Below are 56897 nucleotides of genomic sequence, written 5' to 3'. Positions count from 1 at the left end.
GGCGGCGGCGGTTGGAACACCTTCAAGTTCAACGCCTTTAGCGATTCAACCCGTGCCAATGCCGACTTGTTGTTGGACTTCAACACGGGGCAGGACAAGATCGACCTGTCGCAAATGGTGCTCGACGGCAAGGTAGCGTTGAACTTCGTCGAGAACTATACGGGGGCGGCAGGCGACACCATCATCAAGTTTAATCCGCAAACGGGACGTTACTTGCTGGCGGTCGACCTGGATGGCGATGGCAAGACCGACTTCCTGATCAAAAGCACCCGAATGATCAGTCCAGAAGATGTCATCGGGCTCAACATCAAAGAGGGCAGTTATCTCTAATGCCTTGATCGCGCGCCTTTGACGGGCGCCACTGCTGGAAGCAAGGCGGGGGCGGGACTTACTCACGTGTTGATTAAGTCCCGCCCTTTTGTGCGTTTTGAAGTGGCGCACGGGCTCGTCAGGACGCTTGGACGGTGGCCAACGCGGCTTTACGTGCAACGCTCATGAAACGCAACAACGCAACCAGCGCAAATGCACTGCCCACCAGCATGACGGCCAACCAGCCGCCATGTTCATACACGCTGCTGGCAATCGCTGAACCGAACGCACCGCCGATAAAAATGCTGGTCATGTACAGCGCGTTCAGGCGGCTGCGGCTGTTGGCATCGAGGGCGTAGATGGCGCGCTGGCCGAGGACCATATTCATCTGCACGCAGAAGTCCAGAACCACACCGGTGACTGCCAGGCCGATCACGCTGTAAAGCGGGTGTACCAACGCCGGCAGGAAACTCAGCGCGCCAAACAGCATCGCCAGCAACGAGGCGCGGTGGGTATGGCCGGCGTCGGCCAGGCGACCGGCCATGGGCGCGGCGATGGCGCCAAGTGCACCGACCAGGGCAAACAGTGCGATCTCGCTTTGGCTCAGGCCGTGGTTACGCGCCAGTTCCAGTGGTACGGCAGTCCAGAACAGGCTGAAGGCGGCGAACATGCAACCCTGGTAGAACGCCCGCTGGCGCAACAGCGGTTGTTCACGCAACAGGGTGCCCAGGGAGCGCAGCAACTGGCCGTAGCTGGCACTGTGATCGGGCTGGCGCTTGGGGATTGTCAGCATCAGCACCACGCTGATGAACGCCATCAGTGCGGCGGCCGCCATGAACATCGCACGCCAGCCGAAGTGGTCGGCCACCACGCTCGACACCGGCCGTGCCAGCAGGATGCCCAGCAGCAGGCCGCCCATGATGCTGCCGACCACCCGCCCACGGGACTCGGCCGGCGCCAGGTGTGCGGCCAGCGGAATCAGGATCTGCACCGAGACGGAACTGAAACCGATCAGCAGCGACACCAGCAGGAACAGGTTCGGCTGTTCGATAAACGCCGCACCCAGCAGGCTGGCGATCGCCACGACGGTGGTGGCGATCATCAGCTTGCGGTTTTCCAGCAGGTCGCCCAGAGGCACCAGGAAAAACAGGCCCAGGGCATAGCCGATTTGCGTGAGGGACACGATCAGGCTGGCCATTGCCGGCGTCAGGCCAATGTCCGGGGCAATCAGCTCGATGATCGGTTGCGCGTAGTAGATGTTGGCGACAATGGCGCCGCAGCAAAACGCGAACAGCATGACCATGCCCCGGGTCATGGTGCCTGCAGCGTGAGAGGTTGCGTTCATGGTGTACTCATAAAGGCGAAGGACGATGGCGTGAGAGAGTAAAGACAAGGCTCGCAAGTGAGTAGGCTGCTTGTGGTGATATCACTTATGCGGGCTGATGATACATTCAGACACATCTGCCCTACGCAAAAAAGTGGGAGCTGGCTTGCCTGCGATGGCGGTGCACCAGTCACCAGAAATATGACTGATAGATCGCTTTCGCAGGCAAGCCAGCTCCCACAGGTTTGACCGAGTTGATTCAGTCAGATGGATTATTGGCCAGAGTAGATCTGGTCAAACACCCCGCCATCATTGAAATGGGTCTTTTGCACTGTGCGCCAGTCGCCGAAGGTCTTCTCCACCGACAGGAAGTCCACCTTGGGGAACCGGTCGGTGTACTTGGCCAGCACCTTAGGGTCCCGTGGGCGCAGGTAATTGTTGGCCGCAATTTCCTGGCCTTCGGGCGACCACAGATACTTGAGGTAGTCCTCAGCCACCGCACGAGTGCCTTTTTTCTCGACCACTTTATCCACCACCGACACCGGCGGTTCGGCTTCGGCGGAGACGCTTGGGTAGACCACTTCGAACTGATCACGGCCAAACTCACGGGCGATCATTTCCGCTTCGTTTTCAAAGGTCACCAGCACGTCGCCAATCTGGTTGGTCATGAAGGTGGTGGTGGCGGCGCGGCCACCGGTGTCCAGCACGGGCGCTTGCTTGAACAACTTTCCAACGAAGGTCTTGGCCTTGTCTTCATCGCCGCCGTTCTTCAACACGTAGCCCCAGGCCGACAGGTAGGTGTAGCGGCCGTTGCCCGAGGTCTTCGGGTTGGGCACGATCACTTGCACGCCATCCTTGAGCAGGTCGGGCCAGTCTTTCAACGCCTTGGGGTTGCCTTTGCGCACGATAAAGACTGTGGCTGAGGTGAATGGCGCACTGTTATTCGGCAGGCGTGTCACCCAGTTGTCCGGCACCAGCTTGCCGTTGTCGACCAGGGCATTGATATCGGTAGCCATGTTCATGGTGATCACGTCGGCGGGCAGGCCGTCGATCACTGAGCGCGCCTGTTTGCTGGAGCCGCCGAAGGACATCTGCAACGTCAGCTTGTCGTCCGGGTGCTCGGCTGCCCAATGCTTCTGGAAGGCGGCGTTGTAGTCCTTGTAGAAATCGCGCATCACGTCGTAGGAGACGTTGAGCAGGGTGGTCGCTGCCTGGGCGGAGCCCGCCAGGGCCAGGCCGGCGGCCAGTAGGGAGGCGCTGAGGATTTTTTTCACTGCTCATTCCTTGTTGTTCGAGAAGAGGGAGGCAATTTGCCAGCGACTATAGCCGGGCCTTCATAGAGCTTTAAAGATTAAAAAGAACTTTGCTTATTCCAGTTTGCGAAACAGATTGCTGCCACAGCGCGCACAAAACGCGGCGTTGGGTTCATGGCTGTCCTTCTTGCACACTGGGCAGTCGGTATGCAGCTGTTCGCCGCGCATGGCACTGGCCAGTTCAGCGGTAAAAATACCCGTCGGCACGGCGATGATCGAGTAACCGGTGATCATCACCAGCGATGAAATAACCTGGCCCAGGGGCGTCTTGGGCACGATATCGCCGAAGCCCACGGTGGTCAGGGTGACGATCGCCCAGTAGATGCCCTTGGGGATACTGGTAAAGCCATGTTCCGGGCCTTCGATCACGTACATCAACGTGCCGAACACCGTCACCAGGGTGCACACGCTGACCAGGAACACCACGATCTTCTGCTTGCTGCCGCGCAGCGCCGCCATCAGGTAGTTGGCCTGCTTGAGATACGGGCTGAGCTTGAGCACGCGGAAGATGCGCAGCATGCGGATGATGCGGATGATCAGCAGATACTGGGCGTCGCTGTAGTACAGCGCGAGGATGCCGGGGACGATGGCGAGCAGGTCCACCAAGCCATAAAAGCTGAAGGCATAGCGCAGCGGCTTGGGCGAGCAATACAGGCGCAGGCCGTACTCGATGGCGAAGATCAGCGTGAAACCCCACTCGATATAGGCCAGCACGTCGGCGTAGTTCTGGTGAATTGTGTCGATGCTGTCGAGCATCACGATCACCAGGCTGGCGAGGATGATCAGCAGCAGGATGCCGTCAAAGCGCCGCCCGGCGACGGTGTCGCTTTGGAACACCATGATGTAGAGGCGCTGGCGCCAGTCGTTGTTGCTGTCCATAAACCCTGCCTGAAACGAATATCGAGCAAGCCTAGGGCGATTCGTACGGGCTGTCCATGTGAGGCTTGTGCAGCATTCGCTGACCGGCGCGCACCAGCCAGCACGCGAGGATAAACGGCGCGGTCAGCGCGGGCAGGTGCAGGGCGCCAAAGCCTGGGGTGAGCAGGATGGCCAGGCCGATACCCAGCAGTGGCAACCAAGGCTGGCGACGCGACGAGCACAGGGCCAGGGCGGCCAGCGCGGGGTTATAGCTGTGCAGGCCGAGCAGAGCGCCAGTGGCGTCGTTCAACCACAGGCCGGCCAGCATGCCGAGAGTGGCGCCGCCCAAGGCCCACGCGACGGCGCGACGGTCGGCCAGCAGCAAGCCCAAGGCGATCAGCACACCCGCCAGGGGCTGGTCCAGCAGCATGATTTGCCCAAGGCCGGTGAAGGGCGCGGCCAGTATAGCGACAGTGTCGGGCTCGCTCAGCGCAAGGGTGTTCTGCGGGACCTGGCCGAGCAGCAACCAGCCCAGCCCAACAAAGGGCGCGGTGTACGCTGGCAAATCCAGGGGTTGGGTCGCGTATTTCAACCAGTGCCGGGTGAGGATGGCACTCAAGCCGCCGCACGCCAGGATCAGCGGCGGCACCAGCGCCGACCAGGCAAAGTGCTGGCTGATCAACAGGCCCAGCAATACGCCGTTGTAGCTATACAGCCCGGCCTGGCGCTCGGCCTTGGGATACCCCCGGCGCTGGGCCGTGAGCAACCCCGCGACACCTCCCAGCAAGGCACCGCCGAGCAACGCCGGGGCGCCGATCAGGATCGCCAGCAGGCACAGCAGGCCGCACAGCGGGTGGCGCTGCAGGAAGATTTGGCTGAAGCCGTTGAGCAGGGCTTCGGCCCAGTCGGGGCAGGTTGGGTTGTGCATTTGGGTTGAGTCAATAAGACCGAGTTGCCCTCCTCGCAGGCAAGCCAGCTCCCACATTTGATTGATGTTCGACATGCAAACTCGATCAAATGTGGGAGCCGGGCTTGCCCGCGATGAGGCCCTGACAGGCGCTAAATCAGCGTCTCTATACGCAGCGAATTGGTGGACCCCGGCTGCCCGAACGGCACCCCTGCGGTAATCACCAAGGTATCGCCACGCTGCGCCATGCCCTGGGCCTGGGCAATTTCCAGCGCGGTGGAACACACCTCATCCACCTGGCGCAGCCGATCATTGACTACCGAGTGCACGCCCCACGCCACGCTCAGGCGTCGCGCCGTGGACAGGTTGGGCGTGAGGTTGAGAATCGGCGCCACGGGCCGTTCCCGCGCCGCACGCAAGCTGGAACTGCCGGACTCGCTGTAGTTCACCAGCACCGCTACCGGCAGGATGCTGCTGATGCGGCGGATCGCGCAGCTGATGGCGTCCGACACCGTGGCATCTGCCTTGGGCCGGCTGACATCCAACTGTGCCTGGTAGTCTGGGCCGTTTTCCACCTGGCGGATGATCTTGCTCATCATCTGCACCGCTTCCAGCGGGTACTCGCCCGAGGCGGTTTCCGCCGACAGCATCACCGCGTCCGCACCTTCAGCCACCGCATTGGCGACATCGGTGACTTCGGCGCGGGTGGGTGCTGGCGAGAAGCGCATGGATTCGAGCATCTGCGTGGCCACCACCACCGGCTTACCCAGTTGGCGGCAGGTGCTGATGATGTCTTTCTGGATCTGCGGCACGCTCTCGGCCGGCACTTCCACGCCCAAATCACCCCGGGCCACCATGATCGCGTCGCTCAGTTCGGCGATTTCGCGCAGCCGTTGCACCGCTGACGGCTTTTCGATCTTGGCCATCAAAAACGCCTTATCACCAATCAGCTCGCGGGCTTCGCGGATGTCTTCCGGGCGCTGCACAAACGACAGCGCCACCCAGTCCACACCCAGCTCCAGGCCGAAGCTCAGGTCGCGGCGGTCCTTGGCGGTGAGTGGGCTCAGTTCCAACAGCGCTTGTGGGACGTTCACACCTTTACGGTCAGACAGTTCGCCGCCATTGAGCACGGTGGTGTCGATGGCGTCGGCATGCTTGGTGATCACGCGCAGGCGCAGCTTGCCGTCGTCGAGCAGCAGGTCCATGCCCGGCTCCAGGGCCGCGATGATTTCCGGGTGGGGCAGGTTGACCCGGCGTTGGTCCCCCAAAGTTTCATCCAGGTCCAGGCGCAGGGCCTGGCCGCGTACGAGCTGCACCTTGCCTTCGGCAAAGCGTCCCACCCGCAGCTTCGGCCCTTGCAGGTCCATGAGGATACCGAGCGGGTAGTTGAGCTGGCGCTCGACCTGGCGAATCCACTGGTAGCGCTGGGCATGGTCGGCGTGGTCACCGTGGCTGAAGTTGAGGCGGAAGATATTTACCCCGGCCTCCACCAGCTCGCGGATGTCATCGATACCGTCGGTGGCCGGGCCCAGAGTGGCGAGGATTTTGACCTTCTTGTCAGGCGTCATGGTTGGCAGTCTCAAGGATCAGGATGGCGCGCAAGTCGTTGACGTTGGTGCGCGTCGGCTCGGTGACGATCAAGTCGCCCAGGGCGGCGAAATAGCCGTAGCCGTTGTTGTTGTCCAGCTCATCACTGGCCGACAGGCCCAGGGCTTCGGCACGGCGGTAGCTGCAGGGGGTCATGATCGCGCCGGCGTTGTCTTCTGAACCGTCGATGCCATCGGTATCGCCGGCCAGGGCGTACACGCCGGGCAGGCCCTTGAGGCTGTCGGTGAGGCTCAAGAGGAATTCCGCGTTGCGTCCGCCACGGCCGTCGCCGCGTACGGTGACGGTGGTTTCGCCCCCCGAAAGGATCACGCACGGCGCCGCCAGTGGCTGGCCGTGCTGCACGATCTGGCGGGCGATGCCGGCGTGTACCTTGGCCACATCGCGGGCTTCGCCTTCCAGATCACCGAGGATCAGCGGGCTGAAACCGGCCTGGCGCACTTTTACTGCTACCGCTTCCAGGGATTGCTGCGGGCGGGCGATCAATTGGAAGTGGCTGCGGGCAAGCACCGGGTCGCCGGGCTTGACGGTTTCCGAGGCCGGGTTCTGCAACCAACTGCGCACCGAAGCGGGGGCGTCGATGTGGTAACGCTTGAGGATCGCCAGGGCCTGTTGTGAGGTGCTCGGGTCACCGACGGTCGGGCCCGAGGCAATCACCGTGGCCTGGTCGCCCGGTACATCGGAGATCGCGTAGGTGTACACCGTGGCCGGCCACGCAGCCTTGGCCAACCGACCGCCCTTGATCGCCGAGAGGTGCTTGCGCACGCAATTCATCTCGCCAATGGTGGCGCCGGATTTAAGCAGGGCTTTGTTGATGGCTTGCTTGTCCGCCAGGGTGATGCCCTCGGCGGGCAGGGCGAGTAGAGCCGAGCCACCGCCGGAGAGCAGGAAGATCACGCGGTCGTCTTCACCCAGATGGCTGATCAGTTCCAGCACGCGCTGGGCCACGGCCAGGCCGGCCGCATCCGGCACCGGATGGGCGGCTTCGACCACTTCGATTTTTTTGCATGGCGCGCCATGGCCGTAGCGGGTGACCACCAGGCCCGAGACCTCGCCCTGCCAACAGTCTTCGACGACCAGTGCCATGGCGGCCGCGGCTTTGCCGGCTCCGATCACGATCACACGGCCACTGCGGTCGGCAGGCAGGTAGGGTTCAAGGACTTGCCGGGGGTGGGCGGCGTCGATGGCTGTGGCAAACAGCTCGCGAAGCAGGTGTTGCGGATCGACCGACATAAGCGGGCTCCCGGGGGATTCTTGTTATTAGAGGTGCAGCACATTCAAAGGTGGGAGCTGGCTTGCCTGCGATAGCGGTGGGGCAGGCACCTGATCTGTCACTCAGAGACCGCTATCGCAGGCAAGCCAGCTCCCACACTGGAGTGCATTTCAAGCTGGGTTATTTTTCGCGAATCGAGAAGTTCGCCATATGCTCCAGGCCCTTGATCAGCGCCGAGTGGTCCCAGTTGCCGCCGCCAATTGCCGTGCAGGTGCTGAACACTTGCTGGGTGCCGGCGGTGTTCGGCAGGTTGATCCCCAGTTCCTTGGCACCAGCCAGCGCCAGGTTCAGGTCCTTCTGGTGCAGGTTGATGCGGAAACCCGGATCGAAGGTGCCCTTGATCATGCGCTCGCCGTGCACTTCCAGGATCTTCGACGATGCAAAGCCACCCATCAGCGCTTCACGCACTTTGGCCGGGTCGGCGCCGTTTTTGGAGGCGAACAACAACGCTTCGGCCACCGCCTGGATGTTCAGCGCGACGATGATCTGGTTGGCCACCTTGGCGGTCTGGCCATCGCCATTGCCGCCTACCAGGGTGATGTTTTTGCCCATGCTCTGGAACAGCGGCAACGCGCGTTCGAACGTCTGCGGTTCGCCGCCGACCATGATGCTCAAGGTGCCGGCCTTGGCACCGACTTCACCACCGGACACCGGTGCGTCCAGGTACTGCGCGCCGGCCTGGTTGACCTTGGCGGCGAATGCTTTGGTCGCAGTAGGGGAGATCGAGCTCATGTCGATCACCACCTTGTTCGGTGACAGGCCCGCAGCCACGCCGTCGGCGCGAAACAGCACGTCATCGACTTGAGGGGTGTCGGGCACCATGACGATGATGAACTCGGCTTCCTGGGCCACTTGTTGCGGGTTGGCCAGCGCCACGGCGCCGGCGCTGATCAGTTCAGCCGGAGCCTTGCCGTGATGTTCGGAGAGAAACAGTTGATGGCCTGCTTTCTGCAGGTTGGCGGCCATGGGTTGGCCCATGATGCCGGTGCCGATGAATCCGATTTTAGCCATGATCAAAATCCTCGTTTAATGTGGGAGCTGGCTTGCCTGCGATGGCATCACCTGGGTATGCCTGATACAGCGAGGTGTCCGCATCGCTGGCAAGCCAGCTCCCACAGTGTTTTGTGTTGTGTCAGTTGTCAGATGGCGTTATGGGTTTTGAGCCAGCCCAAACCCGCCTCGGTAGTGGTCAACGGCTTGTACTCACAGCCGACCCAACCCGCGTAACCAATGCGGTCCAGATGCTCGAACAGGAAGCGGTAGTTGATCTCACCGGTACCTGGCTCGTTGCGCCCTGGGTTGTCCGCCAGTTGAATGTGGTTGATCTCGCCCAGGTGCGCCGCCATGGTCCGCGCCAGGTCGCCTTCCATGATTTGCATGTGGTAGATGTCGTATTGCAGGAACAGGTTGGCGCTGCCCACTTGCTCGCGAATCGACAGGGCCTGCGCCGTGTTGTTGAGGTAGAAGCCCGGAATGTCGCGGGTGTTGATCATCTCCATCACCAGCTTGATACCCGCCGCCTGCAGCTTCTCGGCGGCGTACTTGAGGTTGGCGACGAAGGTCTTTTCTACGGTCTCGTCATCAACGCCTTGTGGCCGGATACCCGCCAGGCAGTTGACCTGGGTGTTGCCCAAGACCTGGGCATAGGCGATTGCCAGTTTGACCCCGGCACGGAACTCCTCGACCCGGTCCGGGTGGCAAGCCAGGCCGCGCTCGCCCTTGGCCCAGTCACCGGCTGGCAGGTTGAACAGCACCTGGGTCAGGCCGTTGGCGTCCAGCTGCGCCTTGATATCGGCAGAGCTGAATTCATACGGGAACAGGTACTCCACGCCCTGGAAACCGGCATCGGCAGCCGCTTTGAAGCGGGCAAGGAAATCCTGTTCGGTAAACAACATGGACAGGTTGGCAGCAAAGCGCGGCATAGGGTTCTCCTTAATCGAGCAGGGAAATGGCAGTCGGCGCATCGTTGCCGACCAGGGCCAGGTCTTCGAATTCATTGACAGCGTTGATCTCGGTGCCCATGGAAATATTGGTCACCCGTTCCAGAATAATCTCAACGATCACGGGCACCTTGAATTCTTCGATCATCTCTTGGGCCCGGCGCAAGGCCGGTTGGATCTGGCCTGGCTCGAACACACGCAGAGCCTTGCAGCCCAAGCCCTCTGCAACCGCCACATGGTCGACGCCATAGCCGTTGAGTTCGGGGGCGTTGAGGTTGTCGAAGGACAGCTGCACGCAGTAGTCCATCTCGAACCCACGCTGGGCCTGACGGATCAGGCCCAGGTAAGAGTTGTTCACTACCACATGGATGTACGGCAGCTTGAACTGCGCGCCCACCGCCAGTTCTTCGATCATGAACTGGAAGTCATAGTCGCCCGACAAGGCCACCACTTTGCGGCTCGGGTCGGCCTTGACCACGCCCAGCGCTGCGGGAATGGTCCAGCCCAATGGGCCGGCCTGCCCGCAGTTGATCCAGTGGCGTGGCTTGTACACATGCAAGAATTGCGCGCCGGCAATCTGCGACAGGCCGATGGTGCTGACGTAGCAGGTGTCTTTTCCGAACACCTGGTTCATCTCTTCGTACACGCGTTGCGGCTTGACCGGCACATTGTCGAAGTGAGTCTTGCGGTGCAGGGTGGCCTTGCGCTGTTGGCAGTCATGCAACCAGGCACTGCGGTCCTTGAGCTTGCCGGCGGCTTTCCACTCGCGGGCCACTTCAATGAACATCGTCAGCGCGGAGCCGGCGTCAGAAACGATGCCCAGGTCCGGCGTGAACACGCGGCCAATCTGGGTCGGTTCGATGTCGACGTGAATGAATTTACGGCCCTCGGTGTACACCTCGACCGAACCGGTGTGACGGTTGGCCCAGCGGTTGCCGATGCCCAGCACCACGTCCGACTTGAGCATCGTCGCGTTGCCGTAGCGGTGCGAGGTTTGCAGGCCGACCATGCCCACCATCAGCGGATGGTCGTCCGGGATAGTGCCCCAGCCCATCAGGGTCGGGATCACCGGGATGCCGGTCAGCTCAGCGAACTCCACCAGCAACTCGCTGGCGTCGGCGTTGATCACGCCGCCACCGCTCACCAGCAATGGGCGTTCGGCTGCGTCGAGCAGAGCCAGGGCTTTTTCCACTTGCACACGGGTCGCCAGCGGCTTGGCTAGAGGCAGCGGCTGGTAGGCGTCGATGTCGAATTCGATCTCGGCCATCTGTACGTCGAACGGCAGGTCGATCAACACCGGGCCAGGGCGGCCGGAGCGCATTTCATAGAAGGCTTTCTGGAACGCGTAAGGCACTTGGCCGGGTTCCAGCACCGTGGTTGCCCACTTGGTCACTGGCTTGACGATGCTGGTGATGTCCACGGCCTGGAAGTCTTCCTTGTGCATCCGGGCGCGGGGGGCTTGGCCGGTAATGCACAGGATCGGGATCGAGTCGGCCGAGGCGCTATACAGGCCGGTGACCATGTCGGTACCCGCCGGGCCCGATGTGCCGATGCACACGCCGATATTGCCGGCCTTGGTGCGGGTGTAGCCCTCGGCCATGTGCGAGGCGCCTTCAACGTGGCGAGCAAGGACGTGATCGATGCCACCCACCTTCTGCAAGGCCGAATACAGCGGGTTGATCGCGGCGCCTGGGATACCGAAGGCGGTATCCACACCTTCACGGCGCATCACCAGGACGGCGGCTTCGATTGCTCTCATTTTGCTCATGGTTTTGGTGCCTCTTGCGTTTTGTAATTGTATACAAGTGGTGTCTGTCCAAAGTGTATTCACGGCGAGCGGCGTTGGTCAATGCCTTTCGTAAACTGACCTTTGCGTTCGTCGGAAGCGCTTTTTTCGACGTATGGAGCCTTTGTTGGAAAATATTGTATACAAAAACAAATATCATTGTGTTCTATTTGTGTCATCGAGCATCTGATCAAACAGACCTCACCGCGTTACCCATAACAAGATAAGGACGGCACCTATGAGCGCTTTAACCTTGAAACTCGCCACCCAACTGGCCACCCAGGCCCTTACTGCAGGCCGCACCATTTCGGCTGCGCCACTGACCATCGCCGTGCTCGACAGCGGCGGCCATCTGGTCACCCTGCAACGCGAAGACGGCGCCAGCCTGCTACGCCCGCAAATAGCCATCGGCAAAGCCTGGGGCGCCATTGCCCTGGGCAAGGGTTCACGTTTGCTGGCACTGGACGCCCAACAGCGCCCGGCGTTTATCGCGGCGTTGAACAGTCTGGGTCACGGCAGCGTCGTGCCGGCACCGGGTGGGGTGTTGATTCGGGATCAGAGCGGCATGGTGCTCGGCGCAATTGGGATCAGCGGGGACACGTCCGATATTGACGAGCAGTGTGCGATCACGGCGATAGAGGGGGTGGGGTTGATGGCGGATGCGGGGGTGTCGGCTTGAATCGTTCTGACTGTGAGTAAGCTATCGCAGGCAAGCCAGCTCCCACATTGGCGGTGTTCACAAATCCAACTGTGTGAATCCAATCAGTGTGGGAGCTGGCTTGCCTGCGATGCAGTCGACTCGGTCTACAGTCAAACCCAAATAGCATCCCACAGCGGATAGTCGCCAAACTTCTTTACCAGCCCAGCCCTGAGTGGATTAGCTACGATGTAGCGTGCAATCCCCTCAAGGCTTTCCTCTCGACGCACGGCATGATCATGAAAGCCCGGCTGCCAGAGGCGACCTTGGCGGCCAGCCACCGCATTCACAATTCGGGTGCTCTTGGACTTCACTTGTCGCATCAAGTCGGCAAGCGAACCTTTCTCCAGAGCAACAAGCCAATGGAAATGATCAGGCATTACTACCCAGGCCAATGAGGTTGCGAGCCCTTTATATTGAACGATTCTGAATTGGTGTACGACCAGACGGCCAAGTCTGAAGTCGCTGAAGATGGGCTCACGTTCAAGGGTGTTGGTGGTGAGCAGGTAAATGCGGTTGGATTCGTTATAGCGGCCGATGCGCAGGCGTTTTGAAGCAGGTAGATCAGGCATTCCTTGGCCTCTCTTCAGATGGTGTTCTGAGAGGCTAGACTGAGGGGCGAAGGCTGATCGGCAGGCTTTTAGCAGGATGTGTCTGGATGGGCGCTATCGCGGGCAAGCCCGCTCCCACAGGGGATTATGACCAATTTACATTTTGTGTCCCGCGCAAATCCGTGTGGGAGCTGGCTTGCCTGCGATAGCCTCTGCGCGGTCTATCAATCCGGCTCACACCCCTTGAGCACCAACCGAATGATCGTCTGCGCCGCCGCCTCATAATCGGCCTCATCCAGCTTGGCCTTGCCGGTTACCGCCGAGATCTGCCAGTCGAAATCGGCATAGGTCTGGGTGGCTGCCCAGATGCTGAACATCAAGTGGTTGGGGTCAATTGCTGCGATCAGGCCACGGTCAACCCAGCTCTGGATGCAGTCGATATTGTGCTTGGCCTGGGCATTGAGCTGTTCAACCTGGTCGGTGCTCAGGTGTGGGGCGCCGTGCATGATTTCGCTGGCGAACACCTTGGAGGCAAACGGCAGGTCGCGGGAGATGCGGATTTTGGAGCGGATGTAGTTGCTCAATACTTCCTTGGGCTCGCCTTCGGGGTTGAACGGCGTGGAGGCGGCCAGGATCGGCTCGATAATGCTTTCGAGCACCTCGCGGTAAAGGTTGTCCTTGGATTTGAAGTAGTAATAGACGTTGGGCTTGGGCAGCCCGGCCTTGGCGGCGATGTCGCTGGTTTTGGTCGCGGCGAAGCCCTTGTCGGCAAACTCCTCGCTCGCCGCCCGCAGGATTTTTTCTTTGTTGCGCTCGCGAATGCTGCTCATAAACCAGACGTTTCCTTGCCATGACAGGCGGTTGCGCATGGTAGCACCGGCCATCCGCAAGCCTCAACAATCTGCCCGCAACGCCTTGCGCCGCGCTATGCTCGCGCCATCTCTCTCTAACGGAAGTTCGGTTCATGGCAGGAAGCAGCTTGTTGGTGTTGATCGACGATATCGCGGCGGTACTCGATGACGTCGCGCTGATGACAAAAATGGCCGCCAAGAAGACATCGGGCGTGCTGGGCGATGACCTTGCACTGAACGCCCAGCAGGTCTCCGGCGTGCGGGCCGAGCGGGAAATTCCCGTGGTGTGGGCGGTGGCCAAGGGTTCGTTCATCAACAAGTTGATCCTGGTGCCGACGGCCCTGTTGATCAGCGCCTTTGCTCCGTGGGCGGTGATACCACTGTTGATGCTTGGCGGTGCCTATCTGTGTTTCGAGGGCTTCGAAAAACTCGCGCACAAATTCCTGCACAGCAAGGCTGAAGATCAAGCCGAACACGCACAGTTGGCTGAAGCGGTGGCCGATCCGGCAACCGATCTGGTGGCGTTCGAGAAAGACAAGATCAAGGGTGCCATCCGCACCGACTTCATTCTGTCCGCCGAAATCATTGCCATTACCCTCGGCATTGTCGCCGACGCGCAGCTCACACAGCAGGTGATTGTGCTGTCGGGTATCGCCATTGTCATGACCATCGGCGTATATGGATTGGTGGCTGGTATTGTCAAGCTCGACGACCTGGGGCTGTGGCTGACGCAGAAGCCGGGCCAGGTGGCACGCAGTATTGGCGGCGCGATTCTGAGTGCGGCGCCGTACATGATGAAGAGCTTGTCGGTGATCGGCACGGCGGCGATGTTTATGGTCGGTGGTGGCATTCTCACCCATGGCGTGCCCGTGGTGCACCACTGGATCGAGACGGTGAGCCAAAGCACAGGGGCGCTGGCGTGGCTGATGCCGACGTTGCTGAATGCGGTGGCGGGGATTATTGCCGGTGGGGTGGTTCTGGTATTGCTCACCTTAGTGACCAAGCTCTGGGTTGTTTTAAAATCCAAACCATAACGTGCCCATGCTTTCTCAAAACAAGCAGTGCCAGGCGGCGCTGCTTGTTTTTCAGCTAACAGCGCTTCACTTAATGAAAGACATCGTAACCGTGATCGGCAAAGTTCAGTAGAAGCCTTGCCTCGGAACCCTCGGTCGTCAGATGCTCAGTGGTCAGCCTGTTATAGTACAAGCGAGGCAAGGCGCTGCTCATCCCGTTAATCATTTGGTCGCCCACTGTCGAATTGTTTCCTCCTAGGCTATCGATATATTCAAGCACTCGCTCCGCATTCGCGGCGATATCAGCGCGCTCACTGTCGCTGAGGCTGGGATCGTTCCAATTGCCTCCAACCTTATCGTAGAAATCGTCGATCCTGTGTTCTTCAAGCCGCGCTGCATAGGGATTCGTGAATGGATCCAGGTGAGCGGACGTCGGCATTTTATCGGCGGGCAATGGTGTAAGCAGATTGTCGAACAAGGGGTTTTTGGTGATTTCGTCTACGGTCCGATAATCGCCAGCTGCCCGGCCGGTGTTTTCGGTTGGGGCTTGCAGCTTCGGCATACCAAACTGTTGTGCAATGGCGTCTATCGAGCCAGCCGCCAAATTCAAGGTGTTCGGAATGAACATGATGTGTCCTTTTGAAGAAGTTTAATCAGGAATACCTCGGCGGCCTTGGGTGAGCCGCCGGGTCAGTACCTGTGTGTAAACTTTCATTCAAGAGGTTCCACTGTTTTCGCCGTCTGGCGGTGATCAGTGGCTCAAAGTGTGACGATAGATGGCGTTTACAGGATTGAGGCCAAGGCCATTGCGATGACCTTGGCTTTGGTCAATGACGTTTACTCGGCAATCTGCAATTTGCGCGATTCCGTATAGATATACCGCACCTTCTCATACTCGAACGGCGAGTTCATCTGGCCGTAGCGGAAGCTGGTCTGGTAGCGCTTGTCCACGGCGCGCAGGGCCCAGACTTCCGGATGGTTGGAGCTGACTTCGGATACGTTGAGGAAGTTGATCTGCGATTCGGCGCTGTAGTCCACCAGCAAGCCGGTGGTGTCACGCAGGTTCGACGGGCCAAAGATCGGCAACACCACATAGGCGCCGCCCGGTACGCCGTAGAAGCCCAGAGTCTGGCCGAAGTCTTCGCTCTGGCGCGGCAGGCCCATGGCGGTAGCCGGGTCCCACAGGCCGGCGATGCCAATGGTGGTATTGACCAGCAGGCGCCCGGTGGTTTCCAGCGAGCGGTGGCCCTTGAGCTGCAACAAGCTGTTCATCAAGTTGGGCACATCGCCCAGATTGTTGAAGAAGTTGCTCACGCCGGTGCGCAGGAAGCTCGGCGTGACGTAGCGGTAACCGTTTACTACCGGCAGGAATACCCACTGGTCGAAGCGATAGTTGAAGTGGTACACGCGGCGGTTCCACGACTCCAGTGGGTCGTAGACGTTAAGCGCGGTGAGCGTGGAGCGTTCGAACTCACGCTGGTCCAAGCCTGGGTTGAACTTGAGCTTGGTCAGCGGCTCCTTGAAGCCGTCGGCATCGACCTTGACGGGTTCTTGGGCCTTGCTGTTGTCGGCATTGGCCACGCCTGCGCACATCAGTGCGGCGAGCAGCAGAAGATATTTAGCCACGGAAGAACTCCAGCATGGCGTCGGCGTTGACGCGGTAATTGAGGTTGCCGCAATGGCCGCCCAGCGGGTAGACGGTCAAGCGATCGCCGAAGGTTTTACGCAGGAAGCCCAGGTCGCCAGGGCCGAGGATTACATCGTCGGCGTTATGCATCACGGCAATTTTCGGGCTGTCGCGCAGGTAGTCCTTGAGGGCGTACAGGCTGACCTGATCGATCAGTTGCAGCAGGCTGCCGCCATCGGAACGCGCGCGCCACATCGGGATCACTTGTTCGGTGAGGTAGCAGTCGAAGTCACACTGCAGGGCACGCTTGAGGAACGGCGTGAGGCTGGTGCCTTCGGTGATCGGGTATTTGGGTGGAATGATCAGGCCGCGGCGGTTGATCAAGTCCGAAGTGAACGCAATGTCAGCGGCCGAGAAGCGGAACGAGGTGCCGATCAGCATGGCCATCTGTTCATTGCTCAGGTGCTGCTTGGACTGCTGGAAGTCATAGAGCAAGGCATCGTTGAGGTCGATGTAGCCTTTCTGCTGGAAGTAACGCGTCAGTTTGCTCAGCACCAACTCATAGAAGGTGGTGCTGTTGTTGATGCCCTTGACCTCGGTCTGTACCAGCTTGTCGAGGTTGGTGATCGAGGTGTAGAGGTTGACCGGCGGGTTGAGCAGCAGCACTTTCTTGAAGTTGAAGCTACGGCGGGTCTCATCCAGCTTGCTGACAAACGCCGCATCCAGGGCGCCCAGGCTGTAACCGGTGAGGTAGAAATCAGTCACTGGCAACGAGGCGTTCTGCGCGCGTACGGCTTGCATCACGCGGTACATGTCTTCGGCGTCTTCCTGGGTGATGCCCGGGGTGGCGAAGCGCGAAGCGGCGCTGATGAAATCGAAGCTGGTTGGCGAGGAGAGCTGCACCACATGGTAGCCGGCCTGGTAATACAGCTTTTTCAGGTATTCATTGATGCTGCTATCAAAGCGTGCACCGGTGCCGGCGATCAGGAAGATCAAAGGCGCAGCACGGTCCTGCTTGGCAATGCGGTAAGTGAGTTTCTTCACCGCCCAGAAATTGTCCGGCAGGCTGAACTCGCGCTCGGGGCGCATCGTCAGGGTGTAGTCGGACTGGTTGATCTCGTCATCTGTCGGCAGGGTTGGCCGCAGATCGGGAGGCGTGGTGGCGATGGTTGCTTCGAACGGGTTGGTCAAAGGGTAGCCATAGCTGGCTTGGTCGATATCGACGGCCAGTGCTGACGCACTCAAAAATAGGCTGCCCAGCAAGGCAGCACAGCGCAAGGAACGGAGCATGACTTAATCCCTAAGAGGAACGGGCTGAATGAAGTTCGCAGGCTATGACCACCGCCTTGTCACCGAAGTGCCAGCACTCGGCACGAAAAGTCGGAAAAAACGTCGGAATCGGGGTAATAGTAGCGAGACGATACACTTTGCCATGCTTTGTTGAACAGATATCTGTGCGAACACCTTGCTAACGGCCGCCGTGGGATTAAGCTGGGCGCCGTTTTTGCCTATCGGAGTGCCCCATGTCCCGTCGTTTGCCGTTGATTCTGCTGCTTATTGCCTTGCCGTTATGGCTGGCCGCCAGTTATGCCGCACGCTACGGCTTCATGGAGGATGGGCAGTGGGTTGGCATCTGTGCTGATGAGGCCAGTCGCTGGGAATGCCAGGTGCGTTCGAACCTGGGTTTGATGATCCATTTCAAGCTGCTGGGGTGGGCGGCGTTGATCACCTCGGTGCTGGGCTTTTTTGTACCGGGGCGTGCGGGATGGGCGTTGGCGGTGGTGGGCTTGGTGTTCGGGTTGCCGGCGCTGGCGTTGTACAACACGACGTTTGCGGTGTTTGCGGTGGTGATTGCGGGGTTGCGGTTGGTCAGGAAGCCGCGCGGCGCCTGATGTGGCCTCAGCGCAGGCAAGCCAGCTCCCACATTTGACCGTGCTCACAGATAGAAATGTGTGAACCCAATCAACTGTAGGAGCTGGCTTGCCTGCGATAGCGGTGTTACGCCTTGCGCACTCGCAAGCAACGCCACAAAGCCGCAACCATCAGCACGCTGACCACTGCCCAACCCCAGGCCTGCTGGTTCAACAGCCCTTCACGGTACAACTGCGGCGCAACGCCGGCACCGATGATAAAGGCCAGCAACGCAATCTCCCGACGTGGTCCGGTCACCGGGCGTACCAGGTACACCAGGGCCGGCAACACCAGCGCCGCGCTTGGGAAGCTGCGATAGCGCGGGTCAAACACCAGCGCTAGCATCATCACCGCACCGGCAAACCCGGCGATTGCCATCAGCCAGCCCGCGCGTTGCTCCAGCCAGCTGAACCCGCGCTCACGCCAGCCTTCCCGTGCGCTGAGGGCGAGTGCGGCGTGGGCCAGCACCAGCAAGTTCAACATCACCAGCAAGCCTGCCCATACCCATTCATCGCTGAAGCGCGCGGTAACGCGGGTCAGTTCGGCCCAACTGCCGATGGAGCACGCTGCGACGGCCCCTAGCAACGGCAGTATTAATGCAGAGCGAGTGCTGCGAACGCGGCCGCCGAGCACCAGGGCGCCAAGCAGGATGAGCCCGCCGACGCCCAGCCACAGCCGCCAGTAGGGCACATTGGTCACCGGGCCGGCGAGGATACCTTTGTCCTGACGGTCTGCATCGAACAGCCCCCAGTAACCACCCACAGCCCCTTCACTCGCACGTTTCCATGGCTGGTCAAAGGCTTCGATCAGGTTGTAGCGCCAGCCATTGGCTTCGGCCATGGCCACGAAGCCGCGCATGAACCTGGCCTCATTGACCCGGCTGGGCACGGCGGTTTCGCGCTGTCGGCCTTCGCTGGGCCAGCCGGTTTCGCCGATCACGATGTCCTTGGGCGCGAATTTATGGCCGAAGGTCTGGCGCACATCGCCCACGTGCTTGAGCGCCTGGTCGATGCCGGACGGCTCATCTTCCCAATACGGCAACAGGTGAATGGTCAGGAAGTCCACCGCCGGCTCGATTTCCGGGTGTTGCAACCAGAACTCCCAGACATCGGCATAGGTGACGGGCTGCTTGATCTGGCTTTTAACCTGATGGATCAGCGCCACCAGTTGCTTGGCAGTAACTTCCTTGCGCAGCAGGGCTTCGTTGCCGACGATCACCGAGGTCACTACATCCGGGCTAGCGTTGGCCGCCGCGATCAACTCGTTGATCTCTTTTTCGGTCGCCACAGGGTCGCTGCTGACCCAGGCCCCGGCCATCACTTTCAACCCATGCTTGCGCGCCATGTCCGGCAGGGCCTCCAGGCCGGTCATGGAATAGGTGCGAATGCATTCAAAGCGCGTAGCCAGTAGCGCCAGGTCGGCGTCCATGCGCTCGGGGCGCAGCGTGAACGGTTGGTCGAATGGGGACTGGTCTTTGTCGAACGGTGTGTAGGACGCACATTGCAGCTTATGGCTGGCGCTGGCGACGTCTGGCAACACCACGGGCCGGCCGAGGCCGTACCAGTAGCCGACAAGGGCAAGCACGCCGAGGATCAAGGCGAAGAAATAGGACAGGGCAGGGAAGCGGGCAGTCGCGGGCATGGTCGGCTTATCTGGGGGAGCAAAGGCGCGCATCTTACCCGGATTTGCCGCAGCCCAGTGCGGCTGCATAATTTTGACATGCAAACTTCGGGCGGGATTCTGGCGATAACGCCTACAAAGCGTCCTGCTGGCGATGTGATGTCGTTTCCTGCTCAACCAAGGTCGCTGACAGAGCAGGGCAAATGCCTACGCAGGTTGAAGATAAAACTGTCAGTACTCCACTGATGCCTCAGCAACCGGATCGATGCGCGTGAAGGGGGCGCGGTGCACCCTATAACAACAGTTTGACGTCGCTCGGCATCCGTCGGGCGCAGCACTTTCGGGGAAGTACTATGAAGATGCGACGACTCTTGGGCGCAGCTGCCACTCTGGTAGTTGCGATGGGCTCCACACTGGCCAGTGCCGACAGCAAGACCCTGAGCATCGGCTACGTGGACGGCTGGTCCGACAGCGTGGCCACCACTCATGTGGCGGCAGAGGTGATCACGCAAAAACTCGGCTACGACGTAAAACTGCAAGCGGTTGCCACCGGGATCATGTGGCAGGGCGTTGCCACTGGCAAACTCGATGCCATGCTCTCCGCCTGGCTGCCGGTGACCCACGGGGAATACTGGACCAAGAACAAGGACAAGGTGGTCGACTACGGCCCCAACTTCAAGGACGCCAAGATCGGCCTGATCGTGCCGGAGTACGTCAAGGCCAAGTCCATCGAAGACCTCAAGACCGACACCACCTTCAAGAACAAGATCGTCGGCATCGACGCCGGTTCAGGCGTAATGCTCAAGACCGACGAAGCCATCAAGCAATATGGCTTGGACTACAAACTGCAAGCCAGCTCGGGTGCGGCGATGATTGCCGAACTGACCCGCGCCGAAGACAAGCAGGAGTCGATTGCGGTCACCGGTTGGGTACCGCACTGGATGTTCGCCAAGTGGAAACTGCGTTTCCTGGACGACCCAAAAGGGATTTATGGTGCTGCTGAAACCGTCAACAGCATCGGCAGCAAGGGCCTGGAGAAGAAAGCGCCGGAAGTCGCAGCCTTCCTGAAGAAATTCCAGTGGGCCTCCAAGGATGAAATCGGTGAAGTCATGCTGGCGATTCAAGAAGGCGCCAAGCCGGACGCCGCGGCCAAGGACTGGGTAGCCAAGCACCCCGAGCGCGTTGCCGAATGGACCGCTAAATAAAAGCCACCGATGCAACCCTGTGGGAGGGGGCTTGCTCCCGAAAGCGGTGTGCCAGTCACAGATTTTTGACTGGCACACCGCTTTCGGGAGCAAGCCCCCTCCCACATTCGTTTTGCACTGACTCAAATCTTCCTGCGCCCCAGCAATCCCTCGCTACACTCGATCTACTACTAAGGTCGTCTGGAACCCATTGCGCAGCCGCATACAGTGGATACGTTCCAAAATAATAAAAAGCTGTGCTGCGAGGATAAAAACAATGAACGACAGCATTTACCTCTCGATTCAAAACAGCCCGCGTTTCAAGGAGCTGGTCAGGAAAAGGGAAAGGTTCGCCTGGATTCTTTCGGCGATCATGCTAGGGCTTTACTCCGCTTTCATCCTGTTGATCGCCTACGGGCCACAAGTGCTGGGGGCCAAGATCAGCCCCGGTTCCTCGATTACCTGGGGCATCCCCCTGGGCGTCGGGCTGATTGTGTCGGCCTTCATTCTCACCGGCATCTACGTGCGTCGGGCCAACGGCGAATTTGACGACCTGAACAATGCGATTCTCAAGGAGGCTGCGCAATGATCCGGCGTCTATTGGCTCTATTCGGTGCTTCGCTCTTGGCTCCGGCCGTTTGGGCGGCGGACGCATTGACCGGTGAAGTGCACAAGCAACCGCTGAACATCTCGGCCATTGTGATGTTCGTCGCGTTTGTCGGCGCCACCCTGTGCATCACTTATTGGGCGTCCAAGCGCAACAAGTCGGCGGCGGACTACTATGCGGCGGGCGGCAAGATCACCGGTTTCCAGAACGGTCTGGCGATTGCCGGTGACTACATGTCGGCGGCGTCCTTCCTGGGGATTTCCGCGCTGGTGTTCACCTCCGGCTATGACGGCTTGATCTACTCGATCGGCTTCCTTGTGGGCTGGCCGATCATTCTGTTCCTGATCGCCGAGCGCTTGCGTAACCTGGGCAAATACACCTTTGCCGACGTGGCGTCCTATCGCCTGGGGCAAACCCAGATCCGCAGCCTGTCGGCGTGTGGCTCGCTGGTGGTGGTGGCGTTCTACCTGATCGCGCAGATGGTTGGCGCGGGCAAGCTGATCCAGCTGCTGTTTGGCCTTGATTACCATGTGGCGGTGATCCTGGTGGGTATCCTGATGTGCCTGTACGTGCTGTTCGGCGGCATGTTGGCGACCACCTGGGTGCAGATCATCAAGGCGGTGCTGTTGCTGTCCGGTGCCTCGTTCATGGCGCTGATGGTGATGAAGCACGTCAACTTCGATTTCAACATGCTGTTCTCCGAGGCGATCAAGGTTCACCCCAAAGGTGAGGCGATCATGAGCCCCGGCGGCCTGGTGAAAGACCCGATCTCGGCATTCTCCCTGGGCCTGGCACTGATGTTCGGTACCGCTGGCCTGCCGCACATCCTGATGCGCTTTTTCACGGTAAGCGACGCCAAGGAAGCGCGTAAGAGCGTGCTGTACGCAACCGGCTTCATCGGCTACTTCTATATCCTGACCTTTATCATCGGCTTCGGCGCGATCCTTTTGGTCAGCACCAACCCGGCGTTCAAGGATGCAGCGGGCGCCTTGCTCGGCGGTAACAACATGGCGGCGGTGCACCTGGCCAACGCGGTGGGTGGCAGTATCTTCCTGGGCTTCATCTCGGCCGTGGCGTTTGCCACCATCCTGGCGGTGGTTGCCGGCTTGACCCTGGCGGGTGCTTCGGCGGTGTCCCATGACCTGTATGCCAGCGTGATCAAGAAGGGCAAGGCCAACGAGAAAGATGAGATTCGCGTGTCGAAGATCACTACCGTAGCCTTGGGTGTATTGGCCATCGGCCTGGGTATCCTGTTCGAAAGCCAGAACATCGCGTTCATGGTCGGCCTGGCGTTCTCCATCGCCGCCAGCTGTAACTTCCCGGTGCTGCTGCTTTCCATGTACTGGAAAAACCTCACCACCCGTGGTGCCATGATTGGCGGCTGGCTGGGCTTGATCAGCGCCGTGGGCCTGATGATCCTCGGTCCGACCATCTGGGTGTCGATCCTGCACCATGAAAAGGCGATCTTCCCGTACGAGTACCCGGCGCTGTTCTCGATGATCATTGCGTTCGTCGGCATCTGGTTCTTCTCCATCACCGACAAGTCGGCGGCGGCAGAGAAAGAGCGTGCGCTGTACTTCCCGCAGTTCGTGCGTTCGCAGACTGGCCTTGGGGCGAGTGGGGCGGTTAATCACTAAGTCGTCAGTTGCATAAGAGATACCCCGGTCGCAAGGCCGGGGTATTTTTTTGCCTGGGCTGGCCTCATCGCGGGCAAGCCCGGCTCCCACTGGGTCGTGTCCTTTTGTTGGAATGCGGTCCAATGTGGGAGCTGGCTTGCCTGCGATGACGGTAGATCAGGCCACACCAACAAAAACGGCCTCCACTAAGGGAGGCCGTTCTCAATGCAGCTAAGCAGTTGAATGCTTACTTGCGGTCTTCCAGCTTGGTGATGTCACGCGACTCGTAGCCGGTGTACAGCTGGCGCGGGCGGCCAATCTTGTACGGGCTGGAGAGCATTTCTTTCCAGTGGGAGATCCAGCCCACGGTCCGCGCCAGGGCGAAGATCACGGTGAACATGCTGGTTGGAATGCCGATCGCCTTGAGGATGATCCCAGAGTAGAAGTCGACGTTCGGGTACAGAGAACGTTCGATGAAGTACGGGTCGGTCAGGGCGATCTCTTCCAGGCGCATGGCCAGTTCGAGTTGCGGATCGTTCTTGATGCCCAGTTCCTTCAACACTTCGTCGCAGGTCTGCTTCATGACAGTAGCGCGCGGGTCGCGGTTCTTGTAGACCCGGTGACCGAAGCCCATCAACTTGAACGGATCGTTCTTGTCCTTGGCCTTGGCGATGAAGGTGTCGATGTTGGACACATCGCCGATTTCATCGAGCATGGTCAATACGGCTTCGTTCGCACCGCCGTGGGCAGGGCCCCACAGTGCGGCGATGCCGGCGGCAATACAGGCGAACGGGTTGGCACCCGAAGAGCCCGCCAGGCGCACGGTAGAGGTGGAAGCGTTCTGCTCGTGGTCGGCGTGGAGGATGAAGATCCGGTCCATGGCCTTGGCGAGCACCGGGCTGATCGGTTTGATCTCGCACGGGGTGTTGAACATCATGTGCAGGAAGTTTTCCGCGTACGTCAGGTCGTTGCGCGGGTACATCATGGGTTGGCCCATGGAGTACTTGTAAACCATTGCGGCCAGGGTAGGCATCTTGGCAACCAGGCGGATCGCGGAAATTTCGCGATGCTGCGGGTTATTGATGTCCAGGGAGTCGTGATAGAAGGCCGACAGGGCGCCTACTACACCGCACATGACGGCCATCGGGTGGGCGTCGCGACGGAAGCCGTTGAAGAAGGTCTTCAACTGCTCGTGAACCATGGTGTGGTTCTTCACGGTGCTGACGAACTGGGCTTTCTGCTCGGCTGTTGGCAATTCGCCATTTAGCAGCAGGTAGCAGGTTTCCAGGTAGTCCGACTTTTCAGCCAGTTGCTCGATCGGGTAGCCGCGATGAAGCAGAATGCCATTATCACCATCGATATAGGTGATCTTCGACTCGCAGGACGCGGTCGACATGAAGCCTGGGTCGAAAGTAAAACGGCCCGTGGCCGTCAGGCCCCGTACGTCGATAACATCGGGACCAACGGTGCCGGTTAAAATGGGCAGCTCGACGGGGGCTGCGCCCTCGATGATCAACTGCGCTTTTTTGTCAGCCATGTGGCCTCCTATTTATGCTTCAAATCATCAGACAGACCCCCCACGCAGGGCCCGCACCACTATATTGATATAAATCCAGATGTCAATTTGCCTAAAGTCTTGCGCCAGAAGGCTTTAACCGTACTTTTTCGTCGAAATTGACTGCCATTTACGCCTTTTATCCCGCCAGCGCAATCAGCTATTAGGGTGAGGTGTGCGCGTTGTCATTAGTAACCTAACTGTCTATACTCGGCCACCGACCGCCAAGGGCTTTTGGGCTTGCTTTCATTGGGGGTCGCACTCCCTGGGTGGTGCTTACCTGACCAGTCGCACTCCCCAACAACTTTGCCCTGATTGTTAGGGGCTCTTCAGTGTGAAAAAAAGCCGTGAATAGCCAACGACCTGTAAACCTAGACCTAAGGACCATCAAACTCCCCATCACCGGCGTTACGTCGTTCCTGCACCGTGTTTCCGGCATCATCCTGTTCCTGGGCTTGGGCATCATGCTTTATGCATTGAGCAAATCCCTGGGTTCCGAGGAAGGATACGCCGAGGTGAAGGCATGCTTGACCAGCCCGCTGGCCAAGTTCGTAGCATGGGGCCTCCTGTCCTCTCTTCTGTATCACCTGGTAGCCGGTGTGCGCCACTTGATCATGGACATGGGCATCGGTGAGACGCTGGAAGGCGGCCGCCTGGGCTCGAAAATCATCGTCGCCATTTCCGTGGTGCTGATCGTTCTGGCAGGAGTTTGGATATGGTAACCAGCGTAACGAATCTGTCGCGTTCGGGCCTCTATGACTGGATGGCACAGCGTGTGTCTGCGGTCGTTCTCGCGGCTTATTTCATTTTCCTGATCGGATACCTCGTCGCAAATCCGGGCATCGGCTATGAGCAATGGCACGGCCTGTTTTCCCACAATGCGATGCGAATCTTCAGTCTGCTGGCCCTTGTAGCCCTGGGCGCTCACGCCTGGGTTGGCATGTGGACCATCGCGACTGACTACCTGACGCCGATGGCGCTGGGCAAGTCCGCGACTGCAGTACGTTTCCTCTTCCAGGCAGTATGCGGCGTCGCGATGTTCGCTTACTTCGTCTGGGGTGTGCAGATTCTTTGGGGTATCTGATTCATGGCTAACATTCCAACTATTTCATTCGACGCCATCATTATTGGTGGCGGCGGTGCTGGCATGCGCGCTGCGCTGCAGCTGGCCCAGGGCGGCCACAAGACGGCCGTGATCACCAAGGTGTTCCCGACGCGTTCCCACACCGTATCGGCCCAGGGTGGCATCACCTGCGCCATCGCCTCCGCCGACCCTAACGATGACTGGCGCTGGCACATGTACGATACCGTCAAGGGTTCCGACTATATCGGTGACCAGGACGCTATCGAATACATGTGTCAGGAAGGCCCGGCCGCGGTGTTCGAGCTGGACCACATGGGTCTGCCGTTCTCCCGTACCGAGCAAGGCCGTATCTACCAGCGTCCATTCGGTGGCCAGTCCAAGGATTACGGTAAAGGCGGCCAGGCTGCCCGTACCTGCGCTGCGTCCGACCGTACTGGTCACGCGCTGCTGCATACCCTTTACCAAGGCAACCTGAAAGCCGGTACCACGTTCCTGAACGAGTACTACGCGGTTGATCTGGTGAAGAACGGCAAGGGCGAGTTCGTCGGTGTGATCGCCATCTGCATCGAAACCGGTGAAACCACCTACATCCGCGCCAAGGCGACTGTGTTGGCGACCGGTGGTGCAGGTCGTATCTACGCTTCTACCACCAATGCCCTGATCAACACCGGTGACGGCGTCGGCATGGCCCTGCGTGCTGGCGTACCGGTACAAGACATCGAAATGTGGCAGTTCCACCCGACCGGCATCGCCGGCGCCGGTGTACTGGTGACCGAAGGTTGCCGTGGTGAAGGTGGTTACCTGATCAACAAGCACGGCGAGCGTTTCATGGAGCGTTATGCTCCGAACGCCAAAGACTTGGCTGGCCGTGACGTTGTGGCACGTTCGATGGTTAAAGAGATCATCGCCGGTAACGGCTGTGGCCCGAATGGCGACCACGTACTGCTCAAGCTCGATCACCTGGGTGAAGAAGTGCTGCACAGCCGCCTGCCTGGTATCTGCGAGCTGTCCAAGACCTTCGCCCACGTTGACCCGGTAGTTGCTCCGGTTCCGGTGGTTCCAACTTGCCACTATATGATGGGCGGCGTGCCGACCAACATTCACGGCCAGGCAATCACCCAGAACGCCGACGGCCAGGACGAGATCATCCATGGTCTGTTCGCAGTAGGTGAAGTGGCTTGCGTATCGGTTCACGGTGCCAACCGCCTGGGCGGCAACTCGCTGCTCGACCTGGTGGTATTCGGCCGTGCGGCCGGCCTGCATCTTGAGAAGGCGCTGACTGACGGCATCGAATACGATGACGCCACCGACGCCAACATCGAAGCGGCCCTGGCGCGTCTGAACGCTCTGAACGAGCGCACGGATGGCGAAGACGTAGCAACCCTGCGTCGCGAGCTGCAAAGCTGCATGCAGAACTACTTCGGTGTGTTCCGTACCGGCGAATACATGCAGAAGGGCATCGCCCAGTTGGCTGACCTGCGCAAGCGCATCGCCAACGTCAAGATCAACGATAAGAGCCAGGCGTTCAACACTGCTCGTATCGAAGCCCTTGAGCTGCAAAACCTGCTGGAAGTGGCTGAAGCGACGGCGATCGCCGCCGAGGTTCGTAAAGAATCCCGTGGTGCTCACGCTCGTGAAGACTTTGAAGATCGCGACGACGAAAACTGGTTGTGCCACACCCTGTACTTCCCGGGTGACAAGCGCGTAACCAAGCGTGCCGTGAACTTCTCGCCGAAGACGGTGCCGACGTTTGAACCGAAGATTCGGACTTACTAAGGGTGGCTGCCATGTTGAAAGTCAGTGTTTATCGCTACAACCCTGATCAGGACGCCGCGCCGTTCATGCAGGAGTTCCAGGTCGATACCGGTGGTAAAGACCTGATGGTGCTGGATGTACTGGCACTGATCAAAGAGCAGGACGAGGGTTTCTCCTATCGTCGCTCTTGCCGTGAAGGTGTATGCGGTTCCGACGGCATGAACATCAACGGCAAAAACGGCCTGGCGTGCATCACGCCGCTGTCCGCCGTGGTCAAAGGCAACAAGCTGATCGTTCGTCCACTGCCAGGTTTGCCGGTTATCCGTGACCTGGTCGTCGATATGAGCATCTTCTACAAGCAATACGAGAAAGTTAAGCCGTTCCTGCAGAACGACACGCCGGCTCCGGCCATCGAGCGTCTGCAGTCCCCGGAAGAACGTGAAAAGCTCGATGGCCTGTACGAGTGCATCCTGTGCGCTTGCTGCTCGACATCCTGCCCGTCCTTCTGGTGGAACCCGGACAAGTTCCTGGGTCCAGCTGCGCTGCTGCAAGCCTACCGCTTCCTGGCAGACAGCCGTGATACCAAGACGTCCGAGCGTCTGGCTTCGCTGGATGACCCGTTCAGCGTATTCCGCTGCCGCGGGATCATGAACTGCGTCAACGTATGTCCTAAAGGCCTGAACCCGACTAAGGCCATTGGTCACATCCGTAACATGCTGCTGCAGAGCGGCGTGTAACTGACGTTGTAGTAAAAGCAGGACCGTTGTGCCCGTAAATGCTGCGGCGCAGGCTTCAACCGGCGCCGTAGTTTTAACTTGAGCAGCGACTTACAAAGCCGCGGCTCTTATTTTGAAGAAATGAGACAAGCAGGGGCATTCGGGTTGGTACCCGAACTATCAGCGTGATCCTAAGTGGCTTGTTTTGGTCGCTGCACTTGGCCTTTTGCAAGCAAACTCGGTGTTTTCGCCGGTGGTGTCCCCAAATCGAGGGTGACCAAGCATGCAAGAAAGCGTGATGCAGCGCATGTGGAACAGCGGCTATCTTTCAGGTGGTAACGCTGCCTATGTGGAAGAGCTTTATGAGCTCTACCTGCACGACCCTAACGCTGTGCCAGAAGAATGGCGCACCAAATTTCAGACGTTGTCTTCAGACGGCAACGCTGCCACCGATGTATCGCACGCAACAATTCGCGATCAGTTCGTGCTGCTGGCAAAGAACCAGCGCCGCGCCCAACCGGTTTCCGCCGGCAGCGTGAGCAGTGAGCATGAGAAGAAGCAAGTTGAAGTACTGCGACTGATCCAGGCCTACCGTATGCGTGGCCACCAGGCAGCCCAGCTTGACCCGCTGGGGCTGTGGCAGCGTCCTGCACCTGCAGACCTGTCGATCAATCATTACGGCTTGACCAATGCCGATCTTGATACGACCTTCCGTGCCGGCGACCTGTTCATCGGCAAAGAGGAAGCGAGCCTACGCGAAATTCACGAAGCGTTGCAGCAGACATATTGCCGCACCATCGGCGCTGAATTTACGCACATCACCGATTCCGAGCAGCGCCAGTGGTTCCAGCACCGCCTGGAAGGCGTGCGTGGCCGTCCGGTATTGTCCGCCGATGTGCGCGGCCACCTGCTGGAGCGCGTGACCGCGGCCGAAGGCCTCGAGAAATACCTGGGCACCAAATACCCAGGCACCAAACGTTTCGGCCTGGAAGGCGGCGAAAGCCTGATTCCGATGCTCGACGAGCTGATCCAGCGTTCCGGTTCCTATGGCACCAAGGAAATCGTGATCGGCATGGCTCACCGTGGTCGCCTGAACGTGTTGGTCAACACCTTCGGCAAGAACCCGCGTGAGCTGTTCGACGAGTTCGAAGGCAAGAAGAAGGTCGAGCTGGGTTCCGGTGACGTTAAATACCACCAGGGCTTCTCGTCCAACGTGATGACCACCGGCGGTGAAGTTCACCTGGCCATGGCATTCAACCCCTCCCACCTGGAAATCGTTTCGCCAGTGGTCGAGGGTTCGGTACGTGCTCGCCAGGATCGTCGTAACGATTCCACCGGTGAGAAGGTTCTGCCGATTTCCATCCACGGTGACGCGGCATTCGCCGGTCAAGGCGTGGTCCTGGAAACGTTCCAGATGTCGCAGACTCGCGGCTTCAAGACCGGTGGTACCGTTCACATCGTCATCAACAACCAGGTGGGCTTCACCATCAGCAACCCGTTGGACGCGCGTTCCACCGAGTACGCCACCGACGTTGCCAAGATGATCCAGGCGCCGATCCTCCATGTGAATGGCGATGATCCGGAAGCCGTGCTGTTCGTCACCCAACTGGCTGTCGACTACCGCATGCAGTTCAAGCGTGACGTGGTCATCGACCTGGTTTGCTACCGCCGTCGCGGTCACAACGAAGCGGACGAGCCAAGCGGCACCCAGCCGTTGATGTACCAGCAGATCACCAAGCAGCGCACCACCCGTGAGCTGTACGCCGAAAGCCTGACCAAGGCCGGCGTGGTTGACGATGCGCGTGTTCAGGCGAAAGTCGACGAATACCGCAACGCGCTGGACAACGGCCTGCATGTAGTGAAAAGCCTGGTCAAGGAGCCGAATAAAGAGCTGTTCGTTGACTGGCGCCCATACCTGGGTCACACCTGGACTGCACGTCACGATACCTCGTTCGATTTGAAGACGTTGCAGGAACTGTCCGCCAAGCTGCTGGAAATTCCCGAAGGCTTCGTCGTACAGCGCCAGGTTGCGAAGATCTACGAAGACCGTCAGAAGATGCAAGCCGGTGGCCTGCCGATCAACTGGGGTTACGCCGAAACCATGGCGTACGCGACCCTGGCGTTCGAAGGTCACCCGATCCGCATGACCGGCCAGGACATCGGCCGCGGTACGTTCTCGCACCGTCATGCTGTATTGCACAACCAGAAAGACGCGGGCACCTACATCCCGTTGCAGAACCTGTACGAAGGCCAGCCACGTTTCGACCTGTACGATTCGTTCCTGTCCGAAGAAGCCGTACTGGCGTTCGAATACGGTTACTCGACCACCACGCCGAACGCGCTGGTGATCTGGGAAGCCCAGTTCGGCGACTTCGCCAACGGTGCCCAGGTGGTTATCGACCAGTTCATCACCAGCGGCGAGCACAAGTGGGGCCGTCTGTGCGGTCTGACCATGCTGCTGCCACACGGTTATGAAGGTCAGGGCCCTGAGCACTCCTCGGCCCGTCTGGAGCGTTACCTGCAATTGTGCGCCGAGCACAACATTCAGGTGTGCGTGCCGACGACCCCGGCGCAGATCTACCACTTGCTGCGTCGCCAGGTGATCCGTCCGCTGCGCAAGCCGCTGGTGGTGCTGACGCCGAAGTCGCTGTTGCGTCACAAGCTGGCCGTTTCGACCCTGGAAGATCTGGCCCAAGGTTCGTTCCAGACCGTGATTCCAGAGATCGATACGCTGGACGCTGCCAAGGTCACTCGCCTGATCCTGTGCAGCGGCAAGGTCTACTACGATCTGTTGGAAAAACGCCGTGCCGAAGGCCGCGAAGACATCGCCATCGTGCGTATCGAGCAGCTTTATCCGTTCCCGGAAGATGACCTCATGGAGATCATCGCGCCTTACACCAACCTCACGAACGTAGTGTGGTGTCAGGAAGAACCGATGAACCAGGGCGCCTGGTACAGCAGCCAGCATCATCTGCGTCGCAGCATCGGCAACCACAACAAGGCTTTGGTCCTTGAGTACGCCGGTCGTGATGCTTCTGCTGCACCTGCCTGTGGTTACGCGTCGATGCACGCCGAGCAGCAGGAAAAACTGCTGCAAGATGCTTTCACTGTTTAACGCCTTCGCGCTGACTGAAACCGAATTTTAAGGACCTACAGATAATGGCTATCGAAATCAAAGCCCCGTCATTCCCGGAATCGGTTGCCGATGGCACCGTTGCCACCTGGCACAAGAAACCAGGCGAGGCCGTCAAGCGTGACGACCTGATCGTCGACATCGAGACCGACAAAGTCGTTCTGGAAGTGTTGGCCGAAGCTGACGGCGTGCTGGGCGCAATCGTTGCTGAAGAGGGCGCTACCGTTCTGTCGAACCAGGTACTGGGCTCGATCGAAGAGGGCAGCGCTGCTGCCGCTGCTCCTGCTCCTGCCGCTGCTGCACCGGCTGCTTCTGCGCCTGCCGCACCGGCTGCGGGTGGCGAAGATCCAATCGCTGCACCGGCTGCGCGTCAACTGGCTGAGGAAAACGGCATCAACCTGGCTTCCATCAAGGGCACCGGCAAAGATGGCCGTGTGACCAAGGAAGACGTGGTTGCCGCAGTTGAAGCCAAGAAGAACGCTCCGGCTGCCGCACCTGCCAAGGCTGCAGCGCCTGCTGCCGCTGCGCCTGTGTTTGCCGCTGGCGACCGCACCGAGAAGCGCGTACCGATGACTCGTGTACGTGCCACCGTGGCCAAGCGCCTGGTTGAAGCTCAGTCGAACATGGCGATGCTGACCACCTTCAACGAAGTCGACATGACCGAAGTCATGGCCCTGCGTTCGAAGTACAAGGACCTGTTCGAGAAGTCCCACAACGGCGTGCGCCTGGGCTTCATGTCGTTCTTCGTGAAAGCGGCCACCGAAGCGCTGAAGCGCTTCCCGGCAGTCAACGCTTCGATCGACGGCGGCGATATCGTTTACCACGGCTACTCGGATATCGGCGTTGCCGTCTCCAGCGACCGCGGTCTGGTGGTTCCAGTCCTGCGTAACGCCGAGCTGATGAGCCTGGCCGAAATCGAAGGCGGCATCGCTGGCTTCGGCAAGAAAGCCCGTGACGGCAAGCTGACCATCGACGAGATGACCGGCGGTACCTTCACCATCACCAACGGTGGTACCTTCGGTTCGATGATGTCGACGCCGATCGTCAACCCACCGCAGGCCGCGATCCTGGGCATGCACAACATCATCCAGCGTCCGATGGCCATCAACGGCCAAGTCGTGATCCGCCCAATGATGTACCTGGCACTGTCTTACGATCACCGCCTGATCGACGGTAAAGAAGCCGTGACGTTCCTGGTGACCATCAAGAACCTGCTGGAAGACCCGGCTCGCCTGCTCCTGGACATCTGATAGAAGCAGTTGCACGTTGCGAGCTACAAGCTGTAGGAAAAAGCAGCTTGGCTTGCAACGTGTGACTAGAAGCTTGTCGCAAATAGAGGATCTATTTTCATGACACAGAAATTTGACGTTGTAGTGATTGGTGCAGGCCCTGGCGGCTATGTTGCCGCCATCAAGGCTGCGCAACTGGGCCTGTCCACTGCTTGCATCGAAAAATACACCGACAAGGAAGGCAAACTGGCGCTGGGCGGTACTTGCCTGAACGTGGGTTGCATTCCGTCCAAGGCGCTGCTGGACAGCTCCTGGAAATTCCACGAAGCCCAAGACGGCTTTGCGATCCACGGCATCAACCATGCTGGCGTGACCATGGACGTACCCGCAATGGTCGGCCGTAAAGCCAACATCGTCAAAGGCCTGACTTCCGGCGTTGCCACCTTGTTCAAGGCCAACGGCGTGACTTCCATTCAAGGCCACGGCAAGCTGCTGGCCGGCAAGAAAGTTGAAGTCACCAAGCCAGACGGTTCGGTTGAAGTCATCGAAGCCGAAAACGTGATCCTGGCACCCGGCTCGCGTCCAATCGACATTCCGCCTGCTCCTGTTGATAACAACGTGATCGTTGATTCGACCGGCGCCCTGGAATTCCAAGCTGTTCCTAAGCGTCTGGGCGTCATCGGCGCTGGCGTGATCGGTTTGGAACTGGGTTCGGTATGGTCCCGCCTGGGTGCTCAAGTCACCGTACTGGAAGCCCTGGATACATTCCTGCTGGCTGCCGACACCGCGGTGTCCAAGGAAGCGCTGAAAACCCTGACCAAACAAGGTCTGGACATCAAGCTTGGCGCCCGTGTTACCGGTTCCAAGGTCAACGGCGAAGAAGTCGTAGTGACCTACACCGATAAAGACGGCGAGCAGACCATCACTTTCGACAAGCTGATCGTCGCCGTGGGCCGCCGCCCAGTGACCAACGACTTGCTGGCTTCCGACAGCGGCGTGAACATCGACGAGCGTGGTTTCATCCACGTTGACGATCATTGCGCCACCACCGTTCCTGGCGTCTATGCCATTGGCGACGTGGTTCGTGGCATGATGCTGGCCCACAAGGCTTCCGAAGAGGGCATCATGGTCGTTGAGCGCATCAAGGGTCACAAGACCCAGATGAACTACGACCTGATCCCATCGGTTATCTACACCCACCCGGAAATTGCATGGGTCGGCAAGAACGAACAGCAGTTGAAAGCTGAAGGCGTTGAAGTTAACGTCGGCACCTTCCCGTTTGCCGCTTCTGGCCGTGCCATGGCAGCCAACGACACCGGTGGTTTTGTCAAAGTCATCGCTGATGCCAAGACTGACCGCGTATTGGGCGTCCACGTGATTGGCCCAAGCGCTGCAGAACTGGTTCAGCAAGGCGCGATCGGCATGGAATTCGGCACCAGTGCCGAGGACTTGGGCATGATGGTCTTCTCCCATCCGACCCTGTCCGAAGCGCTGCACGAAGCTGCGTTGGCAGTGAATGGCGGCGCCATCCACATTGCCAACAAGAAGAAGCGCTAAGCGAAATAATAAGAAACCACGGCGGAGTTGCCCGTCGTGAGCCTTGCGCGCAAGACTCACCGCGGAATATCCGCTGGACGCAGCCTTGCGCAGCTTTACGGGCCATAAGCCCCGCAAGTTGCGCGAGCAGCAGTCACAGGTGGCGCGGCACTCATAATGAGCGCAGCGCCGAATGCGCAGTACCTAACGAAGACGGTAAAAAGCATGAATCTTCACGAGTATCAGGGTAAGCAGCTGTTCGCTGAATACGGCCTGCCAGTTTCCAAGGGCTACGCAGTAGACACCCCGGAAGCAGCAGCAGAAGCTTGCGACAAAATCGGCGGCAGCGAGTGGGTTGTCAAAGCCCAGGTCCACGCCGGTGGTCGCGGTAAAGCGGGCGGCGTCAAGCTGGTTCGCAGCAAAGAAGACGCCAAGGCCTTCGCACAGCAGTGGCTGGGCAAGCGTCTGGTGACTTACCAGACTGATGCCAATGGCCAACCAGTCACCAAGATCCTGGTTGAATCGTGCACTGATATCGCTAAAGAGCTGTACCTGGGCGCTGTCGTTGACCGTTCGAGCCGTCGCATCGTGTTCATGGCTTCCACCGAAGGTGGCGTGGACATCGAGAAAATTGCTCACGAAACCCCAGAAAAAATTCTGAAGGCCACTATCGATCCACTGGTTGGCGCTCAGCCATTCCAGGGTCGTGAACTGGCTTTCCAGCTGGGCCTGGAAGGCAAGCAAGTTGCCCAGTTCGCCAAGATCTTCGTAGGTCTGGCCAAACTGTTCCAGGATCACGATCTGGCCCTGCTGGAAGTGAACCCGCTGGTGATCAAGGCTGACGGCGATCTGCACTGCCTCGATGCCAAGATCAACATCGACGCCAACGCCATGTACCGTCAGCCTAAGCTGAAGACTTTCCACGATCCGTCGCAAGACGATCCGCGCGAAGCGCACGCTGCCAAGTTCGAACTGAACTACGTAGCCCTGGAAGGCAACATCGGCTGCATGGTCAACGGTGCCGGCCTGGCCATGGGTACCATGGACATCGTCAACCTGCATGGCGGCAAGCCAGCCAACTTCCTCGACGTAGGTGGTGGCGCTACCAAGGAACGCGTTACCGAAGCGTTCAAGATCATCCTGTCCGACTCCAACGTCGCTGCAGTACTGGTCAACATCTTCGGCGGCATCGTTCGTTGCGACATGATTGCCGAAGGCATCATCGGTGCAGTGAAAGAAGTCGGCGTTAAAATCCCGGTTGTTGTTCGCCTTGAAGGTAACAACGCTGAACTGGGCGCTAAAGTACTGGCAGAAAGCGGTTTGAACATCATCGCGGCTACCAGCCTGACCGACGCTGCTCAACAAGTTGTCAAAGCTGCGGAGGGCAAGTAATGAGCGTCCTGATCAATAAAGACACCAAAGTTATCTGCCAGGGTATTACCGGTTCGCAAGGTAGTTTCCACACCCAGCAAGCCATCGAATACGGCACCCAGATGGTTGGCGGCGTAACTCCAGGCAAAGGCGGCACCGAGCACCTGGGCCTGCCCGTGTTCAACACCGTGAAAGAAGCAGTAGAAGCCACTGGCGCCACCGCCAGCGTGATCTACGTTCCAGCTCCTTTCTGCAAGGACTCGATCCTGGAAGCGGCATTCGGCGGCATCAAGCTGATCGTCTGCATCACCGAAGGCATTCCTACCCTGGACATGCTGGACGCTAAAGTTAAGTGCGACGAACTGGGCGTAGTCCTGATCGGCCCTAACTGCCCAGGCGTGATCACCCCAGGCGAATGCAAGATCGGCATCATGCCAGGTCACATTCACTTGCCAGGTAAAGTCGGTATCGTTTCCCGTTCCGGCACCCTGACCTATGAAGCTGTCAAGCAGACCACTGACGCCGGTTTCGGTCAGTCGACTTGCGTCGGCATCGGCGGTGACCCGATCCCAGGCTCCAACTTCATCGACATCCTGAAGCTGTTCCAGGAAGACCCGAAGACCGAAGCGATCGTAATGATCGGTGAGATCGGCGGTTCGGCTGAAGAAGAAGCGGCTGCCTACATCAAGGCACACGTGACCAAGCCGGTTGTTTCCTACATCGCTGGTGTGACTGCCCCTGCGGGCAAGCGCATGGGCCATGCTGGCGCAATCATCTCTGGCGGCAAAGGCACTGCAGACGAGAAATTCGCTGCACTGCAAGACGCAGGCGTTAAAACCGTGCGTTCGCTGGCAGACATCGGCAAGGCCCTGGCCGAGCTGACCGGTTGGGCTGTCAAGTAAGCCTCGCGCTTAGCTGACGCTTCACCACACAAAGGCCACCTTCGGGTGGCCTTTGTGCTTTCTGGATATAGCCAGATTGACGAATGTGCTCGGTTCAATGTGGGAGCTGGCTTGCCTGCGATACAGACAACTGGGTGCATCAGCCAAACCGAGTCGATGCCATCGCAGGCAAGCCAGCGCCCACAGGGTTCTGTATTGCCCAATTAAGTATGAAAACGCGACATTGAAATGTCGCTTATCGGACAGTCCGCCCCGCAACAGTGCGTTTGTCAGCCTAATTCTGTACTCTAGCCGCCTCTTTATGCGTCCGCGTCCCAAAAGGAAGCTGCGCGCTAGACCGGTCGGTCCCCACAAGGGCCGGCAGCATTTCCCTCATCCATAGGGAAGCCCTCTCTAAATTCCGATTCAGTAGTGTGGTATTTCCTCAAATGAAAGTGTTGAAAAGCCAGGATATCCTGGCGCTGGGCTTTATGACCTTTGCCCTGTTCGTGGGCGCCGGCAACATCATCTTCCCGCCTATCGTTGGTTTGCAGTCCGGGCCGCATGTGTGGATGGCGGCGCTGGGCTTTCTGATCACCGCGGTCGGTTTGCCGGTGGTCACTGTGATCGCCCTGGCCAAGGTCGGTGGTGGCATGGATGCGCTGAGCAGCCCGATTGGCAAGATCGCCGGTGGCCTGCTGGCGGCAGCGGCCTACCTGGCAGTGGGCCCGCTTTTTGCGACCCCGCGCACCGCAACAGTATCGTTTGAAGTGGGCCTGGCGCCCTTGACCGGTGAGAGCCCGTTGGCACTGTTCCTCTACAGCTCGGTGTATTTCCTGGTGGTGTTTTTTGTCTCCCTGTACCCAGGTCGACTGCTGGACACCGTGGGCCGTTTCCTGGCGCCGCTGAAAATCATCGCCCTGGCTATTCTCGGCATCGCTGCGTTTGCCTTGCCCGCCGGTGAGGTGGGGGTTGCCACGCCGGAATACGTTGCCGCGCCGTTCTCCCAAGGCTTTATCAATGGTTACCTGACCATGGATACCCTGGGCGCCCTGGTGTTCGGCATCGTGATCGTCAACGCGATTCGCTCCCGTGGCGTCGAGTCACCCAAGCTGATCACCCGCTACGCGATCATTGCCGGGCTGATTGCCGGCGTGGGCCTGGCACTGGTGTACGTCAGCCTGTTTCGCCTGGGTTCGGGCAGCCATGCCGTGGCCGCGGGTGCCAGCAATGGCGCGGCGGTACTGCACGCCTATGTGCAATACACGTTCGGCTCCCTGGGCAGTGGTTTCCTCGCCGTGCTGATTTCCCTGGCATGCCTGGTGACCGCCGTGGGCCTGACCTGTGCCTGCGCCGAGTACTTCAGCAAGATCCTGCCGCTGTCCTACAAGACCCTGGTGGTGATCCTGGCATTGTTCTCGCTGTTTGTGTCCAACCTGGGCTTGACCAAACTCATTGCCTTCTCGATCCCGGTGCTGACCGCGATCTACCCGCCATGCATCGTGTTGGTGGCCTTGAGCTTCTGCAAAGGGTTCTGGCAGGAACAGGGCCGTATTGTCGGCCCGGTGATGCTGGTGTCGTTCATCTTTGGCTGCATCGACGCACTCAAGGGTGCGGGCCTGGCGGGTTGGATGCCTACGCAACTGGTAAACCTGCCGTTGAGCGAACAAGGCCTGGCGTGGCTGGTGCCGTCGGTGATGACGCTGGTCGTGGCCGTGGTGATTGACCGTATGCTGGGCAAGCGCAGCGAAGCCATCGCGTAACGCGCAGTTGAGCTCTACTGAAATGCCCCGTATCAAACGATACGGGGCATTTTTTTTGAGTCGCTGGCAGTGTCTTTTTTTTGGGAATGGCGTCAAAAATCTCAAGTTGAAAACACTGGTCGGTGTGGGAGCTGGCTTGCCTGCGATGGCGGCACATCGGTTGTGCGCGGTGGTGACTGCAAAGACGCTATCGCAGGCAAGCCAGCTCCCACATTTGGACTGTGTCGGCCCTATCATCCTGTGTACAAGGACCTGCATGTCGTTCGTTGAAGTCAATTGGATCCATTTGATCGCCGCACTCTGGTTTGTCATCTGCTGGGGCGGCTACACCCGTTACGCAACGTGGAAAGCCCGGGACACGGCGTGCCTGGCCAGTGTGTTGCACCTGTACCGTGAAGACTGGATGCGCCGCATGCTGCTGCGCGACAACCGTATCGCCGACGCCAGTGTGATCGGTAACCTGGAGCGCAATGCCTCGTTCTTTGCCTCCAGCACCTTGATCATCCTCGCCGGTATTCTCACGGTGCTGGGGGCTTCGGAACGCGCAGTGTCACTGCTGGCGGACATTCCCATGGTGCAGCAGGCATCCCAGGGCATGTCGGAGATCAAATTGCTGTGCCTGGCACTGGTGTTCGTCTATGCCTTTTTCACCTTCAGCTGGTGCATGCGCCAGTACAACTTCGCGGCGGTGCTGGTGGGCTCGGCGCCCATGATCGGTGAACGGCACGTGTCAGAGCAGGAGCGCAAGGCGTTTGCTTTGCGGGCGGCGCGAGTGATTTCGATGGCGGCCAACCAGTTCAACTTTGGCCTGCGCGCCTATTACTTCGGCATGACCATGCTGGCCTGGTTTGTCAGCCCCTGGTTGTTCATGTTGATGAGTAGCGGGGTGGTGCTGGTGCTGTACCGCCGCGAGTTCCATTCCGATGTATTGCAGGTGATGGTGTATACCCCGACCGATATGCCGGGAGCCGACGTTGTAAAAGACGGCGCACAGTAGCGCTGCAAGCAAATCGCAGACAAAGAAAAGCCCGCTTTAATCAGCGGGCTTTCTTTTGCTGCAATACTGCTTTAAACCCTGCGATTACTGCTTGGCAGGTTCTGCAGGTGCGGCAGGTGCAGCTTCTTTTGCAGCAGCTTCGTTCGATTCGGCCTGAGCTTTGGCAGCTTCAGCGTTTTCTTTCGCAGCGTCGTTCACTTTATCCTGTGCTTTAGCCATGTCTTGCTGTGCTTGCTCAGAGTGTGCAGCGGCATCTTGGGCTTTGTCTTCGGATTTCTTGTCGCAGGCAGCCAGACCGAGAGCAGCGGCCAGCATCATGGAAATAGCTAATGTCTTACGCATGGGGTGTTTCTCCTTATTGAAGATATCTACTGGCCTTTCGAACCCAAGGGGCCAGCATTAGTTCCTTATGTCCCACAGATATATAGCATGTTTCGTACAGGAACTTTACCCAGTCATTCCAATCCGCCGAATTCACACTAATAAGAGTCTAAAAACAATGACCGAAAACCCTTTGTTAGAGCGTGCCGTGCGCTTCGTTTCGGCCCTGCGCCATTGCCATGTGCTGGGCGTGACGGTGCATGAAGCCAGCGAGGAGGGCATGACCCTCGTACTGCCTTATGGGCCGCATATCGTCGGTGACCCCCTGAGCGGGGTGATCCACGGCGGCGCCCTGACCTCATTGATGGACACCGCGTGCGGCATGGCAACCCTGTGCGTACTGCCCGAGTTCGAGGTGTGCCCCACCCTGGACCTGCGTATCGACTACATGCATCCCGCCGAACCCCATAAGCCGGTGTATGGCTTCGCGCAATGCTACCGGGTGACCACCGATGTGATCTTCACCCGTGGCGTTGCCTATCAGGATGACCCGCAACAACCTATTGCCCATGTGGTGGGCACGTTTATGCGCATGGGCAAGCGCCTCAAAGGCACCCAAGGCTTGGGCACGGTCATCAAGGGAGAGCAGGCATGACGCATCGGTTCAAGACCCGTCTGGAGCAAGCCCTCGATCGTGGCGACTGTGACGCGCTGCTCGAGTTGGTGCCTTATGCCAGGTTGATCGGCATCGAATGCACCCGGCTGGGGGATGAGTTGCTGTTTCGCCTGCCGGCCAGCAAGGACAATATTGGTAACCCCATATTGCCGGCGTTGCATGGCGGGGTGATCGCCGGCTTCATGGAGTTGGCAGCCGCCCTGCACCTGATGGTGTTCACGGGCGCTCCGGGCCTGCCGAAAATCATCGACTTCTCCCTGGATTATCTGCGCGCCGGCCAGTTTCGTGACACCTATGCCAAGTGCCAGGTATGGCGCCAGGGCCGGCGCGTGGCCAACGTGGCGATTACCGCCTGGCAGAGCACACCGGCCGAACCGATTGCCACCGCCCGCGCACATTTCAAGATTGAGGAATTGGCCCGCCCTTGAAATCCTGGCCTGAGCCCCCAACTTTGATGACAACCCGCCGCCAACCCTTTCGGGCGCGGCCACTGCCATCCAATTGGAGTTTGATGACCATGAGTGTGGAAACTCAAAAGGAAACCCTGGGCTTCCAGACCGAGGTGAAGCAACTGCTGCACCTCATGATCCATTCGCTGTATTCCAACAAGGAAATTTTCCTTCGCGAATTGATCTCGAACGCCTCTGACGCTGTCGACAAATTACGTTTCGAAGCCCTGTCCAAGCCTGAGTTGCTGGAAGGCGGCGCGGAACTGAAGATCCGTGTGAGCTACGACAAAGACGCCAAGACCGTCACCCTCGAAGACAACGGTATCGGCATGAGCCGTGACGATGCGATCACCCACCTGGGGACCATCGCCAAGTCCGGCACCGCAGATTTCATGAAGAACCTGTCGGGCGACCAGAAAAAAGACTCTCACCTGATCGGCCAATTCGGCGTGGGCTTCTATTCGGCCTTCATCGTCGCCGACAAGGTTGAAGTCTTCAGCCGCCGCGCCGGCCTTGACGCCAGCGAAGGCGTGCACTGGGCTTCCAAGGGCGAGGGCGAATTTGAAATCGCCACGATCGACAAGGCTGACCGTGGCACGCGCATCGTGCTGCACCTGAAAGCCGGTGAAGATGAATTCGCCGATGGCTGGCGCCTGCGCAACATCATCAAGAAGTACTCCGACCACATCGCGTTGCCGATCGAGTTGCCCAAGGAACAGACCGTTGCCGAAGGCGAAGAAGCCCCGGCGGTGGAGTGGGAAACCGTCAACCGCGCCAGCGCCCTGTGGACCCGTCCGCGTACCGAGATCAAGGACGAGGAATACCAGGAGTTCTACAAGCACATCGGCCACGACTACGAGAACCCGCTGAGCTGGAGCCACAACAAGGTTGAAGGCAAGCTCGAATACAGCTCGCTGCTCTACGTACCGGCCCGTGCTCCGTTCGACCTGTACCAGCGTGAAGCGCCAAAAGGCCTGAAGCTGTACGTGCAGCGCGTGTTCGTAATGGACCAGGCGGAATCCTTCCTGCCGCTGTACCTGCGCTTTATCAAAGGTGTGGTCGACTCCAACGACCTGTCGCTGAACGTGTCGCGGGAAATCCTGCAGAAAGACCCGATCATCGACTCCATGAAGTCGGCGCTCACCAAGCGCGTACTCGACATGCTGGAAAAGCTGGCGAAGAACGAGCCTGAGCAATACAAGAGCTTCTGGAAAAACTTCGGCCAGGTCATGAAAGAAGGCCCGGCGGAAGATTTTGCCAACAAGGAAAAAATCGCCGGTTTGCTGCGTTTTGCCTCGACTCAGGGTGAAGACGGCGAGCAGGTTGTGTCCCTGGCTGACTACCTGGCACGTGCCAAGGAAGGTCAGGACAAGATCTACTACCTGACCGGCGAAACCTACGCCCAGGTCAAGAACAGCCCGCACCTGGAAGTCTTCCGCAAGAAAGGCATCGAAGTGCTGCTGCTGACCGACCGTATCGATGAGTGGCTGATGAGCTACCTCACCGAGTTCGACGGCAAAACCTTCGTCGACGTGGCCCGTGGTGACCTGGACCTGGGTAACCTGGACTCCGAAGAAGAGAAGAAAGAAGCCGAAGAAGTCGCCAAGTCCAAAGAGGGCCTGGTTGAGCGCATCAAGGCTTCCCTGGGCGAAGCGGTGAGTGAAGTGCGGGTTTCCCACCGCCTGACCGACTCTCCTGCGATCCTGGCCATCGGCGAGCAGGACCTGGGCATGCAGATGCGCCAGATCCTGGAAGCCAGCGGCCAGAAAGTGCCGGATTCCAAGCCCATCTTCGAATTCAACCCGTCTCACCCGCTGATCGAGAAACTCGATGGCGAGCAGAGCGAAGAGCGGTTTGGTGACCTGTCGCACATCCTCTTCGACCAGGCCGCCCTGGCAGCCGGCGACAGCTTGAAGGACCCGGCCGCGTATGTGCGCCGACTGAACAAGCTGTTGGTTGAATTGTCGGTTTAACACCGTTGTAGAAAAACCCGCTTCGGCGGGTTTTTTCGTTTGTGCGCACCTCAACTGGAGTGAATCATGAGCCAAGTCACTGTACGTTCCGTGGTCTATCAGATTGATGGCCAGTCTTATGAAAGCCGTCTGGCATTCGATGCCAGCCACAAGGGCCCGTTGCCGGGACTGCTGATGGCGCCGAACTGGATGGGCGTGAGTGCGGGGGCCGAAGAGATCGCGAAGGCCGTTGCCGGCAAAGGCTACGTGGTGCTGATTGCCGACCTCTACGGGCAAAACGTACGTCCTTCAAATGGCGATGAAGCGGGCGCGGCGATGATGCCGTTGAAGAATGATCGTCCGTTGCTGAACAAGCGCATGCAAGCCGCCTTCGAGCAACTGCAAGGCCAAGCTGAAGCCGCGGTGGACACGTCGAAACTGGCCACCTTCGGCTTCTGCTTTGGCGGTTGCTGCTCCCTGGAACTGGCCCGTACCGGCGCGCCGCTGAAGGCTGCCGTGTCGTTCCATGGCACTCTGGATACACCGAACCCCGCAGACGCGAAGAACATCAAGGGTTCAGTGCTGGTGCTGCATGGCGCCTCGGACCCGTTGGTGCCCAAAGAGCAACTGCCGGCGTTCGAAGATGAAATGAACGCGGCGGGTGTGGATTGGCAGTTGCTGAGCTACGGCGGTGCGGTGCATTCCTTCACCGACCCCCATGCCAATGTGCCAGGCAAGATGATGTACGACGCCAAGACCGCTGCGCGGGCTTTCCAGTCGATGCATAACTTGTTGGATGAAGTGTTCAAGGGCTGATTTCTCAGCGCCTGATCGGACGCCATCGCAGGCAAGCCAGCTCCTACATTCTAAAATGTGTATACCCATCAAATGTGGGAGCTGGCTTGCCTGCGATAGCTATTTCACAGGCAACTCGATTCTTTCTGACTCCCCCGGCACAGTGGGCCAATCCCCAGCCGCCCAACGCTGTCTCGCCTGCTCGATCACCGCCGGGTCGCTCGCCACAAAATTCCAGTTGATCCGTCGTGGCCCATCCAGCGGAGCCCCGCCAAATACCATCAGGTGGCAATCACTCTCGGCATACAGGGTCATCTCCTGCCCAGTCGGCAATACCACCAAGCTGTTCACCTCCAGGGCTTCACCGTCCAACTGCACCTCACCCTCCAGCACATACACCGCACGTTCCTCATGTTCATCAGGAATCAACAGGGTGGTGGCGGTTTGCATCTGTACCTCGGCATACAGCGTCGGCGACAGTACCGGCACCGGTGACCTGAGGCAAAAACCATCACCGGCGATCAAACGCACCTGCACGCCGAGGTTATCGCTTATCGGCAAGCTCGCCGCTGGGTGATGGCTGTAGTGTCCGGGCCCGGTCTCGTGGTCCTTGGGCGAGGCCAGCCACACCTGCAGGCCATGCAGGTTGAACCCCCTGGCCTTGACCGCTTCAGGTGTGCGCTCGACGTGGGCAATCGCGCTGCCGGCGGTCATCCAGCTGACATCGCCGGCTTGCACCACCTGGTCCGAGCCAAGGCTGTCCTTGTGCTGCAAGGTGCCTTCAAACAGGTAAGTAAGGGTGGACAGGCCGATGTGGGGATGCTGGCGGATATTCATGCCGTTACCCGGTGCGTAGCGGGTCGGCAGCATGTGGTCGAAAAACACAAAGGGCCCGACGCTGCGGCATTCACGCGAGGGCAGGGGCCGCAGGATAGGCTGGCCTTCTACATCTTCGGGGCGAGGGCGAATCACGGTGAGAGTGGTCATGGGCATCCCAGTCTGAGCGGGTTGGATGCTTTGAGCATAACCCGCTCGATGGGAAGGTGGGGCTATTGGCTGAAGGCACCTTCCGACAATTTCGTCTCGATAGTGACTTCGGCAGTGGTCATCAGCTTATGTACCGGGCATTTATCGGCGACGCGGTGCAGTTCATCGCGCTGGGCGTCGGTGAGTACGCCCTTGAGGGTCAGCTTGACGTTGAGCTTGTATTTACCCTTTTGCTCTTCGGCGCTGTCGTGAGTGACCTCCACGGTCACGCCGGTCAGCGGGATAGCTTTTTTCTGCGCGTAGAGCCTCACGGTCAAAGCTTTGCACGACGCCAGCGCAGCATCGAAATAATCGTGGGGGGAGGGCGCCGAATCGTCACCGCCCAGGCTCTTGGGCAGGTCGGTAAACAGCTCGTGATTATTGATATTCACGCTGTGACGAAAGTTTTCGGCGTTCAGCGTATTGACGGTAACAGGCATGGCAAACCTCATAAGGGCGCAGGATGAAGGTCATGCAGTTATAGAGCATGCTGGCACTCCAGTGTTCCGGTTTTTTCCATGCTGAACCCTGAAGGCTGGCGCAAGGTCTACCCGTATCAGCCCATATTGAGGTTTTACCGTGTCTGGAACCCGCCTGAGTCTTGCCTTGTTGCTTGCCATCAGCAGCCTTGCCGCGCAGGCCCGTGACTATGCCTACAGCGACGCGCACCTGCATTACGTGGATTTCTTTCAGGAGAGCGCCGGCATGGACAAGCTGCTCAAGGCCATGGCGGACAACCGCATTGAGCACGTCATGATTTCCGGGATTCCCGTGGCCAAGAAATGGCACGAAGACGAGCCCAAGCGTCCGCGCTATTACGCCGGTGACGACGCCGATGCTTATTGGTACAGCGCCACGGATGTGATCGTCGCGGCGGCAGTGAATAAACTTTCTCCTGCGCAACGCCAGCACTTTCACCCGTTCCTCGCCGGTTTCAATCCCAACGACAAGAACTCCGCCGCCCACATCCAGCGCATGCTCGACCTCAACCCTGGGCTGTGGCAGGGCATCGGTGAAGTGTTTACCCGCCATGATGACCTCACCGCGCTGACTTCCGGCGACACGCCGCGTGCCAATAACGAAGCCATGACGCGCATCTACCACCTGGCGGCCGAAAACGACCTGCCGGTGCTGCTGCATTCCAACATCACCTCCAAACGTGAGCGCAACCCGCTGTACCTGGCGGAAGTCGAGCAGCCGTTACGCAATCACCCGCACACGCGTTTTATCTGGGCCCATGCCGGTACCAGCAAGGAAATTCACCGTCATCAGGTGCAGATGGACTTTTTGTTGCCTACCCTGACGCGCCTGCTTGAGGCGTACCCCAACCTGTATATCGACCTGTCCTGGAGCATGCTCACGCCCTATCTGCTGGATGACGCTGGCAAGCCACGGCCGCAATGGGTTGCGCTGGTGGAGCGCTTCCCGGATCGCTTCATGCTCGGCTCCGATGTTGTGGGGCGCTTCAATAAGTTGGGCAAGGAGATGCGCCGTTTCGATCCTTTCCTCGATGCGTTGCCCGAAGACGTTGCCCACAAGGTTGCGCGCGACAACTTCCTCGCCATCCTGCCCAAGCCGCATCGCGATGGCGACGCGCGTTGATATCGCGTTTTGATCTTATGCTCATGACCTCAGGTGCCGATAACGTCCAAGAGACCCGCTGCAGGTGGATGCAGTACTTTTGGAAGGAACCCTGGCATGAATATCCGCAGTTTGAATATCGCCCCTCGCGCCGGCCTGGGCTTTGGTGTGCTGGCGTTGATGGTGTTCGTCTTGGGCGGCTTTGCGCTGTTGCAGATGGCCAATATGCGCCAGCAGTCGGACCAGGTGGAGACCAACTGGCTGCCCAGCGTGATGGCGGTGGGGGAGATGAACCAGGATGTGTTGCGCATTCGGGCGCTGACGTTGCGCTTGCTGGTCAACCGTGACCCCCAGGCAGTGGCACAGAATGAGCAGAAAATTGCCGAGATCAAAACCGGTTTGCACCACGCTGAAGGCGTGTACGAGGCGTTGATCGTCTTGCCTGAGGAGCGGGTGCTGTTTGATCGCTTCAAGGTCGAGGAGCAGCAGTACCTGCAACGCCAGGAGCAAGTGGTGGGCTTATCCAAGACCAATCGGCTGGAGGAGGCCATTGCGGTGGTCAATGGCGAAATGAATCAGATGGCCGACCAGATGGCCGTGACGCTGCGTGAGTTGGTCAATCTGAACAAGTCCAGCGCCAACGAGGCCGCCCGGCTGGCACAACACGTGTTCAGCCAGTCGCGGGTCTGGGTGATAGTCATGATTGGCGTCACGGCGTTGATCACGATTGGCCTGGCGGTGTGGCTGACGCGCAGCATCGTGCTGCCGCTGGCACAGTCGTTGAAAGTGGCCCAGGGCGTTGCCAGTGGCGACTTGACGGGCGACATCAGGCTCAGTGGCAGCGACGAGCCGGCACGCTTGCAACAGGCGCTCAAGCGCATGCAGGAGAGCTTGCGCGACACTATCCGGCGCATATCAGAATCATCGAACCAATTGGCGTCGGCTTCCGAAGAACTCAGTTGCGTCACCGAGGATGCGACCCGTGGTTTGCACCAGCAGAACCAGGAAATCGAACAGGCGGCCACGGCCGTCAATCAGATGACGGTGGCGGTGGAGGAGGTGGCGAGCAATGCCGTGGCCACGTCCCAGGCGTCTCGCGAATCCGACCGCATTGCCCAGCAAGGGCGTGAGCAGGTGCAGCAGACGGTGGTCTCGATTGAAGCCCTCGCCACCGATGTGACCGCCAATGTGACCCAGGTCGAAGCGCTGGCGCAAAAGGTCTATGGCATCAGCACAGTGCTGGATGTGATTCGCTCGATTGCCGAGCAAACCAACTTGCTGGCACTGAACGCGGCGATTGAAGCGGCGCGAGCGGGGGATGCCGGGCGCGGGTTTGCGGTGGTAGCCGATGAGGTGCGGGCCTTGGCTCATCGCACACAACAGTCGACCCAGGAAATCGAGCAGATGATCAGCGGGATTCAGCAGGGCACCGACCAGGCTGTCAGCTCGATGCAGCAGAGCAATACTCGGGCGCGCTCCACACTGGATATCGCCAAATCGGCGGGCATGGCCCTGGAAGAGATTGCCTCGGCATTCACCTTGATCAACGAACGCAACCTGGTGATCGCCAGTGCCTCGGAGCAGCAGGCGGCGGTGGCGCGGGAGGTGGATCGTAACTTGATGAATATCCGCGACCTGGCGCACCAGACATCGACCGGGGCCAATCAGACCAGTGCAGCGAGCCAGGAGTTGTCGCGGTTGGCGGTGGATCTGAATTCGATGGTGGCGCGGTTTTCGGTGTAGGGCGGGGAACCGGGTTGGCCCAATCGCAGGCAAGCCAGCTCCCACACTGGACCGCGTTTCTTCAAGGTGAGCACGGTCGAATGTGGGAGCTGGCTTGCCTGCGATGAAGGCGACGCGGTTTCAAATCAAACGCAAAAAAAAGCCCCGAACCAGTCGGGGCTTTTTCGTGTGATCAACCTGCGGGCTTACTTGCCCTGCCAGCGCTTGAGTACCAAGGTGGCATTGGTGCCACCAAAACCAAAGCTGTTGCTCATCACGGTGTCGATCTTGGCGTTTTCAACGGTCTTGGTCAGGATCGGCATATCAGCCACAACCGGATCAATCTCGTCGATGTTGGCCGAGCCGGCCATGAAGTTGCCTTCCATCATCAGCAGGCAATAGATCGCTTCGTGAACGCCAGCGGCGCCCAGGGAGTGACCCGACAGGCTCTTGGTGGAGCTGATTTTCGGAGCCTTGTCGCCAAATACCGCACGCACGCCTTCCATTTCCTTGGCATCGCCGACCGGGGTCGAGGTGCCGTGGGTGTTCAGGTAGTCGATTGGGGTGTCGACGGTGGACATTGCCATCTGCATGCAGCGGATGGCGCCTTCACCGCTTGGCGCAACCATGTCGTAGCCGTCGGACGTCGCGCCATAGCCAACGATTTCCGCGTAGATCTTCGCGCCACGGGCCAGGGCGTGTTCCAGCTCCTCGACCACCACCATGCCACCACCGCCGGCGATGACGAAACCGTCACGCTTGGCGTCGTAAGCGCGGGAGGCTTTTTCTGGGGTTTCGTTGTACTGGGTGGACAATGCACCCATGGCGTCGAACAGGAACGACTGGCTCCAATGCTCTTCTTCACCGCCGCCGGCAAATACGATGTCCTGCTTGCCCAGTTGGATCTGCTCAACGGCAGTCCCGATGCAGTGGGCGCTGGTGGCGCATGCGGAGGAGATCGAGTAGTTCACGCCCTTGATCTGGAATGGCGTAGCCAGGCAAGCGGAAACGGTGCTGCCCATGGTCCGCGTGACACGGTAAGGGCCGACGCGCTTCACGCCTTTTTCGCGCAGGATATCCAGCGCTTCCATCTGGTTGAGGGTCGATGCGCCGCCGGAGCCGGCGATCAGGCCGGTGCGTACGTTCGAAACCTGGTCTTCGCTCAAGCCGGAGTCCGCGATCGCGTCTTTCATGGCCAGGTAGGCGTAGGCGGCAGCGTGGCCGACGAAGCGATAGATCTTGCGATCGATCAGTTCTTCGAGGGGCAGGTCAATGGAGCCGGAAACCTGGCTACGCAGACCCATTTCGGCATATTCCGGGTTGAAGCGGATGCCAGGGCGACTTGCACGCAGGTTAGCGGTGACGGTCTCTTTGTCATTGCCCAGGCAAGAAACGATGCCCAGACCAGTGATAACGACGCGGCGCATGCGGATAACCCTTAAAAGTTGTCAGTGGAAGTAAATACGCCGACCCGAAGGCCTTCGGCAGTATAGATCTCGCGACCGTCGACAGTCACCGAACCGTCGGCGATGGCCAGGTTCAGCTTGCCCTTGAGGACGCGCTTGATTTGAATGTTGTAGGTGACTTTCTTGGCGCTCGGCAGTACCTGGCCAAAGAACTTCACTTCGCCCGAACCCAGGGCGCGACCGCGGCCCGGCAGGCCTTGCCAGCCCAGGTAGAAACCGACCAGCTGCCACATGGCATCAAGGCCCAGGCAGCCTGGCATCACAGGGTCGCCTTCGAAGTGGCAAGCGAAGAACCACAGGTCAGGGGTGATATCCAGCTCGGCGACCAATTCACCTTTGCCGTACTTGCCACCCTCTTCGCTGATATGGGTGATGCGATCCACCATCAGCATGTTCGGGGCGGGCAGTTGCGCGTTACCTGGGCCGAACAGCTCACCGCGACTGCAGCGCAGCAGGTCTTCCCGAGTAAAGGCGTTTTGTTTGGTCATGCGAGCTCCTCAATAATCCCATGCGGCAGGGTTGGGCAAATCTTCCCGAACCGAATGAAGCGTTCATGCCTCATAGCGGCAGCCTACACATAGACTATTGCGTTGTAGTGAAAGTCACAGCGGCAAGGCACTGAATGTACACTTGTTCACTGAAATTTTAAACCGGGCCTGTTTATCAGCCCGTTCGGGTGCCTAAGACTGCCCCACTTTCGTCTTTCACGCCAGTCGCAGTTGGCTGATGGCGCGGCGCTATTGCACCCAGCGCTGCAGGATTTGCTGCAAATCCGTGCGTTTGAACGGCTTGGCCAGGTAATCGTTCATTCCGGCTGCCAGGCAGGCTTCGCGATCGCCCTGCAAGGCGTTGGCCGTCAGGGCGATGATCGGCAGATCGGCGCAGCCAGGCAGTTGGCGAATCTGCCGCGTGGCCTCGTAGCCATCAATCAAGGGCAGGCGGCAATCCATCAGGATGGCGGTGAAAATCAAGCTCTCGGCGCTGCGGATCGCCTCGGCGCCGTCCGTGGCCAGGCTGACTTCGAAGCCCAGGCTGCGCAGCATCGCTTCGACCACGGTGCGGTTGACCGGGTTGTCCTCCACCAACAGTACGTGGCGCCCATCGCCGGCGCTGGCTTTGCCAAGCGCATCAGGAGCGGCGACCGGCACATGCTGCTGGTCAATGGCCAGCGGAATCTCCAAGGTGAACACTGAGCCTCGACCTTCTTCGCTCTGGGCGCGCAAGGTGCCGCCCATACGTTCGGCCAGGGTGCGCGCAATCGGCAGGCCCAGGCCCGTGCCACCGTAACGCCTGGAAATGGAGCTGTCGGCCTGCTGGAAGGCATCGAACATCAAATCCAGGCGTTCGGCAGAAATACCGATGCCGCTGTCGCGCACGGTGCAGGTGAACCACAGCAACTCATGGTCCAGGGTTTGCCAGTGGGGCTCGACGGTCACGCTGCCATGTTCGGTAAATTTCAATGCATTGCCGATCAGGTTCACCAGAATCTGACGGATCCGCGTCGGGTCGCCGCGCACCCGCAGGGCTTCCAGGCCCATGGGGATGGGCAACTCCAGGCTCAGCCCGCGCTGTTGGGCACTGTGCTGGAACGCTTGGGCGCAGCTGCTGATCAGGTCCGCCAGGTTGAACGGAATATGCTCCAGCTCCAGTGCGGCGCGTTCAATGCGTGAGAAATCGAGGATGTCATTGATCACCTTGAGCAAGTGCTCGGTAGACTCCGAAGCCAGCGCCGCATACTCGGTCTGCTCCTCGGTCATCTCGGTGGTTTCCAGCAGTTGCAGCATGCCCAGCACGCCATTCATGGGCGTGCGCAGTTCATGGCTCATCATCGCCAGGAAATCCGACTTGGCGTTGTTCGCCCGCTCGGCTTCTTCACGGGTCTGGATCAACTGGGCCATGGCTTGTTGCTGTTCGCGACTGGCCTGGTGAAGGCCCTCGGCCAGGTTGTTGATATGCCGCGAGAGGTCGCCCAGTTCCGAGTCATCGACGATGGGCAGTGGCGTCTTGTAATCGCCTTGCTGGATGGCCTTGACCGCATGCCCCATGGCGCTGATCGGCTTTGACAGGCTCGCCGACAAGCGCCGCGCCAGCAGGAAGGTAAACAGCAGGGCGAACAAGGCCAGGATCCCGGCCTTGAACAGGATCTCCTGCTGGCGCTGGCTGAACGCATCATTGGACATGCCCACGATCACCCGCCCCAGGTAGTCCGCGCGGGGGGCCTTGGGTTCGTTGAGGTTGTCCTGGAAAAAGTCATTGTTGAGCTGGATGTGTTGCAGGCGGATCGGTGCCTGGAACACCTTCACCGACAGCGAGCGATCATGTCGCTCGGACGGCTGCTCCACGTACACCAGGATGTTCTCGGCGCTGTCCTGGATCTCCAGGAAGCGTACATGGGGCGTGGCCAGGGTTGCACGCAGCAGGGATTCAAGCACGTCGTTGTTGCCGGAAATCACGCCGTACTCAGTGGCGGGCGCCAGCTGGTTGGCGATCAATTGACCGGTGTGGTCCAGTTCCTGGCGCAAATCCTGGATGCGCACAAAGGTGAAGAAGGTGATGAGCAGCAGGGTCAACAGCAGCGCGGGGCCCAGGGTAATGAGCTGGGTGCGGGTGTTGATATCCCAACGACGACGCAAGGTCATGGACGTTGTTCTCCTTCGGCCAAGCGGGCGGCAACGGCGACTTCATCGACCTGTTCGATGCCCAGTGAGCGTGCGACTTGCGGGTTGCCCACGACTTTGAAGTGTTCAGGGTAGAGCGTGTGCGGCCAATTGGCCGGCGGCTGGTCCAGCAGATGGTCCAGCACGGCGAGCCAGTCGGCCTGATCGCTGTAGGTGCTGGCCAGGCTGCCGGCCCGCACAAAGCCGGCATTGGGCCCCACCAACGGCAGTTGTCGGGCGTAACTGCTCAGCAACAGGTTTTTTACGGTTTTGGGGTTGTACAGGTTCGGATCGTCCAGGCCCAGTAGCACGTCGCTGTTCTTGAACAGGTTTTGCAACGGGCGGCTGTCACTGGTGTTGTCCCAGAGCTGGGGCACGATTTCCAGGCCGATGGGCTTGGCGGCCTGCATCAGTTCGCGCAGCAGGAACTCACTGCCGGCATCGTAAAGCACGCCAACGCGCTGGGCCTGGGGCAGGATATGGACGATCAGGCGCAACTGACGCTCCAGCGGTGGGTCGCTCCAGAGCAGGCTGATTTTCGCCGGGTGCGTGTTGCCCAGGCGTTGCCGGGCCTGGAGGCGGCTGATGCGCAACACCAGAGCGGGCGGCCCCTGGGCATCCTGCAGGCGCCAGTCGAGGCCGGGCAGGTCGAGGAGGATCAAACGGGTGCTGGCGGGCAAGTCCCTGGGCGCCGGCAACTCGTTGAGGGGGGTAAAGCTGACCTGGTCGTTGGGGCGCTGTTGGGCAAGGGCCTGAGTAAAGGCGCGCACACCGGCACCGTCCTCGGCGGCCGTGAGCAGGATGCTGGCACTCCAGGCCGGCGCTGCCAGCAGCAGGCACGCCAGCAGCAGGCCGCGGCGCCACAATCGTGAAACCAGGAGGCGTGTCATCCGTGACTGATCGGCCATGTCAGAAGTCCAGCTCGGCGCTGAAGTAGAGAACGTGGCGATGGTCGTAGTTGTTGTCCGCCCAGGTGGTGGGTTGGTTATCCAGGCGTTGTTGCAACATGCCCGCCAGCTCCACGTTGGTTTTGCCTACGGCAATGCGCTTGGCCACCCGCAGGTCGACCCGCTGGAAGCGATATTGGTTGAGTGCGTCGTCGCCATAGTAGAACAAGGCGCTGGACCACCCCTGGCCCCATTCACGCAGCCAACCGGCCGAGCCGCTGTTACGCGCGGTTTGCGCTTTGTCCAGCGGGTTGCTGGAGGTGGCGTCTACATAAGCATAGGTCAGGCGCAGGCGGTCGGCGCTACTCACGCGCCAGTCGAACTGTGACTCGGCACCGGTGAAGCGCGAGCTGTTGGCGTTACTGGCGATGTACTGGTTGTTGCGCAGCGGCGAGCTGATCATGTCGGTGATTTCGTCATAGAACAGCTTCACGTCGACATTCAGCCCCAGCTCGGCAAAGAAGCCGTTGTAGCCCAGCTCGCGTGAGCGCATCAACTCTTTGTCGAGGTTGCCGGGGCCGCGCGTCACGACAAAATATTGCCCGGCGTTTTGCCCGTAGGTCGGGGAGCTGAGATTGGTGACACGGTAGCTCCAGTTGACGTTGTTCTCGAACATGTCCGGCGAGCGGATCGCCTCGGAGTAAACCGCGCGCAAGCCGTGGCGGGGGTTGATCAGGTAATTGACCGCCACACGGGGCGTCAGCGAGTTACCGCTCAGGTGCGTGTCTTCGTACATGGCGCCACCTTGCAGCAGCCAGTGTTCGCTGGCGCGCCATTCCAGATGCCCGAACAGACGCCAGGTGGTGTCGTCCAGGGTGCCATTGAAGTAGGTCTCGGAGTCGGCGCGGTCGTAGCGGTAATTCATGCCGCTGACCAGGCGCAGGCTGTCGGAAAGGCTGAGCGTGTCCTGAATCTCCACGTCGTAGCGGCTTTCACGGGCGCTCTGGTCGATATCGCCGCACACGCTCTGGTTGGCGCCGTTGCGCCACTGGCCCAGCACCTGATTGGCCAAGGCCTGTTCGGCGGCGCTGCCGGGTGGTGCGGAGCCTTGGCTGTAGGTGTCCATGTGCCGCGCCAGCTGTTCGGCATAGTTGGGGTTGAGCTGCCATAGCTGGGTCAGCTCCGGGCTGAACGAGACCTTGGCGTCACAGGCTTTCCAGATTTGCTTGCGGTCCCATTGCTGTGCCGAACCTTGGATATACAGGCTGTGGTCGGGGTTGAAGTCGAAGTTCCAGCGCAGGGAGCCCGCATAGTCTTTGGCGGTGGCGTCGGAATTGCTACCGCCTTCGGTAATCCCGGCAAACACCGGGGTGTAGGTATAAGGGCGCTGGTTCGTGCCTTCCTTGACGTTCAGTTGCCAATCGAGGCTTTGTTGCCCATTCAAGGTCTGGCTCACCGCCAGGCTGAAACGGTTGAGACGGCGCCCGTCACGGCGGTCGGCGCCGGCTGCGTCGCTGTCAAAACCATCGTCCTGTTGCCCGGACAGGGACAAGCGCAAATCGCCGGTCTCCCAGCCCACACCCTGGCTGGCATAGAAGTCATTGATGCCACGTTCGCCACGGACCACCTTTATCCGTGAACCCTGGCTGTTGGCCGGCGAGCGGGTGAGGATATTCACCACCGCCATCAGTGCATTGGCGCCGTAGCTGACGGTGTTGGGGCCGCGAAAGACCTCGATGCGCTCGATATCCTCCATGGCCACCGGGATATCGCTCCAGTCCACCGTGGCCAGGCCAGCGCGGTAGACCGAGCGCCCGTCGATCAACACCTGCATGCGCCGGGCATCACTGGCGCTGGTGCCGTGGTAGTTCACCGAGGCCTGGTTGCCGCTGGTGTAGCCGACCATCATCCCGGGAACCAGCCGCAGCAGTTCCGAGATGTCCCGGGCACCACTGGCCTTGATCAGCTCGCTGTCGATCACCGTCATGCTGCCGGGCACGGCGGCGGCCGATTGCTTGAGGCGCGTGGCGGTCAAGACCTGGGGCAGCGGCTGGCTGTCGAGGAACAGGTCGTCGGCCTGTGCGCAGGTAGCGCACACCAGCATCAATAACAGTGATGAGCGAGGAGGAGGGCCTAGATACACGGCACGGCCTTGTTAATTGCGGATAGCCGACCATGTTAACCGAGGCGCGGCTATTTGCCAGTCGTCGGACTTGCATTTACTTCGCACACCCGTGGCATTTTCTGACAAAACCGCGAATTGATAGGGGGGCTGGCCGCAAGCCGGGCGCCCCGTATAATGCCGCCATCGCCACTGGTATGGATTAACGGATTGCATATGACTGAACAGCGCCCTATTGCGGTCCTGGGAGGCGGAAGTTTTGGTACCGCCGTGGCTAACCTGCTGGCCGAGAACGGCCACGCGGTGCGTCAGTGGATGCGCGACCCCGAGCAGGCCGAAGCCATTCGCGTGCATCGCGAAAACCCCCGTTACCTTAAAGGTATCAAGATTCATCCTGCCGTCGAACCGGTGACCGACCTGCTGGACACCCTCACGGCTTGCGACCTGTGCTTCGTCGCGCTGCCTTCCAGCGCCTTGCGTTCGGTATTGGCGCCCCACGCCGAACGCCTGGCTGGCAAGTTGTTGGTCAGCCTGACCAAGGGCATCGAAGCCCACACCTTCAAGTTGATGAGTGAAATCCTCACCGAGATCGCCCCTCAGGCGCGCATTGGCGTGCTGTCCGGGCCAAACCTTGCGCGGGAAGTCGCCGAGCACGCGTTGACAGCCACCGTGGTCGCCAGTGAAGACGAGGCCTTGTGCGAGCGCGTCCAGGCGGTGCTGCATGGCCGTACTTTCCGGGTCTACGCCAGCGCCGATCGCTTCGGCGTCGAATTGGGCGGCGCCTTGAAAAACGTCTACGCGATCATCGCCGGCATGGCCGTGGCCCTGGGCATGGGCGAAAACACCAAGAGCATGCTGATCACCCGTGCCCTGGCCGAGATGACGCGTTTTGCGGTGAACCAGGGCGCCAACCCCATGACCTTCCTCGGCCTGGCGGGCGTGGGTGACTTGATCGTCACCTGCTCATCGCCTAAAAGCCGCAACTATCAGGTTGGATTTGCCCTGGGCCAAGGGCTGAGCCTGGAGGAGGCGGTGACGCGCCTGGGTGAAGTGGCCGAAGGGGTCAACACCCTCAAGGTTTTGAAGGCCAAGGCCCAGGAAGTGGGCGTGTACATGCCGCTGGTCGCCGGGCTGCACGCGATCCTGTTCGAAGGGCGCACCTTGAACCAAGTCATCGAGTTACTGATGCGGGCCGAGCCCAAGACCGATGTCGACTTCATTTCCACCAGTGGTTTTAACTGAGGAGCGCGTCATGAACGATCCCAAAGCTGCCCCCCCATACGAGTCGATTGTCTTGCGCATCCTGTGGATGCTGGTGTTTGCGCTGGTGTGGCAGGTGGCGCAATTCCTGCTCGGCGCGTTGGTGGTGGTGCAATTGATTTACCGGCTGGTCTACGGAGCGCCGAACCTGGGCCTGATGAACTTTGGCGACAGCCTCAGCCAGTTCCTGGCGCAGATTGGCCGCTTCGGCAGCTTCCACACCGAGCAAAAGCCCTGGCCGTTCGCCGATTGGCCAACCCCACGTGCGCCCGAAGGCGAAGCGGCCCACAGCGTACCGCCGGCACCGCACCCGGTGCGTGATGAAGAGCCGAAGCTATGAAGGTATGGATTCTGCGTCACGGTGAAGCTGAAGGGCACGCACCCACGGACGCCGAGCGCAACCTTACCGAGCATGGGCGTGCCGAAGTCTTGCGCAGTGCTGCGCACCTGATTGGCCAGCCCTTGGGCGCCATCATTGCCAGCCCTTATGTAAGGGCGCAACAGACGGCGCAGTTGGTGCGCGATGTGCTGGGGTTTCAGCCCGAAATCCGTACTGTGCCGTGGCTGACGCCCGATGGGGATGTTCAGCGAGTGCTGGAGAAACTCGACAGCGATGACGACGTGCTGTTGGTCAGCCACCAACCGCTGGTGGGCAGCCTGATCAGTTTTTTGCAGCATGGGCATCAGCGTCAGCCACAGCCGATGTACACGGCCAGCCTGGCGGAGCTTGAGGGTGATTTTCCATTGGCGGGGTTGATGAGTCTGGTGGGTGTGAAGAATCCCTAGGCATCGTGCGACGCTGTGGCGAGGGCGCTTGCTCCCGCGACGGCCTGCTGCCGACGCCTATCTCGCTGACACCCCGCGATCCAACTGTGGGAGCTGGCTTGCCTGCGATGACGGCTTGACAGCCGACGCCTATCTACATGACACCCCGCAATCCAAATGTGGGAGCTGGCTTGCCTGCGATGACG

51 protein-coding genes and 1 pseudogene (1 of these 52 running past the window's edge) are annotated in these 56897 nt (G+C 59.7%); 28 read left to right on the top strand and 24 right to left on the bottom strand.

Annotated features, from left to right (window positions below; all coding sequences use genetic code 11):
- Window positions 1-330, top strand: part of the annotated coding region (locus AC4PS6_RS05970; protein ID WP_492180750.1) for a M10 family metallopeptidase C-terminal domain-containing protein (this coding region is incomplete at its 5' end). Its footprint begins 429 nt before the window's first position; 330 of its 759 annotated nt are in view.
- A 118-nt stretch (window positions 331-448) separates the two neighbouring features.
- Here the strand turns inward: AC4PS6_RS05970 and AC4PS6_RS05965 are convergent.
- The 9 genes from AC4PS6_RS05965 to gcl all read right to left on the bottom strand — a co-directional run bounded on the left by AC4PS6_RS05965 (window position 449) and on the right by gcl (window position 11297).
- Window positions 449-1654 carry an MFS transporter gene (locus tag AC4PS6_RS05965; protein WP_014717711.1) on the bottom strand — a complete coding sequence of 402 codons (1206 nt, stop codon included), beginning with the start codon at window positions 1652-1654 and terminating at the stop codon, window positions 449-451.
- Window positions 1655-1905: 251 nt separating this feature from the next.
- Window positions 1906-2907, bottom strand: coding sequence for a sulfate ABC transporter substrate-binding protein (locus AC4PS6_RS05960; protein ID WP_014717712.1), 1002 nt, complete (start codon window positions 2905-2907; stop codon window positions 1906-1908).
- A 93-nt stretch (window positions 2908-3000) separates the two neighbouring features.
- Entirely contained in the window at window positions 3001-3825 is an 825-nt protein-coding gene (locus AC4PS6_RS05955) for an ion transporter (protein WP_014717713.1), read from the bottom strand.
- A gap of 31 nt (window positions 3826-3856) precedes the next feature.
- Entirely contained in the window at window positions 3857-4732 is an 876-nt protein-coding gene (locus AC4PS6_RS05950; protein WP_032902979.1) for an urea transporter, read from the bottom strand.
- Window positions 4733-4863: 131 nt separating this feature from the next.
- A complete protein-coding gene (gene pyk / locus AC4PS6_RS05945; RefSeq protein WP_014717715.1) occupies window positions 4864-6279 on the bottom strand; it encodes a pyruvate kinase in 1416 nt (471 codons plus the stop codon).
- Window positions 6269-7549 carry a glycerate kinase type-2 family protein gene (locus AC4PS6_RS05940; RefSeq protein ID WP_038449572.1) on the bottom strand — a complete coding sequence of 427 codons (1281 nt, stop codon included), beginning with the start codon at window positions 7547-7549 and terminating at the stop codon, window positions 6269-6271. Before AC4PS6_RS05940 ends, pyk begins: the two co-directional genes overlap by 11 nt.
- Before the next feature lie 160 nt (window positions 7550-7709).
- Window positions 7710-8600 carry a 2-hydroxy-3-oxopropionate reductase gene (locus AC4PS6_RS05935; RefSeq protein WP_019820390.1) on the bottom strand — a complete coding sequence of 297 codons (891 nt, stop codon included), beginning with the start codon at window positions 8598-8600 and terminating at the stop codon, window positions 7710-7712.
- Between the two features lie 128 nt (window positions 8601-8728).
- Window positions 8729-9511: a hydroxypyruvate isomerase gene (gene hyi / locus AC4PS6_RS05930; RefSeq protein ID WP_014717718.1), complete on the bottom strand. Its 783-nt coding sequence runs from the start codon at window positions 9509-9511 to the stop codon at window positions 8729-8731.
- Between the two features lie 10 nt (window positions 9512-9521).
- Window positions 9522-11297 carry a glyoxylate carboligase gene (gene gcl / locus AC4PS6_RS05925; protein WP_003189987.1) on the bottom strand — a complete coding sequence of 592 codons (1776 nt, stop codon included), beginning with the start codon at window positions 11295-11297 and terminating at the stop codon, window positions 9522-9524.
- Between the two features lie 256 nt (window positions 11298-11553).
- On the opposite strand from gcl, the gene AC4PS6_RS05920 reads away from it, so the two are divergent.
- Window positions 11554-11994, top strand: a complete 441-nt coding sequence (locus AC4PS6_RS05920) for a GlcG/HbpS family heme-binding protein (RefSeq protein ID WP_014717719.1) — start codon at window positions 11554-11556, stop codon at window positions 11992-11994.
- A 131-nt stretch (window positions 11995-12125) separates the two neighbouring features.
- Here AC4PS6_RS05920 and AC4PS6_RS05915 read toward each other — a convergent pair whose 3' ends face one another.
- Window positions 12126-12584: an REP-associated tyrosine transposase gene (locus AC4PS6_RS05915; protein ID WP_014717720.1), complete on the bottom strand. Its 459-nt coding sequence runs from the start codon at window positions 12582-12584 to the stop codon at window positions 12126-12128.
- Between the two features lie 203 nt (window positions 12585-12787).
- Window positions 12788-13393, bottom strand: coding sequence for a TetR/AcrR family transcriptional regulator (locus AC4PS6_RS05910; protein ID WP_014717721.1), 606 nt, complete (start codon window positions 13391-13393; stop codon window positions 12788-12790).
- Between the two features lie 134 nt (window positions 13394-13527).
- Between AC4PS6_RS05910 and AC4PS6_RS05905 the strand changes: the two genes are divergently transcribed.
- Entirely contained in the window at window positions 13528-14448 is a 921-nt protein-coding gene (locus tag AC4PS6_RS05905; RefSeq protein WP_014717722.1) for a DUF808 domain-containing protein, read from the top strand.
- A 70-nt stretch (window positions 14449-14518) separates the two neighbouring features.
- On the opposite strand, the gene AC4PS6_RS05900 is transcribed toward AC4PS6_RS05905, so the two are convergent.
- From AC4PS6_RS05900 to AC4PS6_RS05890, 3 genes are all read right to left on the bottom strand, one after another.
- The gene (locus AC4PS6_RS05900; RefSeq protein WP_019820397.1) at window positions 14519-15055 is read right to left on the bottom strand and encodes a hypothetical protein; all 537 of its coding nucleotides are present in this window, start codon (window positions 15053-15055) and stop codon (window positions 14519-14521) included.
- A 209-nt stretch (window positions 15056-15264) separates the two neighbouring features.
- Window positions 15265-16053, bottom strand: coding sequence for an MlaA family lipoprotein (locus AC4PS6_RS05895; protein ID WP_014717723.1), 789 nt, complete (start codon window positions 16051-16053; stop codon window positions 15265-15267).
- Window positions 16046-17344, bottom strand: coding sequence for a serine protein kinase PrkA (locus AC4PS6_RS05890; protein ID WP_003189995.1), 1299 nt, complete (start codon window positions 17342-17344; stop codon window positions 16046-16048). The genes AC4PS6_RS05895 and AC4PS6_RS05890 overlap by 8 nt, the downstream gene beginning before the upstream one ends.
- A gap of 233 nt (window positions 17345-17577) precedes the next feature.
- Here AC4PS6_RS05890 and AC4PS6_RS05885 point away from each other — a divergent pair, with 233 nt between their 5' ends.
- Window positions 17578-17946: a hypothetical protein gene (locus tag AC4PS6_RS05885; protein WP_014717724.1), complete on the top strand. Its 369-nt coding sequence runs from the start codon at window positions 17578-17580 to the stop codon at window positions 17944-17946.
- 106 nt (window positions 17947-18052) lie between these two features.
- Here AC4PS6_RS05885 and AC4PS6_RS05880 read toward each other — a convergent pair whose 3' ends face one another.
- Entirely contained in the window at window positions 18053-19606 is a 1554-nt protein-coding gene (locus AC4PS6_RS05880) for a glycoside hydrolase family 17 protein (protein WP_336827075.1), read from the bottom strand.
- A gap of 332 nt (window positions 19607-19938) precedes the next feature.
- On the opposite strand from AC4PS6_RS05880, the gene AC4PS6_RS05875 reads away from it, so the two are divergent.
- The 3 genes from AC4PS6_RS05875 to AC4PS6_RS05865 all read left to right on the top strand — a co-directional run bounded on the left by AC4PS6_RS05875 (window position 19939) and on the right by AC4PS6_RS05865 (window position 23013).
- The gene (locus tag AC4PS6_RS05875) at window positions 19939-20790 is read left to right on the top strand and encodes a glycine betaine ABC transporter substrate-binding protein (RefSeq protein WP_336827076.1); all 852 of its coding nucleotides are present in this window, start codon (window positions 19939-19941) and stop codon (window positions 20788-20790) included.
- A 256-nt stretch (window positions 20791-21046) separates the two neighbouring features.
- Window positions 21047-21358 carry a DUF485 domain-containing protein gene (locus AC4PS6_RS05870; RefSeq protein WP_003190001.1) on the top strand — a complete coding sequence of 104 codons (312 nt, stop codon included), beginning with the start codon at window positions 21047-21049 and terminating at the stop codon, window positions 21356-21358.
- Window positions 21355-23013: a cation acetate symporter gene (locus AC4PS6_RS05865; RefSeq protein ID WP_014717727.1), complete on the top strand. Its 1659-nt coding sequence runs from the start codon at window positions 21355-21357 to the stop codon at window positions 23011-23013. Before AC4PS6_RS05870 ends, AC4PS6_RS05865 begins: the two co-directional genes overlap by 4 nt.
- Window positions 23014-23239: 226 nt before the next feature.
- On the opposite strand, the gene gltA is transcribed toward AC4PS6_RS05865, so the two are convergent.
- Entirely contained in the window at window positions 23240-24529 is a 1290-nt protein-coding gene (gltA, locus tag AC4PS6_RS05860; RefSeq protein ID WP_014717728.1) for a citrate synthase, read from the bottom strand.
- 365 nt (window positions 24530-24894) lie between these two features.
- On the opposite strand from gltA, the gene sdhC reads away from it, so the two are divergent.
- The 11 genes from sdhC (at window position 24895) to AC4PS6_RS05805 (ending at window position 39012) form a co-directional block, all read left to right on the top strand.
- Complete coding sequence (sdhC, locus tag AC4PS6_RS05855) at window positions 24895-25269, top strand: succinate dehydrogenase, cytochrome b556 subunit (RefSeq protein WP_014717729.1); 375 nt, start codon at window positions 24895-24897, stop codon at window positions 25267-25269.
- Window positions 25263-25631 (top strand): succinate dehydrogenase, hydrophobic membrane anchor protein, encoded by a 369-nt coding sequence (gene sdhD, locus AC4PS6_RS05850; protein WP_003172805.1) that lies wholly within the window; start codon window positions 25263-25265, stop codon window positions 25629-25631. Before sdhC ends, sdhD begins: the two co-directional genes overlap by 7 nt.
- Window positions 25632-25634: 3 nt before the next feature.
- The gene (gene sdhA / locus AC4PS6_RS05845; protein WP_014717730.1) at window positions 25635-27407 is read left to right on the top strand and encodes a succinate dehydrogenase flavoprotein subunit; all 1773 of its coding nucleotides are present in this window, start codon (window positions 25635-25637) and stop codon (window positions 27405-27407) included.
- 11 nt (window positions 27408-27418) lie between these two features.
- A complete protein-coding gene (locus tag AC4PS6_RS05840; RefSeq protein ID WP_003172807.1) occupies window positions 27419-28123 on the top strand; it encodes a succinate dehydrogenase iron-sulfur subunit in 705 nt (234 codons plus the stop codon).
- A gap of 262 nt (window positions 28124-28385) precedes the next feature.
- Window positions 28386-31217 (top strand): 2-oxoglutarate dehydrogenase E1 component, encoded by a 2832-nt coding sequence (locus tag AC4PS6_RS05835; RefSeq protein WP_014717731.1) that lies wholly within the window; start codon window positions 28386-28388, stop codon window positions 31215-31217.
- A 44-nt stretch (window positions 31218-31261) separates the two neighbouring features.
- The gene (gene odhB, locus AC4PS6_RS05830; protein ID WP_014717732.1) at window positions 31262-32485 is read left to right on the top strand and encodes a 2-oxoglutarate dehydrogenase complex dihydrolipoyllysine-residue succinyltransferase; all 1224 of its coding nucleotides are present in this window, start codon (window positions 31262-31264) and stop codon (window positions 32483-32485) included.
- A 99-nt stretch (window positions 32486-32584) separates the two neighbouring features.
- A complete protein-coding gene (gene lpdA / locus AC4PS6_RS05825) occupies window positions 32585-34021 on the top strand; it encodes a dihydrolipoyl dehydrogenase (RefSeq protein WP_014717733.1) in 1437 nt (478 codons plus the stop codon).
- Between the two features lie 204 nt (window positions 34022-34225).
- Window positions 34226-35392 (top strand): ADP-forming succinate--CoA ligase subunit beta, encoded by a 1167-nt coding sequence (gene sucC, locus AC4PS6_RS05820; RefSeq protein ID WP_003190011.1) that lies wholly within the window; start codon window positions 34226-34228, stop codon window positions 35390-35392.
- Window positions 35392-36273, top strand: a complete 882-nt coding sequence (gene sucD, locus AC4PS6_RS05815) for a succinate--CoA ligase subunit alpha (protein ID WP_003190013.1) — start codon at window positions 35392-35394, stop codon at window positions 36271-36273. Before sucC ends, sucD begins: the two co-directional genes overlap by 1 nt.
- A 428-nt stretch (window positions 36274-36701) precedes the next feature.
- On the top strand, window positions 36702-38015 hold the full coding sequence (brnQ, locus tag AC4PS6_RS05810) for a branched-chain amino acid transport system II carrier protein (RefSeq protein ID WP_003190014.1): 1314 nt from the start codon (window positions 36702-36704) through the stop codon (window positions 38013-38015).
- 256 nt (window positions 38016-38271) lie between these two features.
- Window positions 38272-39012 carry a DUF599 domain-containing protein gene (locus tag AC4PS6_RS05805; protein WP_019816707.1) on the top strand — a complete coding sequence of 247 codons (741 nt, stop codon included), beginning with the start codon at window positions 38272-38274 and terminating at the stop codon, window positions 39010-39012.
- 84 nt (window positions 39013-39096) lie between these two features.
- Here the strand turns inward: AC4PS6_RS05805 and AC4PS6_RS05800 are convergent, their stop codons facing one another.
- Window positions 39097-39354: a hypothetical protein gene (locus AC4PS6_RS05800; protein ID WP_003190018.1), complete on the bottom strand. Its 258-nt coding sequence runs from the start codon at window positions 39352-39354 to the stop codon at window positions 39097-39099.
- Window positions 39355-39511: 157 nt separating this feature from the next.
- Here AC4PS6_RS05800 and AC4PS6_RS05795 point away from each other — a divergent pair, with 157 nt between their 5' ends.
- The 4 genes from AC4PS6_RS05795 (at window position 39512) to AC4PS6_RS05780 (ending at window position 43226) form a co-directional block, all read left to right on the top strand.
- Entirely contained in the window at window positions 39512-39988 is a 477-nt protein-coding gene (locus AC4PS6_RS05795) for a PaaI family thioesterase (protein ID WP_020301697.1), read from the top strand.
- Complete coding sequence (locus tag AC4PS6_RS05790) at window positions 39985-40437, top strand: PaaI family thioesterase (protein ID WP_014717737.1); 453 nt, start codon at window positions 39985-39987, stop codon at window positions 40435-40437. Before AC4PS6_RS05795 ends, AC4PS6_RS05790 begins: the two co-directional genes overlap by 4 nt.
- A gap of 89 nt (window positions 40438-40526) precedes the next feature.
- Complete coding sequence (gene htpG / locus AC4PS6_RS05785) at window positions 40527-42431, top strand: molecular chaperone HtpG (RefSeq protein WP_014717738.1); 1905 nt, start codon at window positions 40527-40529, stop codon at window positions 42429-42431.
- 66 nt (window positions 42432-42497) lie between these two features.
- Window positions 42498-43226 (top strand): dienelactone hydrolase family protein, encoded by a 729-nt coding sequence (locus AC4PS6_RS05780; RefSeq protein ID WP_034127198.1) that lies wholly within the window; start codon window positions 42498-42500, stop codon window positions 43224-43226.
- A 99-nt stretch (window positions 43227-43325) separates the two neighbouring features.
- Here AC4PS6_RS05780 and AC4PS6_RS05775 read toward each other — a convergent pair whose 3' ends face one another.
- The gene (locus AC4PS6_RS05775; RefSeq protein WP_054920074.1) at window positions 43326-44192 is read right to left on the bottom strand and encodes a pirin family protein; all 867 of its coding nucleotides are present in this window, start codon (window positions 44190-44192) and stop codon (window positions 43326-43328) included.
- 62 nt (window positions 44193-44254) lie between these two features.
- Window positions 44255-44671, bottom strand: a complete 417-nt coding sequence (locus tag AC4PS6_RS05770; RefSeq protein ID WP_014717741.1) for an OsmC family protein — start codon at window positions 44669-44671, stop codon at window positions 44255-44257.
- Window positions 44672-44810: 139 nt separating this feature from the next.
- Here AC4PS6_RS05770 and AC4PS6_RS05765 point away from each other — a divergent pair, with 139 nt between their 5' ends.
- From AC4PS6_RS05765 to AC4PS6_RS05755, 3 genes and pseudogenes are all read left to right on the top strand, one after another.
- Window positions 44811-45833 carry an amidohydrolase family protein gene (locus tag AC4PS6_RS05765; protein ID WP_336827077.1) on the top strand — a complete coding sequence of 341 codons (1023 nt, stop codon included), beginning with the start codon at window positions 44811-44813 and terminating at the stop codon, window positions 45831-45833.
- A 96-nt stretch (window positions 45834-45929) separates the two neighbouring features.
- A pseudogene (locus AC4PS6_RS05760) lies at window positions 45930-46700 on the top strand (MCP four helix bundle domain-containing protein); the annotation flags it as partial.
- Window positions 46692-47555, top strand: a complete 864-nt coding sequence (locus AC4PS6_RS05755) for a methyl-accepting chemotaxis protein (protein WP_404942496.1) — start codon at window positions 46692-46694, stop codon at window positions 47553-47555. The pseudogene AC4PS6_RS05760 and the gene AC4PS6_RS05755, both read left to right, overlap by 9 nt.
- A gap of 185 nt (window positions 47556-47740) precedes the next feature.
- Here the strand turns inward: AC4PS6_RS05755 and fabB are convergent, their stop codons facing one another.
- From fabB to AC4PS6_RS05730, 5 genes are all read right to left on the bottom strand, one after another.
- Window positions 47741-48961, bottom strand: a complete 1221-nt coding sequence (gene fabB, locus AC4PS6_RS05750) for a beta-ketoacyl-ACP synthase I (RefSeq protein ID WP_003190033.1) — start codon at window positions 48959-48961, stop codon at window positions 47741-47743.
- 11 nt (window positions 48962-48972) lie between these two features.
- The gene (gene fabA, locus AC4PS6_RS05745; protein ID WP_003190035.1) at window positions 48973-49488 is read right to left on the bottom strand and encodes a 3-hydroxyacyl-[acyl-carrier-protein] dehydratase FabA; all 516 of its coding nucleotides are present in this window, start codon (window positions 49486-49488) and stop codon (window positions 48973-48975) included.
- Window positions 49489-49737: 249 nt separating this feature from the next.
- A complete protein-coding gene (locus AC4PS6_RS05740; protein ID WP_014717744.1) occupies window positions 49738-51639 on the bottom strand; it encodes an ATP-binding protein in 1902 nt (633 codons plus the stop codon).
- The gene (locus AC4PS6_RS05735; RefSeq protein WP_020301703.1) at window positions 51636-52565 is read right to left on the bottom strand and encodes an ABC transporter substrate-binding protein; all 930 of its coding nucleotides are present in this window, start codon (window positions 52563-52565) and stop codon (window positions 51636-51638) included. The genes AC4PS6_RS05740 and AC4PS6_RS05735 overlap by 4 nt, the downstream gene beginning before the upstream one ends.
- 1 nt (window position 52566) lies before the next feature.
- Window positions 52567-54687, bottom strand: a complete 2121-nt coding sequence (locus AC4PS6_RS05730; protein ID WP_317147082.1) for a TonB-dependent receptor plug domain-containing protein — start codon at window positions 54685-54687, stop codon at window positions 52567-52569.
- 195 nt (window positions 54688-54882) lie between these two features.
- Between AC4PS6_RS05730 and AC4PS6_RS05725 the strand changes: the two genes are divergently transcribed.
- From AC4PS6_RS05725 to sixA, 3 genes are read left to right on the top strand one after another with little or no spacing between them, the layout of a single operon-like run.
- On the top strand, window positions 54883-55908 hold the full coding sequence (locus AC4PS6_RS05725) for an NAD(P)H-dependent glycerol-3-phosphate dehydrogenase (RefSeq protein WP_014717747.1): 1026 nt from the start codon (window positions 54883-54885) through the stop codon (window positions 55906-55908).
- A 10-nt stretch (window positions 55909-55918) separates the two neighbouring features.
- Complete coding sequence (locus AC4PS6_RS05720; protein ID WP_014717748.1) at window positions 55919-56266, top strand: DUF4389 domain-containing protein; 348 nt, start codon at window positions 55919-55921, stop codon at window positions 56264-56266.
- Window positions 56263-56712 carry a phosphohistidine phosphatase SixA gene (sixA, locus tag AC4PS6_RS05715; protein WP_014717749.1) on the top strand — a complete coding sequence of 150 codons (450 nt, stop codon included), beginning with the start codon at window positions 56263-56265 and terminating at the stop codon, window positions 56710-56712. Before AC4PS6_RS05720 ends, sixA begins: the two co-directional genes overlap by 4 nt.
- Window positions 56713-56897 lie beyond the last annotated feature (185 nt).

The organism is Pseudomonas sp. DW-iso17 (assembly GCF_058725345.1).
This window is presented reverse-complemented; position numbering and strand designations above follow the sequence as displayed.

Excerpts from the sequence above, each read along its gene's own strand:
- AC4PS6_RS05800 (WP_003190018.1), bottom strand. The coding sequence starts at position 39,354 with ATGCGTAAGACATTAGCTATTTCCATGATGCTGGCCGCTGCTCTCGGT.
- AC4PS6_RS05935 (WP_019820390.1), bottom strand. The coding sequence starts at position 8,600 with ATGGCTAAAATCGGATTCATCGGCACCGGCATCATGGGCCAACCCATG.
- AC4PS6_RS05755 (WP_404942496.1), top strand. The coding sequence starts at position 46,692 with ATGCAGGAGAGCTTGCGCGACACTATCCGGCGCATATCAGAATCATCG.
- sucC (WP_003190011.1), top strand. The coding sequence starts at position 34,226 with ATGAATCTTCACGAGTATCAGGGTAAGCAGCTGTTCGCTGAATACGGC.
- AC4PS6_RS05805 (WP_019816707.1), top strand. The coding sequence starts at position 38,272 with ATGTCGTTCGTTGAAGTCAATTGGATCCATTTGATCGCCGCACTCTGG.
- AC4PS6_RS05865 (WP_014717727.1), top strand. The coding sequence starts at position 21,355 with ATGATCCGGCGTCTATTGGCTCTATTCGGTGCTTCGCTCTTGGCTCCG.
- AC4PS6_RS05835 (WP_014717731.1), top strand. The coding sequence starts at position 28,386 with ATGCAAGAAAGCGTGATGCAGCGCATGTGGAACAGCGGCTATCTTTCA.
- AC4PS6_RS05880 (WP_336827075.1), bottom strand. The coding sequence starts at position 19,606 with ATGCCCGCGACTGCCCGCTTCCCTGCCCTGTCCTATTTCTTCGCCTTG.
- AC4PS6_RS05740 (WP_014717744.1), bottom strand. The coding sequence starts at position 51,639 with ATGACCTTGCGTCGTCGTTGGGATATCAACACCCGCACCCAGCTCATT.
- AC4PS6_RS05915 (WP_014717720.1), bottom strand. The coding sequence starts at position 12,584 with ATGCCTGATCTACCTGCTTCAAAACGCCTGCGCATCGGCCGCTATAAC.
- AC4PS6_RS05940 (WP_038449572.1), bottom strand. The coding sequence starts at position 7,549 with ATGTCGGTCGATCCGCAACACCTGCTTCGCGAGCTGTTTGCCACAGCC.
- AC4PS6_RS05890 (WP_003189995.1), bottom strand. The coding sequence starts at position 17,344 with ATGCTCCGTTCCTTGCGCTGTGCTGCCTTGCTGGGCAGCCTATTTTTG.
- AC4PS6_RS05905 (WP_014717722.1), top strand. The coding sequence starts at position 13,528 with ATGGCAGGAAGCAGCTTGTTGGTGTTGATCGACGATATCGCGGCGGTA.
- sdhA (WP_014717730.1), top strand. The coding sequence starts at position 25,635 with ATGGCTAACATTCCAACTATTTCATTCGACGCCATCATTATTGGTGGC.
- AC4PS6_RS05885 (WP_014717724.1), top strand. The coding sequence starts at position 17,578 with ATGTCCCGTCGTTTGCCGTTGATTCTGCTGCTTATTGCCTTGCCGTTA.
- lpdA (WP_014717733.1), top strand. The coding sequence starts at position 32,585 with ATGACACAGAAATTTGACGTTGTAGTGATTGGTGCAGGCCCTGGCGGC.
- gcl (WP_003189987.1), bottom strand. The coding sequence starts at position 11,297 with ATGAGCAAAATGAGAGCAATCGAAGCCGCCGTCCTGGTGATGCGCCGT.
- AC4PS6_RS05955 (WP_014717713.1), bottom strand. The coding sequence starts at position 3,825 with ATGGACAGCAACAACGACTGGCGCCAGCGCCTCTACATCATGGTGTTC.
- AC4PS6_RS05965 (WP_014717711.1), bottom strand. The coding sequence starts at position 1,654 with ATGAACGCAACCTCTCACGCTGCAGGCACCATGACCCGGGGCATGGTC.
- fabB (WP_003190033.1), bottom strand. The coding sequence starts at position 48,961 with ATGCGCCGCGTCGTTATCACTGGTCTGGGCATCGTTTCTTGCCTGGGC.
- AC4PS6_RS05920 (WP_014717719.1), top strand. The coding sequence starts at position 11,554 with ATGAGCGCTTTAACCTTGAAACTCGCCACCCAACTGGCCACCCAGGCC.
- AC4PS6_RS05720 (WP_014717748.1), top strand. The coding sequence starts at position 55,919 with ATGAACGATCCCAAAGCTGCCCCCCCATACGAGTCGATTGTCTTGCGC.
- htpG (WP_014717738.1), top strand. The coding sequence starts at position 40,527 with ATGAGTGTGGAAACTCAAAAGGAAACCCTGGGCTTCCAGACCGAGGTG.
- AC4PS6_RS05735 (WP_020301703.1), bottom strand. The coding sequence starts at position 52,565 with ATGGCCGATCAGTCACGGATGACACGCCTCCTGGTTTCACGATTGTGG.
- AC4PS6_RS05900 (WP_019820397.1), bottom strand. The coding sequence starts at position 15,055 with ATGTTCATTCCGAACACCTTGAATTTGGCGGCTGGCTCGATAGACGCC.
- brnQ (WP_003190014.1), top strand. The coding sequence starts at position 36,702 with ATGAAAGTGTTGAAAAGCCAGGATATCCTGGCGCTGGGCTTTATGACC.
- sucD (WP_003190013.1), top strand. The coding sequence starts at position 35,392 with ATGAGCGTCCTGATCAATAAAGACACCAAAGTTATCTGCCAGGGTATT.
- AC4PS6_RS05725 (WP_014717747.1), top strand. The coding sequence starts at position 54,883 with ATGACTGAACAGCGCCCTATTGCGGTCCTGGGAGGCGGAAGTTTTGGT.
- AC4PS6_RS05775 (WP_054920074.1), bottom strand. The coding sequence starts at position 44,192 with ATGACCACTCTCACCGTGATTCGCCCTCGCCCCGAAGATGTAGAAGGC.
- gltA (WP_014717728.1), bottom strand. The coding sequence starts at position 24,529 with ATGGCTGACAAAAAAGCGCAGTTGATCATCGAGGGCGCAGCCCCCGTC.
- AC4PS6_RS05770 (WP_014717741.1), bottom strand. The coding sequence starts at position 44,671 with ATGCCTGTTACCGTCAATACGCTGAACGCCGAAAACTTTCGTCACAGC.
- AC4PS6_RS05790 (WP_014717737.1), top strand. The coding sequence starts at position 39,985 with ATGACGCATCGGTTCAAGACCCGTCTGGAGCAAGCCCTCGATCGTGGC.
- fabA (WP_003190035.1), bottom strand. The coding sequence starts at position 49,488 with ATGACCAAACAAAACGCCTTTACTCGGGAAGACCTGCTGCGCTGCAGT.
- AC4PS6_RS05780 (WP_034127198.1), top strand. The coding sequence starts at position 42,498 with ATGAGCCAAGTCACTGTACGTTCCGTGGTCTATCAGATTGATGGCCAG.
- AC4PS6_RS05870 (WP_003190001.1), top strand. The coding sequence starts at position 21,047 with ATGAACGACAGCATTTACCTCTCGATTCAAAACAGCCCGCGTTTCAAG.
- AC4PS6_RS05910 (WP_014717721.1), bottom strand. The coding sequence starts at position 13,393 with ATGAGCAGCATTCGCGAGCGCAACAAAGAAAAAATCCTGCGGGCGGCG.
- hyi (WP_014717718.1), bottom strand. The coding sequence starts at position 9,511 with ATGCCGCGCTTTGCTGCCAACCTGTCCATGTTGTTTACCGAACAGGAT.
- odhB (WP_014717732.1), top strand. The coding sequence starts at position 31,262 with ATGGCTATCGAAATCAAAGCCCCGTCATTCCCGGAATCGGTTGCCGAT.
- AC4PS6_RS05875 (WP_336827076.1), top strand. The coding sequence starts at position 19,939 with ATGAAGATGCGACGACTCTTGGGCGCAGCTGCCACTCTGGTAGTTGCG.
- sdhD (WP_003172805.1), top strand. The coding sequence starts at position 25,263 with ATGGTAACCAGCGTAACGAATCTGTCGCGTTCGGGCCTCTATGACTGG.
- sixA (WP_014717749.1), top strand. The coding sequence starts at position 56,263 with ATGAAGGTATGGATTCTGCGTCACGGTGAAGCTGAAGGGCACGCACCC.
- AC4PS6_RS05950 (WP_032902979.1), bottom strand. The coding sequence starts at position 4,732 with ATGCACAACCCAACCTGCCCCGACTGGGCCGAAGCCCTGCTCAACGGC.
- AC4PS6_RS05840 (WP_003172807.1), top strand. The coding sequence starts at position 27,419 with ATGTTGAAAGTCAGTGTTTATCGCTACAACCCTGATCAGGACGCCGCG.
- AC4PS6_RS05795 (WP_020301697.1), top strand. The coding sequence starts at position 39,512 with ATGACCGAAAACCCTTTGTTAGAGCGTGCCGTGCGCTTCGTTTCGGCC.
- pyk (WP_014717715.1), bottom strand. The coding sequence starts at position 6,279 with ATGACGCCTGACAAGAAGGTCAAAATCCTCGCCACTCTGGGCCCGGCC.